We start from the raw sequence: 55961 nt of genomic DNA on the forward strand, positions 1-55961 counted from the left end.
AACGCCGAATGGATCGCGCGCGCCGTCTGTCCCGAACTGCGGGCCGGCGACCTGGTGTTCTTCCATTGCCGCACGCTGCACGCGGCGCAGGGCAACCGCAGCGACCGCGTCAAGCTGTCGCTGGTGCACACCTATCATCCGCGGTCCTGCCATCCGCTGCCGGGCACGCGTTCGGCCAGCCAGCCGGGCGTGCCGTTGGCGGAATAAACCCGCGTGCTTTCGGCGGCGCCTTCAACGGCGCCGTCCCAGCCACGCCAGCAACAACACCGATGCGCCGATGGCCGCCAGGTTGAAGCGCATCGCGCTGGCGAAGGCCTGCGCGTAGCGGTCGCCGGCGGCCGCGTCCGCCATGGCGTCGAGCGTGCCGCTGAACAGCATGCCGGCGGCCGACACGCCCAGCGCCGCGCCCACCTGCTGCAAGGTGGCGACCACGCCCGCCGCCATGCCGGCCTGGCGGTCCTGCACCAATCCCAATGCCAGGTTCACCAGCGGCGTGTTGACGGCGCCTTGCGCCGCGCCGAGCCAGACCAGCGCGGGCACCAGCGACCACGGCGCGAGCGTCGCGCCGGCCGCGCCCACCTGCAGCATCAGCGCGGCGGTGGCGCCGCCATACAGCAGCGCGGCCACGGTGACCGCGTGCGTGCCGAAGCGCGCCACCAGCCGCGGCGCCGCCATCGAGCCGGCCACGAAGCCGACGCTGGCCGGCGCGAACACCGTGCCCGCCGTCAACGCGTCCACGCCCAGCCCGGTCTGTAGCAGCAGCGCGTAGCAGAGGAACATGGCGCTGGCGGTGGAGAACACCAGCGTCACCAGCAGGCAGCCCGCGGCGAACCGCGGCTGCGCCAGCAGCGCCATGTCGACCAGCGGCACGCGGCCGGCGGCGCCGGCGCGCCGCTGCAGCCATACGAACAGCGCCAGCAATAGGATCGCCGCCGCGCCGCAGCCCAGCGTCCACGCGGGCCAATGGCGCGCGGGTCCTTCCACCAGCGCCAGCAGCAGCAGGCCCAGTCCCGCCCCGACCAGCGCCGAGCCGCCCCAGTCCATCGGCGCGCCGGCGGCGTCGCGCGATTCCGGGATGTGGCGGGCCAGCCGCCAGGCCAGCATGCCGACCGGCACATTCACCAGGAAGATCGTGCGCCACGCCAACCCGAACAGATCGGCATGCACGATCCAGCCGCCCAGCACCTGGCCGGCGATGGCCGCCAGCCCCAGCGTCATGCCGAGCAGGCCGAAGGCGTGGCGCCGCGCGTGGCCGTCGTAGCTGACGCGGATCAGCGCGTAGACCTGCGGGAACAGCATGGCCGCGGCCACGCCCTGCAGCACGCGCGCACCGATCAGCGTGTTGGCGTCAGGCGCCAGCCCGCACAGCGCCGAGGCCAGCGCGAAGCCGGCCATGCCCAGCATGAACAGGCGCCGGCGGCCATGGCGGTCGCCCAGCCGGCTGCCGGCGATCAACAGCACGCCATAAGCCAGCTCGTAGGCGACGATGATGAAATTGATCTGCGCGAAGCTGGCCGACAGCGTGGCCTGCATGCTGGGAATCGCGACGTTGACGACGAACAGGTCGAAGATCGTGATGAAGCCGCCGGACAGCAGCACGGCCAGGCCGAGCGGGCCCGGCGTGGCGGGCTTGGCGGGCGTATCGGGGCAGGGCGAGGGCAGGGTGGCGGAGGACATGGACAGGCCGCGGGAGTGGGGATCGGCGCTATTCTGTGGGCTGTTCTAGCCTCATACAATTTAGCTGTTTATGCTATTACTGAAGGCAATAGCCTATGCCCCGTTCCCCTTCGCATGACGCGGCGCCGGCCGCCGCGCCCGCGCCGCGAGCCGGCGCGCTCGACACGGGCGCGCAGCGGCTGGACCGCACCCGCGCCGACCTCGCCGAATTCCTGCGGCTGCGCCGCGAGCGCCTGAGTCCGGCCGCGCTGGGCCTGCCCGCCGGCGGCCGTCGTCGTACCCCCGGCCTGCGGCGCGAGGAAGTGGCGGCGCTGGCCGGCGTCGGCCTGGCCTGGTACACCTGGTTCGAGCAGGGCCGCAACATCAGCGTGTCGGCCACCTTCCTGGAAAACCTGGCGCGCGTGCTGCGGCTGGACGCGGCGGAACGGCGCCACCTGTACCTGCTGGCGCACCAGCGTCCGCCAGCCGAGCCGGGTCGCACCTGGTGCACCGTGCCGCCGCAGGTGCGACGCCTGATGGACGACCTGCCCGCGCGTCCCGCCTACATCCTCAACCTGCGCTGGGACGTGGTGGTGTGGAACGCCGCGGCCGAACGCGTGTTCGGCTTCGGCGCGCAACCGGCGGGGCGGCGCAACCTGCTGTGGATGCTGTTCGTGGATCCGGCGATGCGCGAGCTGTTCGTCGATTGGCCGGCGCAGGCGCCGGCGATGCTGTCCACCTTCCGGCGTGATTTCGCGTCGGCCTCGGGCGCGCCGGACATCACCGAACTGGTCGATGAGCTGGAACGCGTCGCGCCCGAGTTCAAGGCATGGTGGCGCGAGCACGACGTGCACGGCGCCTGCATGGGCGTGCGCAGCCTGCGCCTGCCGGCGCTGGGCGAGGTGGCGTTCGAGCATTCCACCTTGTCGGTCGATGAAAGCCGCCACCTGCGCCTGGTGGTCTACGCGCCCGCGCCGGACGAACCGCAGGCCGCGGCCTGCGCGCGCTGGCTGGCGCGCAAGCCGCGCGCGGCCGCGCGTGGCTCCAGAGATTAGGCGTCGCGTGGCGCTACGGCGGGGGCGCGGCGCGCTTCTATAGTCGGGGCGATTCGCCACTTCCGCCCGCGCCATGTCCACTCAAATCCTGTCCCGCCGCCAGGCCCTGTCGCTGCTCGTCGTGGTGGTGCTGGCCTGGGGCTTCACCTGGGTCGTCAGCAAGCTGCTGCTGCAATACATGACCCCGATCTGGGCGGTGGCCGCGCGCAGCGTCGCCGGCGCCGCCGCGCTGCTGGCGCTGGGCCTGGCGCTGCGGCGGGTGGCGTGGCCGGTCAAGGCCGACATTCCCGTGATCCTGAGCGTGGGCCTGCTGCACATGGGCGCGTTCGCCGCGCTGGTCAGTCTTGGCCTGCAATACGTGCCGGCCGGCCGCTCGGTGGTGCTGGCCTACACCACGCCGCTGTGGGTCATTCCGGCAGCCCGCGTGTTCCTCGGCGAACCGATCGGGCGCGGCCGTCAGCTGGGGCTGGCGCTGGGCCTGCTGGGGCTGGCCGTCATCTTCAATCCGCTGGCGTTCGACTGGGGCAATCACGAGGCGGTGTTCGGCAACGGCCTGGTGCTGCTGGCGGCGCTGTGCTGGGCCGCCAACATCGTCTACGTGCGCGCCCATCGCTGGGTCACGCCGCCGTTCGAGCTGGCGTTCTGGCAGGCGCTGCTGGCCTCTGGCGTGCTGGCCGCGGTCGCCTGGGCGGCCGAGGGCGCGCCGCGCGTGACGTGGAGCCCGGACCTGGGCTGGCTGCTGGGTTATGGCGGCGTGTTCGGCATCGCCGTGGCGTACTGGGCGGCGGTGAACGTGAACCGGTCCCTGCCTGCGGGCGTCACGTCGATCGGCCTGCTGGGCGTGCCGGTGGTCGGCCTGCTGTGTTCGGCGGTGGTGCTGCACGAGCCCCTGAGCGCGCCGCTGTTGCTGGGGATGGCGTTGATCGTGGCCGGCATCGCCGCCGGCGTGCTCGACAAGACGCCCCGGTAGCGGCGTCACAAAAAAAAGGCGCTTGACGGCCGGAATCGTGTCTGTGTATCGTAAGACATATATCTTAAGATATGTTTTAAGTAACACGTCAGACTCCCAGCGAGGCCCCCATGCGCCATTTCCACTTCCTGACCGCCTTTGCCCGCGGCTCGCGCCATGAATCGCGCGAGCGCCACTACGGCCACCGTGGCCATCACGACCACCACGGCCATCACGACCACCACGGCCACCACGATCATCACCACGGCCATCACGGCCATTCCGAATTCCACGATCATCGCGGTCGCCACGAATCCCTCGATCATCACGACCCCTACGAACGTCATGGCCACGCCGGCCACGGCGCGGATGGTCGCCACGAAGGCGGCCGCGGCCGTCATGGCCGCCACGCCGGCGGCGGTCGCGGCTGGTTCGGCGGCCCGTGGGGCGGCCACGGCCGGGGCGGCGATGCCGACGACAGCTTCGGCGGCGATGGCCGTCATTGGGCGCGCGGCCGCAAAGTCTCGGCCGACGACCTGCAACTGATGCTGCTCGGCCTGCTGGAACAGAACCCCAGCCACGGCTACGAGCTGATCAAGGCGCTGGGCGCGATGTCCAACGGCTTCTACACGCCCAGCCCGGGCATGGTGTATCCGGCGTTGACCTATCTCGAAGAGCTGGGCTACGCCACCGTCGAGCAGGAAGGCAGCAAGAAGCGCTACCACCTGGCGGACCCGGGCCGCGAGCACCTGGAAGCCAACCGCGAGCGCCTGTCGGTGATGTTCAACAAGCTCAAGCACGTGGCCCGCAAGATGGACTGGATGCGCCAGGCCTGGAGCGGCGAGCCGCGTCCGGCCGCCGACGAGGAAGATGCCAGCGGCTGGATCGATGAATTCGTGCACGCCCGCCAGGAGATCCGCCACGCGCTGCTGCAGCGCACCGAGGCGTCGCCCGCCGAACAACGTCGCATCGCCGCCATCCTGCGCCGCGCGACCGCGGAAATCACCGGCAAGAGCTGTGACTGATTCCGCCTATCCCATTGGAGACCCCATGACCCGTAGCGACCTGACTGTCGAACGCGTGCGCCATCCCCTGAAGATGCGCATCCTGACCGTGGCCCGCGTCGAGCGCATCGCCGGCCTGCTGGCCCGCGTGACCTTTACCGGCGAAGACCTGCGCGACTTCGTGTCCGCGTCCTTCGACGACCACGTGAAACTGTTTTTCCCCGCCGATCCGTCGCAACCGCTGCTGTTGCCCGAGGTCGGCCCCGATGGCATCAAGTTCCCCGACGGCGCGCCGCGCCCGGCCGCGCGCGACTACACCCCACGCCGCTATGACGCCGCGCGCGAAGAGCTGGATATCGACTTCGTGCTGCACGGCGACGGCCCGGCCTCGACCTGGGCGGAGCAGGCCGAGGCCGGCCAGCGCCTGGGCATCGGCGGCCCGCGCGGTTCGTTCGTGGTGCCCAAGGGGTTTGACTGGCACGTGCTGATCGGCGACGAGACCGCGCTGCCCGCCATCGCCCGCCGCCTGGAAGAATTGCCCGCGACCGCGCAGGCGCTGGTGCTGGTAGAAGTGCCGGGCGCCGCCAACGAGATCCCGCTGCCGACCCAGGCGCGGGCCACGGTGCGCTGGCTGCATCGCGACGGCACCGCGGCCGGCTACAGCACGCGGTTGCTGGAAGCCGCGCGCGAACTGGCGCTGCCTCCCGGCGAGGGCTACACCTGGATCGCGGCCGAATCGGCCGTGGCCAAGGCGGTGCGCGAAATCATGGTGGCGCAGCACGGCGTCGACAAGAGCCGCATCCGCGCCGCCAGCTACTGGAAGCGTGGCGCCATCGCCGTGCACGAGTCGCACGACGATTGACGTTGCGGGGTTGAGGCCGCGGGTTGAAGCCGCGGGTTGCAGCCGCGAGCGCGCCTACCCCTGCGCCAGCGCCAGCAGGTTGGCCACGCGTCCGCCGGGGGCATCGTCGCGCACCACCAGGCCCAGCACCGCGCGCGGCCAGTCCAGCGCGAAGGGGCGGTAGACCACGCCGTCCGGGCGCAGGTGGCGCAGCGACGCGGGCACGATCGCCACGCCCATGCCCGCCGCCACCAGGTTCACCGCCGATGACAGCTGCGGCGCGCGCTGGCCGGGCAGCGGGTTCAGGCCATGCTGGCGGCACGCCGCCATGATGTCGGCGCTCAGGCCATAGCCGGACTTGCGCGAATACTGGATAAAGCGCTCCTGCGCCAGGTCGGCCGGCGCCAGCCGCTTGCGCCGCGCCAGCGCGTGGCCCAGCGGCAGCGCCACCACCAGCGGCTCTTCCGTCAACTGCGTGAAACGCAGGCCGCCGTCCATCGCGAACGGCGGCCGCACGAAGGCCGCGTCGATCTGGCCATCGCGCAGGCGCGCCACCAGCGTTTCGCTGTCGTCCTGCGACAGCGTCATTTCCACATCGGGGTATTGCTGCCGGTAGAGCCGGATCAATTCGGTCACGACCGGATGGAACGACGCCGATTCGGTGAAGCCCAACGACAGTTCGCCGACCTCGCCGCGCGCGGCCCGGCGCGCCGTCTGCACCGCGTCCTGGGCGCGCTGCAGGATGTCCTGCGCGCAGGCCAGGAAGGCGCGGCCGGCGTCATTCAGACTGACGCCGCGGCCACGGCGGTCGAACAGCGGCGTGCCGACTTCCTCTTCCAGCTGGCGGATCTGCTGCGACAGCGGCGGCTGCGCCATGCCCAGCTGTTCGGCCGCGCGGGTGAAGTGCTGGGCCTCGGCCGTGGCCACGAAATAGCGCAGGTGGCGCAGTTCCATATTGGTATCCAGAAAGTACCGATTATCAATTTTCCATATATTGGACATTCTAGTGTGGCGCAACGATGATGCGGACATCCCCTCTTCGTTTCCAAAGGAATGCGCATGGCTTCGACTCCCACTCCCGGCGCGCTGCTGCGCCGCCATCTGGCCCAGGACATCGTGGTGGCGCCCGGCGCCTACGACGGCATGTCGGCCCGGCTGGTGGCCGCGGCCGGCTTCAACGCCGTCTACGCCAGCGGCGGCGCCATCGCGCGCGCGGCCGGCTACCCCGACATCGGGCTGCTCAGCTTCACCGAGGTCATGGACCGGGTCGAGAAGATCGTCGACGCCAGCGGCCTGCCGGTCGTGGCCGACGCCGACACCGGTTTCGGCGGCTCGGCCAACGTCGAGCGCACGGTGCGCATCATGGAACGGGCCGGCGTCGCGGCCTTCCACATCGAGGACCAGTCGTTTCCCAAGCGCTGCGGCCACCTGGACGACAAGAGCCTGGTGGATGCCGAGGAAATGTGCCGCAAGGTCCACATCGCGCGCCAGACGCTGGCCGATGCCGACACGCTGGTGATCGCGCGCACCGACGCCATCGCGGTGGAGGGCTTCGACGCCGCCATCGCGCGCGCCGAGCGCTATGTGAAGGCCGGCGCCGACATGGTGTTCGTCGAGGCGCCGGAAACGCTGGAGCAGATCCGCGCCATCGCCGACCGGCTGCCGGGCCTGAAGCTGATCAACATGTTCTATGGCGGCAAGACGCCGCTGGTGCCGCTGCCCGACCTGGTCGCCATGGGCTATCGCCTGGCGATCATTCCGTCGGATCTGCAGCGCGCCGCCATCCACGCCATGCAGGCCACGCTGGCGGCGATCCGCGAAACCGGCGACAGCAGCGCGCTGGCCGACCGCCTGACCAGCTTCAAGGAACGCGAAGAGATCGTGCAGACCCGCCGCTATCTGGCGCTGGACGCGCAGTAGCAAGGGTTGCCGCGAACGGACCCAACGCAGGCGGGACGCGCGCCGGCTCGAGCCGGCGCGCGCGGCCTTACTGGCGGCAGCGCTGCGGCATCGACAGCGGCCACAGGCGCTGGTTGTAGCTGCCGTAGAGCGTGCGGATGCCGCATTCCAGGGTGACGCGCGCCACCATCGTGCCGCGTTCGTCCAGGATCATCGAGAACTCCCGCGTCGACACCACGGCGCGCTGGTTGGCGTAGGCCGAGGCCCACAGGTAGACCGGCGCGACCGCCAGCCGGCCCTGGCCGTCGGCATAGCCGTAGCCATCGCCGACCAGCGCCGGCGCCAGGCCATCGTGGCGCGGGCCGAGGTAGTCGAAGGTCGGTCCGCCCGCGACGCCCTTTTCATTGACCGCGCGCATGCTGCCGTTGGGCAGCACGATGGCCGCCTGGCCTTCCGAGAACGAGGTCGCGGTGCCCGGCAGCGTCAGGCGGGTCTTGCCGGTGGCGTCGGCGTAGAGGGTGATCGGCTTGCCCTGGGCGTCCGCGCCGGAACGCAGCAGCCAGGCCGATCCTGTCGGCCAGTACCAGTCTCCGGCCGGCAGGCTGGCCACGGTCTTGCCCTGTTCGTCGATCAGGCGGGCGCCGTCGTCGCCGCTCAGCAGCGCGCGCGCCGGCTTGCCCTGGAACGAGGTGCCGGCCACCGCGCCCGGCGCGATCTGCCAGCGGCCCTGGCCGTCCACGTAGCCGTGGCGGTCGGCGCGGCGGATGGCGAGCCAGGTGCCCATGGGGGTGTAGCTGGCGTCCTGCAGGTCGAGCGCGTCGGAGGCATCGGGCGCGACGATCCAGCGGTTCTTCTCGCTGTAGGCCAGGTAGGCGCCGCTGCCATCGCGCGAGACGTCCAGCGCCGGCTGGAAGCTGGTCAGGATGCGCCCGTCGCGATTGAACAGCGCCGCGGGGCGGCGGTAGTCGTCTTCCTGCGAGCCCGCCTGGTACATCAGCCACAGCTTGTCGCTGACGTAGCGGGCGTCGTTGTGGCGCGGCGGCACGATCCATTTGCCCTGCGCGTCGATCACGCCGACCTTGTCCTTGCCCAGCGAGGCGGCCGCGCGGCCGTCGTGGAACGCGCCGATGTACTGGAAGGCCGGGGCTGACACTTCCTTGCCGGCGACGAAGTCGTACAGGCCCCACGGATCGCCCTCGGCCGCGGTCTTCAGGTAGCGCACCAGTCCCGGCGCGACGACCTCGGCCTCGAAGTAGTCGGGCAGCGCGTAGGTCTTGCCGGCGCGGTCGATGAGGCGCGTCTCGCCCTTGGCGTAGATCAGCGCGTAGCCGTGTCGGAAGGCGCCGATGTGTTGTTGCGCCGGCAGGTCCATGGGCTTGCCGCGGCCGTCGAGCAACTGCATGCCCGCTTCGGTCTGCGCGGCGAAGCGCAACTGGTCGGCGGTGAGGGATTCGGCGGCGGAGACGTCGTCCTGCGTGTCGCTGTCGCGCGGGCCGTCCAGCGCCACGACCTCGTCCCAGTCCTTTTGCGTGGCGACGCTGCCATCGGCCAGCAGCAGGCCGGCGCCGCCTTCCGTGCAGTGGCAATAGCCTTGCCCGAGCAGGCCGAGCGGGCCATCGACCACGTCCAGCGGCATGTCGCGCAGTTGCGAGCCTTGCGCCGCCTCGACCGCCTCGGGTTGCAGCACCGCGCGGCCGTCGGCGTCGATGGCGTTGAGCAGCTGGCCGTCCTGGCTGGACAGCCACAGCTTGCCCTGGCGCACCGCCAGCCGGCCGGCCTGCGCCAGCCACGGCGGCGCGCTGTCGCCCTGCAGCCAGGCGCCCTTGGGCGTCAGCAGGCCGGCGACATTGCCGGCCTTGTCGCGGAACAGCAGATAGCCGCCTTCGTTCTGGTCGGGCTTGATGTCGCGGCTGCCCAGCGTCAGCGCGTCGGGGCGTCCGGGCACATAGGCCTTGAGCGTGTCGCCCGAGGCGTAGACCAGCGTGTTGTCGTAGATGTCCGAGGCGTTCGCTTCCTCGTTGGTGAGCGTGGCGATCTGCTGGCCGTTCGCGTCCAGCAATGCATAGCCCCTGGTCGGCAGCTGCGCGCTCCAGAACGCCTTGCCCACGCGGCCCAGGCGCTGGTAGCGCTTGCCTTCGCCGATCAGCGCGCCCTTGTCGTCGATCAAAACCACTTCATCGTCGCCGATGCCGAGCGCCAGCGGGTCGTCCTTCTGCCGCGTGATATCGCTGAACTTGGGCTCCACCCGCCAGTTCCAGTCGGCGTCGAGCAGGCCGTACATGCCATGGCTGTCGATGCCGACGAACAGGTCCTTGCCGTAGCCCGACACCACCCGCAGGCCGTCCTTGGCGTAGCGGCGTTCGCCGTCGGCCGAGCGGTATTCCTCGCGGTAGGTGACGGACAATTGCGCCGGCCGGCCTTCGCGCAGGCTGACGTGCTCGACGCTGGCGTCGAGCGCGTCGCCCACGGCCTTGCCGGCGCGGTCGATCAGCTGGTGCTGGCCGTCCAGCGTCACCACCGCCAGCCCGGCCTCGACGAAGTCGCCCGCGCTGTCGTAGCGCGGCGGCACCGCCATCTTGCCCTTGCCGTCGATATAGCCCCACTTGCCTTTCCAGCGCACCGCGGCCAGGCCATGGTGGAAGTTGCCGACGCGCTCGAACTGCGGATTGACCACGAGCTTGCCGTTGCCGTCGATGAATCCCCAGGCGTGCCGCCGCAGCGACTTGTCGGTCGGCACGCGGTCGATTTCCTCGAGCGAGGACGGTAGCAGCACCGCGGCGCGGTTGTCCGACAGCGGGCCGATGCAACCGACGGGGCCGTCGTAGGCCTGCAGGTCGCGGCTGGTCGTGGCCGGATCCATCAGGCCATCGACGCAGGGGATGCCGTCCTGGCGATACTGCGCATGGACGGACAGGGACAGGCCGAGCGCGGCGACGGCGCAGGCGATACGGGTGGCGTGAAACGCGCGTGTGCTCATGATTGTTCTGCTTTGGCGGATTCGGGGACGGGCGCGTCTTCGGCCTCGGTGGCCTCGGGGCAGGTCAGCTTTTCGCGTGGCCAGGTCACGCGTTCCTGCGCGTCCAGCACGATGACCTGGCCGCACAGCAGGCCGAACATCGCGGTGGTCTTGCCGCGGGTGTCGATGAATTCCAGCAGGCGATCGCGGCGCACCAGCGCGCGGCCCTCCTTGAAGTCGCTGGCCCAGCCGAACTCGGGCGGGATCACGTAGCGGCCGGTCAGGTCGATGTAGCCGAGCAGCTTGCCGCTGCGCTGGTCGCGCCGCGCCAGCGCCAGGCCGTCGCGCAGCGGACCGAGCCGGTTGAAGTAGGGCCCGACGACGCGCTTGCCGGCGGCATTGACGAAGCCGTAGCGGTCGCCGCTGCCGCGGTAGGCCACGACGCCCTCGCCGGCGGTGCGCTCCTCGACGCTGAATTCGCCCTTGAATCGGGTGATCTCGCGGCCCTGCAGGTCGGTCATGACGCTTTCCGCCGAGTCGCGGTCGCGGAAGATCACCCGCTGCATCGACGCCAGCGGCGTGCCGTCGCCGCGCTTCTCGAGCAGGGCCTTGCCGTTCTGGTCCATCAGGCGGTAGCGCTGGCCGTCGTAGACGCGCGCCAGGCCCTCGGGCTGCACGAAGAACGGATTGAACTCGCCATAGCCGGCGGAGACCTTCAGATTGCCGCGCGCGTCGATGGCGCCGTTGCGCGAGCGGTATTGCACGTAGATCCAGTCGCCGAACTGCTCCTTGCGGTCGGGCACGCCGTCGAACAGGCGGGTCATGCCGCCGTCGGCGTCGAACAGCAGCGTGGCGCCGTCCTTGCCCTGGCCCAGATAGCGGCCCTGCTTCAGGTCCTGCGGCTTTTCGTGCAGCACCACGCTGCGCTTGCCGGTGCGCAGGTTGATCAGGCGGTAGTCGTCGCTGTAGCCCGAGTCATCCTTGCTTTTCGGCTCGCGCACCAGCAGGTAGCCGTTGCCCAGGTAATCGAGCGCGTAGCTGCCGGCATAAGTCGCGGGCACGATCCACTTGCCGTGGCGGTCGATGACGCCCCAGCGCTCGCCGTCCTGCGCCTTGGCCCAGTCGTCCTGGAAGTCGTCGATGCGCTCGAGCGTGGGCGCCACGGCGGCGCTGGCGCTGCGGATGTTCCACAGGCCCCAGCGGCGGTTGCGGCGCTCGTCCAGCTTGTAGAAGTAGAGCAGGTCGCCGTCGATCTTCTCGCCGTTGACCTCGACATACGCAGGCAGCTTTTGCGGGTTGCCGTGGGTGTCGATCAGCACCGCCTCGTCGCGGCTCATGGCCGGCGTGCGGGCCCAGCTGTAGGCGCCCTTGAAGCCGCCGATGCCGGCGTAGGTGGGCGGCAGGATCCAGTTGCCCTCGGCGTCGATGGCGCCCACCGTGCCCTTGCGCGTCTTCACCAGCAACGGCGCGGCGGCGCCGTAGTTATTCATGTCGTCCCAATCGGGATTGATGACGATCTTGCCCGAGCGCGTCAGGATGCCGGTGGGCTGCTGGTAGTCGTTGGGCCGCAGCAGGGCCAGCGGCAACTGCTCGGCGCCGGGCGCCGCGTCGCGCGATCGGCCGCCGGCGTTTCGCGGGGAGAAAGGCAGCACGCGGTACTGGCCCAGGCGTTCGACGGTGTCGCTGTCCAGCAGCGGCGTGCCGTCGGCGCGGTAGATCTGCCTGAGCGTGGCTTCGCTGTCGGTGCCCGGCACCTGGACGGCGGTGCCGGTTTCCGTGGCGGCGGCCGTGGCGCTATCGGCCGCGGCATCGGCGGCGGCCGGCGCCGCATTGTCGGCGGTCTCCGCGACCGCGGCGGCCTCGACGGCCGGCCCGGCGGCGTCGGCGGTCATCGGCACCGGCGCGGCGTCCGTGAGGGCGGGCGACATCGGCGGCGGCGGATCCGCCGGTCCGGCCTGTGCCTCGGCCTGCGCCTCGGCCTGCGCCTCGGCCTGCGCCTCGGCCTGCGCCTCGGCCTGCGCCTCGGCCTGCGCCTCGGCCTGCGCCTCGGCCTGCGCCTCGGCCTGCGCCTCGGCCTGCGCCTCGGCCTGCGCCTCGGCCTGCGCCTCGGCCTGCGCCTCGGCCTGCGCCTCGGCCTGCGCCTCGGCCTGCGCCTCGGCCTGCGCCTCGGCCTGCGCCTCGGCCTGCGCCTCGGCCTGCGCCTCGGCCTGCGCCTCGGCCTGCGCCTCGGCCTGCGCCTCGGCCTGCGCCTCGGCCTGCGCCTCGGCCTGCGCCTCGGCCTGCGCCGCGGCGTCGGCAGGGTCCGTCTCGTCGGCCGGCTTGGCCGCGTCGCTGGCGAAGGCGTCGTTCGGACCGTGCCCATACAGCCAGGCCAGGCCGTCGCTGACGGTGACACGGCCAAAGGCGGCCGGCGTCACCAGCACGTTGCCGCCGGGGGCGACCATCACGACGGCGTCGACGTCGGACAGCACCTTCCAGTCGCCGCTTTCCTCCACGCCCACGTAGGGGTTGGTGAACGTGCGCATCGGCCGCAAGTCCGCGTCCAGCAGCACGTACTGCGCCTTGTCACGCGGCTTGGCCAGCCACAGGCCGGCGGCGGGTTGCGCCACGCTTTCATAGCGCTCCCTGGACAAGGGCGAGCCGTCGGGGCGCACGAATGCCCAGGCGTTCTGGCGGTACACGGCCAGTGTGTCGCCGTCGCGCAGCGGCGGCTGCTCCGAGCGCAGCACGTCGGGCGCGATGGCCCATTTGCCGTTGGCGTCGAGCAGGCCCCACAGGCCGCCATAACGCGAACTGCGCCGCTGCGCCGGCAGGTAGCCGGCGACGGGCCGGTTCAGCATCATCACGTCGCCGGGCAGCGTCATGGCGCGGCCGGTCGCGGTATTGAACAGCCGCGGCGCCTGCGGCACCTCCATCGCCGCCAGCTTCTGGCCCGGCTCGAAGCCCCACGAGCGGGTGCCCAGCTCGAAGGTCTTGACGATCTGGCCCTGGCGATTGACGAGCACGTCGCGCTCGTCCTCCTCGACCAGCGCGGTGCCTTCCGCGTTGAAGCCCGAGGCGCGCGTGAAGCGCGGCTTGATGACCCATTCGCCGCGCTTGTCGATGAAACCCCACAGCCCGTTTTGCTGCACCGCGGCCAGGCCGTTCTGGAACGACTCCGCTTCCTGGAAGGCGGGCGTGATGACCATCCGGGCCTGCTTGTCGATGTAGCCCCAGGTGCCGGCCGTGTCGTCCGCCTTGCCGGTCAGCACGGCGGCCAGGCCCTCGGCGTAGTCGCGGTTGCAGGACACGTCCGGGGTGATCGCATAGGTGCGGCCGACGCAGTCGCGTTGCCAGTCGGCGAATTCGTCTTCGGCGTGGACGGGGCTGGCCCACAGGCCGGCCAGCGCCACGGCCAGCGCCAGCGGCCGCAGCATGACGGCGCGCCTCATGACGCGGCCCGCGCGGTGACGGACGAAGGGGCAATCAAGGGGATCGAGCGAAGCCGGACGTGCCGCATGGTGGTGATGCCTGCCAAAGGGGAACGAAGGCAGCACTGTAACCAGCAGTAGCAAGCAAAGAAGCGATAAATGTAACGATAGAAAACGAACCGTTAACAGCGCGCCGGCAGGCGTCTCAATCGTCGAGCCACGCGCCCTGCTGGCGCATGCGCGAACGCAGCAGCGACCGCGCCCGCGACAGGCGGCTGCGCACCGTGCCGATCGGCAGATCCAGCCGCGCCGCGGCTTCCTCGTACGACATGCCGTCGGCGCAGATCATCACCAGCACGTCGCCCAGGTCGGGCGGCAGGGCGGCCAGCGACCGGTCCAGGATGCGCAGCGTCTGCATCAGCTCGGTGCGGGCGGCCGGGTCCGAGCGGCGGTCATGTTCCTCGACCAGGGCGTCCTCGCTCACGAACGCATAGCGTCGTTCGGGAGCGCGCGACAGGTGGTTGCGGATGAGGTTGCGGGCGATGCCGAACAGCCAGGTCGACGGCTTGCTCTCGCCGCGGAAGCGCTCGTAGCACGACGACATCTCGACGAAGGCCTGCTGCGTGATCTCGTCCGCGTCGGAGCTGTTGCCCACCTGGCGCAGCACGAAGCGGCGCAGGCGTTCGGATTCGTCCCGCACCAGCTGGCTGACCGGATCGGCCAGCGGGGAGGACGGGAGGGCGGCGGACGGACAGGAAGCAGGGGGCATGGTGGCGGTGCAGCGGGTCGTGGACGGGGACGCCCGCAGCGCCGGGGCAGGCGCCTGGCGCGGGCGCGCACGTGCCAGGCGCGATCCGGAGCGGGCCGCGCGGGGAGGTGGCGTGGGGAGTGCGGTGCAGCCCCGCGATCTCCCATGGCCCTGTCGGAAAGAGAAAGCGGATGCTGCGAAACCAGTCTACGTTTGGAAGATTCGGTAGCAAATACGGCGCGTGCCGTATTTTGGCCAGCGCCGTGGGGCGGCGCTCAGGCAGGCGCCGCCTGGATCAGGCGCCGGGCAGGCGTCGCCCGGATCAGGCGCTGGGCAGGCCCAGCCGCACCGCGTAGGCCACCAGTTCGGCGGTGCTGTGCAGCGCGAGCTTGCGCATCAGGTTCTCGCGATGCTTGCGCGCCGTCAGCGGGCTGATGTGCAGGGCCGCGCCGATCTGCGCGGCGGTGGCGCCCTGCGCGGCCAGCGCCAGCACCTGCTGCTCGCGCCGCGTCAGGGTCTCGGCCGGCGCCGGCGCATGGGTGGGCCGCGGCTGGGCCGGGCGGCCGGCCTGGCCGTCGTGCAATCGCTGGATCGCGGCCATCAGCTCGCGCGAGTTGCCGGTCTTGGCCAGGTATTCGTCGGCGCCGGCGTCGAGGATCGCCTGGCGGCTGCGGGCGTCGGTATTGGCGGTCAGCACCATGATGTGCAGGGCGGGATGGCGTTCGCGCAGCGCGCGCACCCAGCCCGAACCCGCCACGCCGGGCATGCCCAGGTCCAGCACCAGTACGTCGGCGCCGTGCGCGGCCAGCAGCGCTTGCACCTGTTCGCCGGTGGCCGCTTCGTCGATCGAGCCGATCATCGCGCCCGCCTGGCTCAGCACCATCTTCAGGCCCTCGCGCACGATGCCATGGTCATCGGCCAGCAGGACGCGCAGCAGGGGGGGCGGGGAGGTCGGGGTCATGAAGGCGGTAAGGGCGCCGCGGCTTGTGTCAGAATGAGGCACCATTATAGGGACCGATCCAGGCGCATGACCGCCCCTGCCGCGCTATCCCCGCCCCATCCGCCGGGCACCGCCGTCACGCACGCGGGCCCCGTCGCCGACGCCGTCGCGACCGAGCTGGCCACGCTGCTCTACAAGCAATCCTATGGCGTCCTGTTCGCCAATTTCGCCGTCGCGTTGCCGGTGCTGTACGTCATGCGCGAGGCCGCGCCCGCCGGGGTGCTGGCGGCGTGGATCGGCGCCGTGTATCTACTGACGCTGGCGCGCGTGATCGTCTGCCGCCGGTTCCTGCGGCGTGCGGCCGGACCGGTGCGGCCCTGGGTGCGCGGCTTCTGCCTGCTGTCCTGGACCTCGGGTCTGCTATGGGGGCTGGCGGGGCTGCTGGCGGTGGTGTCGGGGCAGGACCTGCTGCTGGCGTTCGGTTGCGTGATGCTGGCCGGCATGTGCAGCGGCGCGGTGCCGTCGCTGTCGGCCTATCCGCCCGCCTACGTGGGATCGGCGTTGGGCATGGTGGCGCCGTTCATCGCCGCCTGCCTGGTGGCGGCCGACGGGCTGCACCTGGTGTACGCGGCCTTCGGCGTCTGCCTGCTGGCGGTGAACCTGTACTTCAGCGCGGTCACCTATCGCAGCCTCAAGACCACCGTGGCGCTGCGCTTCGAGAACAGCGCCCTGATACGCAGCCTGGAACACGAACGCGACCGCGTGGCCGCGGCCGACCGCGCCAAGACCCGCTTCCTGGCGGCGGCCGGGCACGACCTGCGCCAGCCGGTGCACGCGCTCGGCATGTTCACCGACATCCTGGCCAGCCGCGCCGAGCAGGGCAGCGTCACGCCGCAGGACGCCCTGCATGTCGCACGGCGCCAGCAGGGCGTGCTCGACGGGCTGAACCGTCTGCTGGACGGCCTGCTGGACGTGTCGCGCCTGGACGCGCACCTGGTGCGCCTGGAGCGCCGCGCCGTCGCGCTCGACGCCCTGTTCGACGACATCCGGCTGGACTATGAGCCGCAGGCGCGGGCGCGGGGCCTGCGCCTCGTGGTGGCGCCGACCTCGCTGGCGCTGCAGACCGATCCGGCATTGCTGCGCCGCATCCTCGACAACCTGCTGGGCAATGCCCTGTCGTACACGCCCGCCGGCTGGGTGCTGCTGTCGGCGCGCGGGCGGCGCGGCGGCGTGCTGATCCAGGTCTGGGACACCGGCGTGGGCATCGCGCCCGAACTGCGGGAAACCGTTTTCACCGAGTTCACGCGCGGCGCCGGCGGCCCGGCCGCGTCGCCGGGCAACGAGGGGCTGGGCCTGGGGCTGGCCATCGTGCGCCGCTTGACGGACCTGCTGCATGGCGACATCTCGCTGCGCTCGGTGACCGGCAAGGGTTCGGTGTTCTCGCTGTGGCTGCCGGTTGGCATTCCCGGCGCGCATGCAGCCGGCGAAAAATAATCAGTTGAAGCGCGGCCCAGGCGCCCCTGTAATAGCGTCATCCATCCATCCGCACGGGATCGACGTCCCACGCCCGAGGTTCGCCATGTCCGTCGCCGCATCGTCCGTCGCTTCTTCGCCCGGCCCCGCCGCCCCGTCACGCAACCTGTGGCTCATGGTGCTGGCGGGCGGCATCGTCATGGGCCTGGCGCTGGGCGTGCGCCACGTGCAGGGCCTGTTCCTGCTGCCGGTCACCATGGACCGGGGCTGGTCGCGCGAAACCTTCGCCATGGCGCTGGCGGTGCAGAACCTGACCTGGGGCGTGGCGCAGCCGTTCACGGGCATGATCGCCGACCGCTTCGGCTCGGCCAAGGTCATCCTGGGCGGGCTGGTGTTCTACGCCTTGGGCCTGGCCGGCATGGCGCACGCCGCCACGCCCGCGGCCTTCATGTGGAGCGCCGGCATCTGCATCGGCATCGCGCTTTCCGGCACGGCATTCGCCGTCATCTACGGCGCGCTCAGCCGCCTGGTGCCGCCCGCGCGGCGCGGCTGGGCGCTGGGCGTGGCCGGCGCGGTCGGCGGGCTGGGACAGTTCACCATGGTGCCCGCGGCGCAGTGGCTGATCGGCGGTTCCGGCTGGGTCGGCGCGCTGCTGATCTTCGCGGCGGTGCTGGCGGTGGCCATGCCGCTGGCGTTGCCGCTGAAGGAAACCTCGCGGCGCGCGGCGGGCGCCGCTTCCGCGCCCGACCAGCCGCTGGGCGCGGCGATCCGCGAAGCCTTCGCGCAGCCCGGCTTCTGGCTGCTGAACCTGGGCTTCCTGGCCTGTGGCTTCCAGCTGGCCTTCATCGGCACGCACCTGCCGGCCTACCTGATGGACAAGGGCCTGCGGGCGGCGGACGCGGTTGCGGCGCTGGCCATCATCGCGCTCGCCAATGTCGCCGGCACCTATGTCTGCGGCATCCTGGGCGCGCACCATCGCCGCAAGTATCTGCTGGCCGGCATCTACCTGCTGCGCACCGCCGCGATGGCGCTGTTCTTCCTGCTGCCGCTGTCGCCCGCGTCGGTGTACGTGTTCGCGGCGGTCATGGGCTTCGTCTGGCTGGGCACGGTGCCGCTGACCAATGGGCTGATCTCGCAGGTGTTCGGCGTGCGCTACATCACCACGCTGTTCGGCTTCATCTTCTTCGGCCACCAGGTGGGGTCGTTCCTCGGCGTCTGGCTGGGCGGCGTGGTGTACGAGGCGACCCATTCGTACGACCTGATCTGGATCGGCGCGATGGCGCTGGGCGTGCTGGCGGCGGTGCTGCATTGGCCCATCGACGACCGCGAGCTGCCGCGCATCCGCGCCGCCGTCGCGGCGGGCTGACCGGCGCGGGACGCCACCAGGCGCCGCGGCGCGGCCTTGCGATCCTCAGACCGGCCGGTGCTGCGTGCCCGCGCCCATGGTGATGTGCAGGATGCGACAGGACTCCACCACCTTGAGCGTGTGCCACGCGCCGCGCGGCACCACGTAGGCGTCGCCCGCCCGCAGCCGGGCCACCTGCGTGCCGGCGGGGCCCTCCTGGTGCAGCTCGGCCGCGCCGGACATCAGGCGCACGATCTCGTCGGCCTGCGGATGCATCTCCCATTGCGGCCAGTCGCGGGCGCAGGTGTATTCCGACACCAGCCAGCCGCGGCCGTAGCGTTCCAGGTCCTCGTGTGATTGCGACCAGAAGGCGTCGCCGCCCGCGAGCGGGGTGGCGTCGCCGGTGGCGTCCAGGAAGACGTACTGCGATGACAGGTCGGTGGGCATGGCGGTCTCCAGAGCAGGGGCAATAGGCGTTATAACAGCGTCCAGGGCCGCATCGACGGCGCGTCATCGTGGCCAGGAGTCCGCATGCAGATCGAATCCCGTTGGTTGTTCCCGTGCGAGCCACAGCACATCTGGCCGCACTTCCTGCATGCGCGCATGGACGACAGCCGGCCCTTGCTGTTCCGCCTGGGCGTGCCCAAGCCGATCAGCTGCAAGGTGCTCGAAGGCGCGCCGGCCGTGGGCCATACGCGTCAATGCACCACCGATCGCGGCACCATCGACCAGCGCATCCTGATCCTGCAGCCCGACGAGCGCCTGCGCTACCAGATGCAGCGCAGCACGGTCTGGTGCGCCCACTGGGTCGGGACGCTGGTCGATACCTTCGAACTGACGCCGATGCCCGGCCAGGGCACCGAGGTGCGCCGGACCACGCAATTCGAGGCCGCCGGCCGCTGGCGCTGGGCCAAGCGACTCGGCCTGTGGGCGGGGCTGCGCCAGGCCCATGCCTACGCCAGCCGCAATTGGCGCAGGCTGGCGCTGGCCAGCCAGGCGGCGCAGGAAAAGGGCGGCGAAGCGGCTGGAATACTCGAAAAACTGCGATAATCCGGGTCTTTCCAGGGGGCGCCGGCTCGCATCCGGCGTAGGTGTCGGCATGAGCAAGGGATTCGACGGCGTCCGTCCGGCATCCGAATCGTCCATCGAGATCGGTTTCTTCTACCAGGGCCGCCATTGCGTGGAGCGCATCCGCGTCAAGCCGACCGCCGCCAACCTCAAGCGCGCCGCCGAACGGCGCACCGCCATCCTGGCGGCGATCGCGCGCGGCGACTTCGACTACGCCGCCGAATTTCCCAAGCGCACCGCTGCCACCCCATCCGCCAAGGACGAGACATGACCAGCGTTGCCGCATTGCCCGTATACGACCTGACCGCCGATGCCTTCGCGTCCTATGGCTGGATGCTCGGCAAGCCGATCCCGCAGGGCAACGGCGTGCCGCTGTTCAGCAACGCCGCCACCGACTTCTGGCAGGAACACGTCTTCAACACCGGGGCCGGCGGTGACGCGGAGGTACTGTGGGTCAACTACCGCAGCGCCTCGCCCGAGGTCGCCAGCCTGGAAAAGCACCTGCTGACGCAGCAGGCGATCGTGCCGCTGACCGGCGCCATCATCCAGGTAGTGGCCCGCAGCGCGGCCGATGGCAGCCCCGACCTGGCCACGCTGGCGGCGTTTCGCGTCGATCCCGGGCAGGGCGTCTGCATGCGCCCCGGCTGTTGGCACGCCACGCGCGTGGCCGACGCGGAAGTCACCTGCCTGATGCTGACCCGGCGCTCGACCACGCTCGACCTGATCCAGCACCTGACCACCGACGCCTGCGCCAGCGAAAGCGCGATCACGCCGATTGCGCCGCGCCAGCTGCAAGCCCTGCATTTGCCGGACTGATTCACCGAATTCGCATGGCACGCCAGGCGCCATGCGCCTGCGCGGCTTGCGCAACGTCGTCTCGTCATCCGCGCGCGCTATCCCGAGCGTGGTGAAATGTGCCAGAATTTGTGCGACTGTTTTTGTCGCGACGCTGCCGCCATCCGGGCGTTGCCAACCGCTTCCCGTGTTGGAGCATGGAATGCGCATACGCCCCGCTGGCGCTCGATCGACCCGCTATGTTCGCGGCCTGCTTGTCCTGACGTTGTGCACCGGCGCGGCCGGCTGCAGTTTCACCTCGTCCGACGCGGCGACGGGGGCGCAGTACGTCGGCATCGATGGCGTGTCAGCGCCCGAGGCGCGCCGCATCGCCAAGGAAGCCTATGTCTACGGCTATCCCATGGTGGCCAGCTACCAGGCCATGTACGCCGCCAGCATCGACCGGGGCAATCCCCACTACCAGGGGCCGTTCAACACCCTCGGCCGCGCCGAGCCCGCGCCGGACGACGCACCGCAGTTCTCCGCCGTGCTGGACCTGCGCGCCGAGCCCGTCGTCATCAGCGTGCCGCCGATGGAGGCCAGGCGCTACCACGCCTTGCGGCTGACCGACCTGTATAGCTACAACTTTGCCTATATCGGCAGCCGCGCCACGGGCAATGGCGGCGGCAGGTATCTGGTGACGGGGCCGCGCTGGAACGGCGCCGCGCCCAAGGGCATGGCCACGGTGATCCGCGCCGAGACCGAGCTGGTGAGCCTGGCGGGGCGCATCCAGCGCTTCTCGGCCTCGGACCAGGCCAACGTCAAGCGCATCGAGGCCGGCTACCGCATCCAGACGCTCTCGGCCTACCTGAAGAAGGCGCCGCCCACGCCGGCCACGGTGGAGTGGCTGGCGCCCGAATCGCCCGCGCAGATGCGCACCTCGCTCGAGTACTACAACCAGCTGGGCTTCCTGCTGCAGTTCGCGCCGGTGGCGCACAGCGAGAAGACGCTGCGCAAGCGTCTCGACAGCATGCGCATCCGGCCCGACGCGCCGGCGGTCACCGACCGCAGCAATCCGCGCCTGCGCCAGGTCATGCAGGAAGGCATGCACGATGGCCAGAACGAGATCGACAAGCGCCGCCTGGCGCTGGACGGCAAGGCCGATACGCTGTTCGGCGACCGCCGCACGCTTGGCAACGACTATCTGGCGCGCGCCACCGGCGCGCAGGTCGGCCTGGGCACGGACAGCCGCGAGGAATCGATCACGGCGGTGCTGGCCACCGACGCCGCGGGCCAGCCGCTGGATGGCGCCCAGCCGTATACGCTGCGGTTCGCGCCGCGCGCCTTGCCGCCGGTCAATGCGTTCTGGTCGGTGACGCTGCAGCGCCCGGCCGGGGCCACGCAGGCGCCTCACGCGGCCCGGCGCACGCTGGTCGATTCGTCGATGCTGCCCGCGCTCAAGCGCGATCGCGATGGCGGGCTGACGCTGCACATCCAGCCCCAGACGCCCGGCAAGGGCGGCGAGGCCAACTGGCTGCCGGCGCCGGCGGGGCCGTTCACGATCACGCTGCGCTATTACTGGCCCAAGCCGGCCTTGCTGGACGGCAGCTGGCAATCGCCGCAACCGCAGCGCGTCGGGCTGTAGCATCCGCTCGGGCGGCGCCGGGCAAGGCCGTTGTGATCTTGCCGGCGCGCGCCCGCAGGCGGCTTGACGCCGCCGCGCGGCGTCACAGATCCTCGCTGCGCCACACCTTCAGCACGCGCCCGAAAATCTGCAGGTCCATGTCTTCGGTGATGTCCCAGGCATCGTATTTGGTGTTCTCGGACTTGGCGCGGATCAGCAGGCCCTGGGCGCTGGGAATGCGTTGCAGGCGCTTGATGAAGCCCTCGTTGCCGACGCGAAAGAAGAACACGCCGTCGACCTCCGCCTTGACCACGCCCAGGTCCACCAGCAGTGGATCGCCCGGGTTGTACATGGGCCGCATGCTGTCGCCGAAACCGGTCACCACGCACAGGTTGGCGGCCGTGGTGTAGTGGCGCAGGTTCTTGTGCAGCCATTCCTGGCTGACGCGCAGGCTCTGGATCACGCCGGGCTGGTCGCGCAGTTCGACGCCCGCGCCCATGGCGCCGCCGGTATCGAAGCGGGGGATGCGCAGATCGTCGTCCGCGCCGTGGTCCCTGCGCGCGGTGTCGCTACCGCCGGCATCGGCCAGCACGATGTCCGGCGGATACTGCGCCGACTCGTCCAGCAATTGCTCGAGTGACAGCCCCAATCCGGCCGCCAGGCGGGCCGCGTACTTGGAGCGTTCGCTGTCGCGCCCCTCGAGCGCGGCGATGGTGCCCACGCCGACGCCCGTGCGCGCTTCCAGCTGTTCCAGGGTAAGACCGAGAGCGGCGCGGTAGCGCCTGATTTGTTTTCCGAGAGCCATGGTGTCAACGCTAAACAGTTGTGGAAAATTGTGCAACAACAAGTGTTGAAAACAGGATTATACATTTGTAGAATCTTACCCATGGATTACCCAAAACGTGTGCTGTTATCAGACGGAAGCGTGGGTAGCGTATCGCTACCAAAGGGCTTCTCCCCCTCATCCATCCGGACCGCCGCAACGGCGCTCCGCAACACCGGCGCCCGGGCGGCGCCACCCCGGCAGCGTCCACCAGCGACGGACACCGGCATCGAACTCAACGGCAAGGAGCGGCAAATGAATCAGGCAGGAAACATGGCATTGCAGGCACCGCAGGGCTGGGTCGCGGCGGCATCGCAGGCGGGCGCCGCCGTCGCGCGCTCCTTCGCGTCGCGGCCGGCGGAACGCGCCGGCCGGCCGCAGGCGGCGCAGGGCCAGAACCAGAAGGGGCAGAGCATGACGCGGGAAGAATCGGATCAGGTCGAAGCGCTGATCATGGAGTGGTACCACTGGAGCCGCGGCTACCGGCCCGCGCTGGGCGTTGGCCGGGTCTCGGCGTTCGCGCGCGGCATGACGGCCAACGAGGCCTATGACGATGAAGACGTCGACACCCGCCTGGCCGCGGCGCGCGGCGAGCAGACCGAGTTGTGTATCGACGAGCTGCCGTGGCAGCAGCGTTCGGCGATCGGCGTGCACGCCGGCAACCGCGCGGCCGGCGCCCGCGTCTTCAGCAACCCGCGCCTGACGCCCGAGCAGCAGCACGCCGCGTATCAGGAAGCCAAGGTCGCACTGCTGCCGGCATTGCGCCGGCGCGGGCTGGTGACGGCGCCGCAACTGCGACACGCCGATCGCGCAAAAGCTTGCGGCGCGCGGGCCACGTCCGCATAATTGAGTCGTCGGGCCAAGTTGCGCCCGAAGAGAATCTGAACGTACCGACCAAGCCCCTCGGCAATTGCCGCGGGGCTTTTTCATGGCCGCTCCGGATTCCCGGAAACGCCGATGTTGCCCGCCCCTGGCGGGCTTTTTTTTTGGAGTCTGCAATGGCAGGTACTACCGTTTCGCAATTCGTTCAAACCCAGGGCACCCAGTTGGAAGTGTCGACCACGGCCACCGAAGACCTGGGCGCCGCCGGCCTGAGCTACGCCGATCTGGCCATCACCATCAAGGACCCGAACTTCCAGGGCGGCCAGACCACCGAGATCGACGTCACCGTGCTCAAGTCCACCGCCAAGGAATACGCCCTGGGCCTGGACGACAGCGGCACCTTCAGCATGGCCGGCAACTGGAAGGCCGGCGATCCCGCCCAGAAGGCGCTGGTGGCCGCGCGCAGCGACAAGAAGACCCGCGCCTTCCGCGTGACCTTCGCCGACGGCGCCAAGTTCGAGTTCCTCGGCCTGGTGACGCAATACCAGTGGCAAGGCCAGCTGGACAACGTCGTGTCCGCCACGTTCAACGTGCGCGTCACCGGCGCCGTCAAGCTGACCGACGCGCCCGCCAACGGGGGCTGAACGCCATGACGGACACGTCGATCAATTCCTCTGCCCGCGCCGCGGGCCTGCGCGGCCTGGCGGTCGATCCGCTGGCCGGCTTCGCCCATGAAACCGTGACCGTGCCGCAATGGCAGGACGCGCGCGTCATCGTGCGCGCGCCCAGCGCCGGCGACCACCTGTTCCACATCCGCGCGATCTGGGCGGCCGCGGGCGTGGTGCCGGGCGAGGACAACGAGGTGGTGCGCGCCAAGCTGGACGCGCCGGGCGTGGACTACACCCACGCCTCGGCCAGCCTGCTGGTGCGCACGCTGTTCGAGCAGACCGAGCAGGGGCCGCGGCGCGTCTTCGGCGACGAGGACGTCGCCGTGGTGGCCGCGGCCTACGGGCTGGCGCACGCCACGCTGGTGGCCAAGGCGATCGAGCTGGGCAACCTCGGGGAGGGCGCGCCGGAGCGCGCAAAAAAGCCCTCCAGGAAACGCCAGACCTCCGTTTCCTGATGGTCCTGGCGCTTCGACTGGGGCGCACGCTGGGCGAGTTGATGGACACCATCGACACCCGTGAAGTGTCGCTGTGGCGCGAGTGGGACCGCACGTCTCCGTTGGGAGACGAACGGGCCGACGTGCTCACGGCCAGCCTGGCCGCCACGGTGGCGCAGGCGGCGGGCGCCAAGTTGCGCGCCACCGACATGCTGGTGCGCTGGGGCGCGCAAGACGAGGAACCTCCCGCCGAGGCGGGGGCGGACGTGTTGAAGGCGTTCCTGATGTCGAAGGTCAAGAAGGGGTCTTGACGACGTGTCCGGCCCGCGCAAGCGGGCCGGAAGCGGATCTATGAGAGGTATAGGACCATGGCAAACAACAACAACGCCGCGAACATCGAGGCGGAAAACAGGGCGCTCAGACAGAACACCGTCGAGCTCAATCGCAATGCGTCGGCCCGGCGGGCGTGGGAAAGCGCCGTTGCGAGGGCCGCGACCACGTGCCAGAAAAGCAACGACACCACTGATAAGGGCACCGACGGCAAGAAAAAGTCGACGGACGCGCTGAACAAGCATGCCCAGGCGATCCGGTCGGAAGCGGTCGAGCAGGCGCTGGCGGAAATGAAAAGGACCGGCGGGATGCTGGGCCGGACATCCGAAACCGCGAAGATGGAGTACGAAACCGAAACCGGCCGGTTCGCGAACGAGAGTCCCAACGACAAATACCGCCTGACGACCGCCGCGTGGGATCTCGACAGGCTGCGCGACCAGACGAAGATGCGCGCCTACATCGAGAATCTCGAGGATCCCGATGCCGAATCCAGGCGGGAAAAGGCCCAGAAGCAATGGGCGCTCGATGACGCGTTGCGGGACGGCACGCTGAGCCAGGACAAGTACGACAAGGGGCGGCGCGATCTCGGGCTCGTCGAGAAGGACGGCGACTTCATGGCGAAGGTGAACGACAAGCTGCTCGAGTCCGCGCGCAACGGGGCGGGCAAGATCCAGGACATCCTGGGCACCAAGATGTATGACTTCGTCTCCGAGAAATTCGACAAGATGGGGCTGTCGTTCCTGGACAACGTGGCCAAGATGGTGACATCCGCGGCCTCCGCCCAGCTCATGGAGACGTTGCTGGGCAAGGAATTCATGTCGGGTTCGGGCGGCCTGGGCGGCTGGATCGGCAAGGCGGGGGGCCTCATTGCCGGCCTGTTCGGCTCGGGGGGCGCCAGCAGCGCCGGCAGCGCCATCGTGCCGTCGGTGGCCGAGGCGTTTCCCGTGTTCGCCAAAGGCGGCGCCTTCACCAACGGCATGGTCTCCAGCCCCGTCGCGTTCCCCATGGGCGTCATGGGCGAAGCCGGTCCCGAGGCCATCATGCCGCTGCATCGCGGCGCCGACGGTTCGCTCGGCATCCGCGCGGCCTTCCCGAACGTGGGCGGCGACGGCGGCCAGACGGCCGGCGGGGTGTCCGTCAACGTCTACGTGCAGGACGGCAACGTCAGTTCCTCGACCGAGTCGGGCGAGGGTGGCTGGAAGCAGTTCGGCCAGCAGATCGGCGAATACGTCACGCAACTGGTCGACCGCCGCATGACGCAATCGTATCGTCAGGGCGGTCTGGCCTGGCAAGCCAACAACAACCGTTTAGCGGGGGCATGACCATGGCAGTCGAGATCTTCAACTGGTCGCCGCGCATCAATCCGCAGGGGCGAACCAAGTTCCGCGTGTTGAGCGCGCAATTCGGCGACGGCTACGGCCAGACCGCGGCCGATGGCATCAACAACAAAGTGGCCACCTGGCCCCTGCAGTTCTCGGGCTCGGCGGGGCAGATCGGGCCGATCGTGGCATTCCTGGACCGGCACCAGGGCTATCGCGGATTCCAATGGCAGCCGCCGTTGGGCGAGCCCGGGTACTACACCGCGGCCGATTACGACCTGACCGCAATGGGCGGCGAGATGTACTCGCTGGCCGTGACCTTCCAACAAGTCTTCAGGCCCTGACATCCATGGCGACGATACAACCTATCAACGTCGGCAAGACCGACAACGACAAGACGGGCGACCCGCTGCGCCTGGCGATGCAGAAGGTCAACGAGAACTTCACCGAGGTGCGGTCGGATCTGGCGGGCAGGTGGGACGCATCGTCTCTGGGCTCGGCCGTGGATCTGAACACCCTCACGGCCCCGGGGCGGTACCACCAGAACACCAACGCCAATGCCCAGACGGGCAGCAATTACCCGATTGCCCTGGCTGGCCTGCTGGAAGTGGCCGCCTCCGCGGACGGCCTGTTCGTCTATCAGGAGTACACGCAGTATCGATCCGGCGCATATTCGCGCCGCTTCTGGCGGTCATTCTATGGCGGCGTCTGGGCGAGCTGGCAGGAGCTGCCCGCGCTGTCGCAGAAGGGCGCGGCCAACGGCCTTGCCACCCTGGATGCGAACGGCAAAGTGCCCGCCGCGCAACTGCCGGCGGCGTTCTCGACCGTGCTGCCAACCGCGGCGCACGACCTGAACGATTACGTCACGCCGGGATCGTTCTACCAAGCGGCCATTGCCGGCGCCACGGCGGGGACCAACTATCCGGCTGCCAACGTCGGCTTCCTGGAAGTCACGGCCACCGGCACGCCGGTGGTGCAGGTCTACACCACGCGCACCAACGTGGCGGCCGCCATGCAGCGCTTCTGGCGCGTGCGGGTGGCGTCCGCAACCTGGTCGGCCTGGAAAGAGCTTGCCGACGTCTCCAGCGTGGTGTCTTACGCGGGCTCGATGCCCGCCGGCCAGGACCTGAACGGGTATACGCAGCGCGGGCTGTGGGCGGTGGCGACTTCCGCGATCGCGGCGGGAGGAACGAATTTTCCCATCGGGCAGTCGGGCTACCTGCTGGTCATGTCGGCGGCGCAGCTGGGCGGCATCACCGTCACCTCCGGCGTATGCCAGGTCTACTACGCTGGCAACGGCAACAAGGTCTACAACCGCTCGTTGATCACGGGGACATGGTCGCCCTGGGTGGCCAGTGTCGATTCCGCGCAACTGGCGGCGCCGGGCGGCATCGCGACCTTGGACAATGCGGGCAAAGTGCCGCAGGGCCAGATCCCCGGCGTGAATGCGCGGCCGCTGGGCGCCGCCGACGACCTGAACGCCTATGCGACGCCTGGCGACTATAGCCAGAACACGAATGCGGCCGCCGCCGCGGGGACGAACTATCCCGCGCCGCTGGCGGGACTGCTGTCGGTCAGGTTCGGCACCGGCAGCAATAACGCGGTGTACCAGGAATACACGACCTATACGCTGGCGAATCCACGCAAGTTCATTCGCAACCGTTTCCAGAGCGCCGGCGTCGCGACCTGGGGCGCCTGGTTCGAACAGGCCCGCGTGGACCAGGCGATGACCCACGTCTACCTGGCCGCGGGGACGGACGCCAACACCCTGGTGGCCGACAACACGTTCTACACCTGGAGCGCGGGCACGCCCATGTCGGCCGGTTCGAACTGGCCGCCCAGTGGCGCCTTCAATGCCGGTTACATGAACGTCTACTGGCTGTCGGCCGGCATCGTCTGCCAGGAATTGTCCGTGCTCTTTACCGGGCAGAAGCCGCGCACCTACGTCCGGCATGGCAATGCCGCCACCGACACCTGGCAGGCGTGGCGCGCCGTGGGCAGCTGGAGCAATGCGTTGCAGATGCCCACCGCGGATTGTGGCGACATCTATGTCGATGGCGCGGGGTGGCATCGCTGGAATGGCGCGGCCTACGCCAGGTTCGACCCCGCCATCGCGCAGGACCTGGCATTCGATTCGGCGAGCTGGAAAGTCCGCGGGGCGACCGGATTCGGGCCCAATGCGGGGGGTGTCATCCAGAGCACCTCCGGCACCGGCAACCTGAATGTGGCGCCGGGCACGGCGGCGGCGGGCAGCCGCGTGAACGTGTGGCAGGACGCGGGCGCCAACGCCAGCGTGCTGTCGCTCCAATGTTTTCCCTCGGGTGCCTACATCACCAGCGGGAGAACGGGCACCGGCGCCTACCAGCCGTTGATCTTCGAGGTCATCGGCTACGACTGCGGCCGCATCAACACCGCGGCCACCTGGGTGTTGGGGGCGGAGTACAACCGCAACTATCTGGTGCGCCAGGCCATCAATTTCGAAGGCGGCGGCAGCCGCTTCGGCACGCTGTACAGCCCGCAGGCGGACCACACCTCGGCCATCGTATTCACAAACGCCGCGGGCGGCCTGGTGGGCACGATCCAGACTTCGCCATCGGCGACGTCCTACAACACCACGTCGGACTACCGGGTGAAGTACGACATCGAGGACATGGACGGGGCCTGGGCCTTGCGATCGGTGCTGAAGATGCGGCCGCGCACGTTCAGGATGGTGATGGACGACAGCGCGCAGGACGGCTTCATCGCGCACGAATTGCAGGAGGTGGCGCCATTGGCCGTGTCCGGTGAAAAGGACGCCGTCATGGCCGACAGCCACGGCGGCGCGCCGCGCATGAAGCTGCAGGGGGTCGACAGTTCCAAGCTGGTTGCGCGCCTGGTGGGCGCCCTGCAGGAAATGAACCGGCGCATCGAAGACCTGGCAGGCCAGGTCGAACGCCTGCGCGGCGGGGACGGCTCGGCCGGCTCGACGTCGCGTTCGGCTACGGAGCAATGACAATGGGAATCTACTCAGACGTACAAAAACTGGAAGTGGGGGCGCTGGTCGAGCTGTTCGAACTGGATGCAACGGAAATCGGCGGACAGGTCCTGCGCTTTCACGGCTACACCCAGGTCGGTCCGATCTGGTGGCAAGGGCAGCAGTACGACCCCTGGGCCATCCGGGCCGAAGGCTTCGAGCAGGTGGGCGAAGGGCAACAACCCTCGCCCACGCTGTCGGTGGGCAATATCGGGCAGGACGAAAAAAGCCAGCCCGTCGTCGGCGTGATCTCCGCCCTGTGCATCCATCTGGACGATCTGGTGGGTGCGCGCGTGGCCGTGCGCCGCACGCTTGGCAAATACCTGGATGCCGTCAACTTCGCCGGGGGCAACCCCACCGCGGATCCGCAGGAAGAGCTGCCGCCCGAGATCTGGATCGTGCAGCAGAAGACCGCGGAAACCGCCGAAGTGGTGCAGTTCTCGCTGTCCAGCGCGCTGGATTTCAACGGCCAGAAGCTGCCCGACCGGCCGATCATCGCAGGCGTCTGCTCCTGGCTGCGCAAGGGCGGCTATCGCGGCCCCTATTGCGGCTACACCGGCAGCCGCATGTTCGACCTGGATGGCAAGCCGGTCAGCGATCCGACGCTGGACCGCTGTTCGGGCCTGATGTCCGACTGCAAGAAGCGCTTTGGCGAATACGAAGTCATCAACTTCGGCGGCTTCCCGTCCGCCGACCTGGTCAGGGGATAGGCATGCTCAAACGCACGATGCAGGCCATCCGCGACCATGGCGTGGCGACGTATCCGCAGGAATGCTGCGGGCTGGTGGTCAAGGCGGGCCGACGCGAATGGTATGTGCCGTGCCGCAACACCGCGGCCAGCGAAGAGCATTTCGTCATGTCCGCGCAGGATTACGCGGCGGCCGAGGAAAGCGGCCGGATCACGGCCGTGGTGCACTCGCACCCGGACGCGACGGCGCTGCCCAGCGAAGCCGACCGGGTGGCCTGCGAGGCGTCCGGCCTGCCCTGGTACATCGTCGCCGTGGCCAAGGATCCCGATGGCAAGATCAAGGCCGGCGAGATCCGCGGCTTCACGCCGGAAGGATTCCAGGCGCCGTTGCTGGGGCGGCAGTTCGCGCACGGCGTGCTCGATTGCTATTCGCTGGTGCGTGACTGGTATGCGCGCGAACGCGGCATCCCGCTGCCGGACTTCCCGCGCGAGGACGGCTGGTGGGAGCCCGGCCGCGCTGGCGACCTGTACATGGATCACTACGCCGAGGCGGGCTTTCGCCCCTTGCATTCGCATGAAGCGTTGGCGCCGGGCGACGTGGTGGTGATGCAGGTGCGTTCGGACCGCGCCAACCATGCGGGCGTCTTCCTCGGCGCCCAGCCGCTGCGCGAGGCGCCGGACCTGTTTCCGCTGCCGGACGCGATGCTGCATCACCTGTATGGGCGCGACTCCGAGCGGGTCGTGTACGGCGGGTTCTGGCGGGAGGCCACGCGGGTGGTGCTGCGCCATGGAGAAAAGACATGAATGACAGGACACGAGTGGTCCGGCTATACGGCTGGCTGGGCACGCGCTTTGGCCGGGAGCACCGTCTGGCCGTGGCCAGTCCCGCCGAGGCGGTGCGGGCGCTGTGCGCGCTGCTGCCGGGCTTCGAGCGCGCGGTCGCGGACAGCGAGCGGCGGGGCGTGCGCTTTGCCTGCTTCGCCGGCCGCCGCAATCTGTCGGAAGACGAGCTGCGGTATCCGGTGGGCGCGGACGCCATCCGCATCGCGCCGGTCCTGGCGGGCGCCAAGAATGGCGGCTTGTTCCAGACGGTGCTGGGAGCGGCGTTGATCGCCGCGGCGGCGATCTACAGCGGGGGCCTGGCGGCCGCATTCACGGCGGGCGGCCTGACCCAGGCCACGGCGACGCTGGGCCTGTCGATGATGCTGGGCGGCGTCGCGCAGATGCTGTCGCCGCAGCAACGGCTGCTCAGCGCCAAGGACGGCCCGGAAAACGGCGCCTCCTACAACTTCAACGGGCCCGTCAACACCATGGCACAAGGCAATCCCGTGCCGTTGCTGTACGGGGAAATGTTCGTCGGCAGCGCCACGATCTCCGCGGGTATCTATTCGGAAGACCAGGTATGAAACAACGACATCGCATCAGGAACAGGGCGCCCGCGGGCGCCTTTTCTTTTGGCGGCAAGCCGGTGGCCGAGGGCCAGGGGCTTGTCGGCCACAAGGGCAAGGGCGGCGGCGGCGGCCGCACGCCGGTGGAATCGCCCGACAGCCTGCACAGCACCGCCTACGCGCGCGTCATCGACCTGCTGGGCGAAGGCGAGATCTACGGTCCCGTGCACGGCATGGACAACGCGCTGCGCGACGTCTACCTGAACGGCACGCCCGTGGCCAACGAGGACGGCTCGCTGAACTTCACCGGCGCGTCGATCGACTTTCGCACCGGCACGCAGTTGCAGGAGCCGCTGCCCGGTTTCCCCGCGTCGGAAAGCACCATCGGCATCAGCGCCGAGCTCAAGTCGAGCCAGCCGTGGACGCGCCTGTTCACCAACCTGCAGGCCTCGGCCGTGCGGGTCACGCTGGCGGCCGAAGGCCTGAGCCGCGCGGATACCAAGAACGGCGACATCAACGGTTACCGCGTCGAGTACGTGATCGAGCTGAACACCGACGGCGCCGGCTACCAGACGGTGCTGTCGACCGCTTTCGACGGCAAGACCACCCAGCGCTACACGCGCTCGCACCGCATCGAGCTGCCGCGCGCGCGCCAGGGCTGGACCGTGCGCGTGCGCCGCGTCACGCCCAACGCCAACAGCAACACCATCTCGGATCGCACCGTGGTGGACACGGTCACCGAGATCGTCGACGCCAAGTTGCGCTATCCGATGTCGGCGCTGGTGGGCATCAAGATCGACGCGTCGCAGTTCCAGAGCATTCCCACCCGCGCGTACCACGTGCGCGGCCGCATCATCCGGGTGCCGTCCAACTATCATCCGGACCTGCGCCGCTATGACGGCGTGTGGGACGGCACGTTCAAGCTGGCCTGGACCAACAACCCGGCCTGGGTGTTCCACGACCTCATCAGCAACGACCGCTATGGCCTGGGCACGCGCGTGCCGGCGGGCTGGCTGGACAAGTGGGGCCTGTACCAGATCGGCCGCTATTGCGACGAGATGGTCGACGACGGCTTCGGCGGCAAGGAACCGCGCTTCACCTGCAACGTCTACCTGCAACAGGCGGCCGACGCCTACCGGGTGGTGCAGGACTTCGCCTCCATCTTCCGTGGCATGGCCTATTGGGCCAACGCCGCCGTGTTCGCCTCGGCCGACATGCCGGGCGACCCGGTCTACACCTTCTCGTCGGCCAACGTGGTCGACGGCCGCTTCAACTATGTCGGCTCGGCGCTGACCACGCGCTACACCGTGGCGCTGGTGTCCTGGAACGACATGTCGGAAATGGGCCGCCAGAAGGTCGAGTACGTCGAGAACCGCGAGGGCATCGCGCGCTACGGCATCCAGCAGGTCGAAGTGACCGGCTTCGGTTGCACCTCGCGCGGCCAGGCGCACCGGATCGGCAAGTGGATGCTGCTGACCTCCAATATGGAAACGCGCTCGGTGACGTTCGCGGTGGGCCTGGATGCCTGCCGCGTGCGGCCGGGCAGCGTGATCCGCGTGGCGGACCAGCACCTGGCGGGCCGCCGCATCGGCGGCCGCATCCGCGAAGGCTCGGCGACGCAGATCACGGTGGATGCCGAACTGGGCGTGCGGCCGGGCGACCGCCTGACCGTCAACCTGCCCAACGGCCTGTCGGAAACGCGGCTGGTGGCGACCGCGGTGGGCACCGGCCTGACCGTGGACAACACCGTCTTCACCGTGGACTCGACCGAGCTGACCGCCGACCTGGTCGGCCTGCCCGGCACGGTACTGCACATCACGGTCACCACGCCTTTCTCGCAGGCGCCGGAAGCCGAGTGCGTGTGGACGCTGGAATCCGAGGCCCTGTCGGCGCAGACGTTCCGCGTGTTGAGCGTCAAGCGCAAGGAAGGCCTGGTGGCCGAGATCGCCGCCGTGCAGCACGAGCCCGGCAAGTTCGACAACGTCGACTTCGGCACGCGTCTCGATCCCAAGCCGATCACGGTCGTGCCGCCGTCGGTGCAGCCGGCGCCGGTGAACATCCGCCTGGCTTCGCGTTCGGTGATCGACCAGGGCATGGCGCGGCACGTCGGCGTCATCAGCTGGGACGCGGCGCCGTCGGCCGTGGCCTATCAGGTGCAATGGCGCCGTGACAACTCCGACTGGGTCGAAGCGGGCCGCACCGGCGCGCAGACCCTGGAGCTGCCGGACATCCGCGCCGGCGCCTATGTGGCGCGGGTGCGCGCGATCAACGTGTCGGACATCTCGTCGGTGTGGGTCAACTCCACCGAGACGATGCTCGAAGGGGACATCGCGCCACCGCCCGCGCTGGCGCTGCTGGCCACCCAATCCCTGGTGTTCGGCATCGACCTGCGCTGGGCCTTTCCGGAAGGGCGTTTCACGGCGCAGCGCACCGAGATCTGGTACAGCGCGTCCAATGACCGTGCCAGCGCCATCAAGCTGGGCGACTTCGCCTTCCCGCAGAGCGCACATACCCTGATGGGCCTGTCGGCCGGCAAGCGCTTCTACTTCTGGGGCCGCATCGTCGCCCTGAACGGCGAGATCGGCGCGTGGTATCCGGCCGACCAGGGCGTGATGGGCGAGTCCAGCTGGGAAGCCAGCGAGATCCTGGAATACCTGAACGGCAAGATCAGCCGCGACGAGCTGGCCAAGGAACTCACGGGCACCATCGACGGCCTGACGACCGGCCTGGACGAAACCCGCGCCGCGATCACGGCCGAGGAGACCAGGCGGGCCGATGCGGACGGGGCGCTGTCTTCGCGCGTCGATACGGTGCTGGCGACCGCCAACGGCGCTGCCGCCGGTGTCGAGGAGGCGCGAACGGCGTTGGTCGGCCTGGATGGCAAGCTCAAGGCGACCTGGAGCGTCAAGGCGCAGGTCACGCAGGACAACAAGGTCTATGCGGCCGGCATGTCGCTGGGCGCGTACACCCAGCCGGACGGTCAGGTGCAGACCTCGGTTTACTTCCTGGCGGATCGGCTGGCCCTGCTGAACCTGGCGAACGGCGCGACCACCACGCCGTTCGTGATCGAGAACGGGCAGACGTTCATCAATGATGCGGTCATCGGTACGGGGCGGATCACCAATGCGATGATCCGCAGCCTGGATGCCGGGAAGATTGACGCGGGCTTCATCAACGTGGATCGGCTCGAGGCCAACGCGTTGACCGCCAAGCTGGCGAACCTCGGGACGGCGTATATCTCACGGGCGCACATCCGCGACGCGCAGGTGGATACGCTGTCGATCGCGGGCAATGCAGTGACGATTCCGACCTCGTGGGCAGGAACGGGGGGCGGTACCGTGGTCATCAACAGCAACGTCGCAGGGCCTGTCGTGGTGATCGCGTATCGCTCCGGCTACTCGGGTCAGGCCTCGAATTTGCGCATTTACGTCAATGGCGCGTTGATGGAAAACGCTGCGGGTTCGCACACCGTGTGGCAAAGCGGCAGTGGCGAGGGGCCCCAGCCGTATGAGTACACGAGTCTGCCGCTGACGGCGGTGACCGTCGGCAACGCGGGCGTGGGCAACACGACGATTACCGTCAATTCTTCCCGTTCGAGCAGCAACGCCGCGAGCATTCGCATCGTCGCGCTCATGGTGAAAAGGTGAGGAAAATGGATATGTATACCGCATCGTTCTACGACCCGAGCGGTCGGATCATCGGTGTCATGCGTGGCCCACGCGAGAGCGTGGAGGCCACCGCGGAAGCGACGGGACACGCCTTCGTCGAAGGCGAAGGGAATCCGGATCTGCAATACGTGCTCCAGAATGCGATCGTCGCTCGCCCCGAGTCGCCCGTCGTCCTGGCGGGGAAAACGCTTTCCGGGTTGCCTGTCCCCAGCCTCATCAGGATCGGCAATGTCGCGTACCCCTGCGCCGAGACCGTGGCAGAGCTGGAGTTCGGCCACGCAGGGACCTTTGCCGTCGCCATCGAAGCCTGGCCCTATCTCAACAAGGAGTTCACCGTTGAAAATCCGCCACTATGAACCGTACGCGCCGCTGCGCGCCCGCGCCTATCCCGCCATCGGCGACCAGCTCGACGCGATCATGAAGTTCGCCGCGCACCTGCAGGCCTCGGGCCAGGCGCTGCCCGACGAGGTGACGAGCTGGGTGGCGCAATGCCGTAGCGTCAAGCAGCGCTACCCGAAGCCGACTGACGCCAGAGAGGCCCAGGCATGACCCAACCCCTGACCACCATCCGCCTCTACGGCCGGCTGGGCGCCGAGTTCGGCCGGCTGCACCGGCTGGCCGTCTCCAGCACCGCCGAGGCGATACGCGCGCTGTGCGTATTGCTGCCCGGCTTTGAAACCCGCCTGCTCGACAGCGAATCCAGGGGCGTGCGCTATGCCTGCTTCATCGGCCGGCGCAACCTGGACGAAAGCGAACTGTCGCGGCCGGCGGGCCATGAAGATATCCGTATCGCGCCCATGCCCACCGGCGCCAAGCGCGGCGGCCTGATGCAGGTGGTGGTCGGCGTGGCGATGATCGTCGCGTCGTTCATCCCTGGCATCAACGTCATGTTGTGGGCGGGCGCCAGCACCTCGCTGATGACGATGGGCGTGGCCATGACGCTGGGCGGCGTCGTGCAGCTGCTGACACCGCAGCAGCGGGCCCTGAGCGTCAAGGACGGGCCGAACAACGGCGCTTCCTACAACTTCAACGGCCCCATCAACACCACCGCCCAGGGCAATCCCGTGCCGGTGCTGTACGGCGAGCTGATCGTGGGCAGCGCCACCATTTCGGCGGGCATCTACGCCGAAGACCAGGTGTAGGGCGTGCGGATGCCGGACGGGTTACCCATCCGGCCCGCCAGCCTTTCGGCCGCGACTCGACCTAGAATCAGGCATCGGGCGGAGCGAGCCTCCGCGCCAACAGGGGAGCCCCGATACCGCATGAAGCGCAACTTCAACATCCACGACCTGCGGATCTTCTATACCGTGGTCATGACCGGGTCCACCCGGCAGGCCGCGCAGGCCATGCACCTGACCCAGCCGGCCGTCAGCCACGCCATCTCGCGGCTCGAACACGCGACCGGCGTGCAGTTGTTCGACCGGTCCCACAAGACGTTGCGGCCGACCGAGGCGGGGCAGTATCTGTACGGCGAGGCCAAGTTCGTGCTGGACGAATTAGTCCGCATCGACGAGGCGCTGCACAGCATCGAACAGTTCGGCGGCCGTGGCCTGCGCATCGCCAGCTCGCCCGCGCTGGCATTGTCCTATGCGCCGGACGCGGTGCGCCGCTATCTCGACGCCCACGGCACGCGGCCGTTCTCGATCGACCTGGAATCATCGGTGCAGGCGATCAGCGCCGTCGATACCATGCGCGCGGATTTCGGGCTGGGGGCGGTGTCGCAGGAAAATACCCGGCTGATGTTCCGCCCCTTCCTGCGCACCGAGGTCATGGCGATCGTGCATCGCGAGCACCCCCTGGCGCGCGGCGAGGCCGTGGCGGTGGGCGACATCCGCCCCGACAGCTACGTGCAGCCCTTGTGGTCCGACTATGTCATGCCACAGGGCGACATCGCCGAGGCGATGCAGCTGCGTTCCGGCATGCGGGCGCATATGTCGCTGCTGGCGGGCACCGTGTGCGCGGTGCGCGGCGTCAGCATGGTGAACGCGCTGTCGGCTTCCGACATCACGGCGGCCTATCCCGACCTGGTGGCGCTGCCGTTGGCCTCGCGCCAATGGTTCGATTTCGTGCTGATCGCGCGCAACGAGGCCGCCAGCCGGGAGTCGGCCGAGCACCTGCTCCAGGCCTTGCATGCCGCCGCCCGGCAGCGGCAGCAGGGCGTGTATGCGCGGACGATCCAGCTGCTGGCGTAGGGGACTAGTCCGCTGGCGGTTGCCAGGGCAGTGATTGCAGGTCGCCGTCGATGCTGATCGCCTGGCCGCTGACCATCGCCCCGAACGGGCTGGCCAGGAACAGCGCCATGTTGGCGATGTCCGCCGCGCGCACGAATTGCCCCAGGCTGACGCCGGCCAGTTCCAGCCGGGTCTCCTCGGCCACCGTGACGCCCATGTTGCGGGCGCGGGCCTCGATGACCCGATCGATGCGCGGGCCGGCCACCAGGCCGGGCAGCAGCGCGTTGACGCGGATGCCGTAGCCGCCCAGTTCGACCGCCAGCGAACGCGTCAGGCCGACCACGCCCCACTTGGTGGCGGCGTAGGGTGTGCGCATGGGCACGCCCATGCGGCCGGCGACCGAGCTGATGTTGATGATGCTGCCGCCGCCCGCTTCGCGCAGGGCCGGCAGCGCGTGCCGCACCGTGTGGAACTGCGCGGCCAGGTTGATGTCCAGCGTTGCGTCCAGGTCCTGCGGGGCAATGTCGCCGATGCCGGCGGTGGGGCCGGCGATGCCGGCATTGTTCACCAGGACGTCGAGTCCGCCCAGGTGCGACAGCGCCTCGCCCATGTAGCGGTCGATCTCGTCGCGCCGGCTCACGTCGGCGCGCGACGAGGGGTGCGGGCAGGCCGCCAGCGCGCCTTCGTCCACGTCGCATACATGGACCCGCGCGCCCCGCGTCGCGAAAGCGCCGGCGATGGCCGCGCCGATACCGGCCGCGCCCGCGGTGACGATGACGCGCTTGCCGGACAGGTCCACGGGTAGGGCGCCGATGTCGGCCGGGATGGGGTTTTTCACAGTCATATGGGTTCCTTGCGCATGGCGATCCGGGCAGGATCAGGGCTTCATCAGGCGGCAGGTCGATTCGGCCGGCGCGGTATAGATCTGGTCGCCCGGCGCGCGCGCCACGAGCTTGTAGTAGTCCCAGGGGCCTTTCGATTCCGCCGGCGTCTTCACCTGCATCAGGAACATGTCGTGCACCATCAGGCCGTCGGCGCGGATCTTGCCGTCCTTCACGAAGAAGTCGTTCACCGGATTGGCCTTGAGCCACTTCATCACCGTGTCGCCATCGGTGCTGCCGGTGGCGGCCACGGCCTTCAGGTAGGTGGTGGTGGCCGAGTAGTCGCCGGCCTGCAGCATCGACGGCTTCTTCTTCATCCTTTCCTCGAAGCGCGCCGCCCATTGGCGCGATGCGTCATCCTGGTCCCAGTACCAGGCCGTGGTCAGGTACATGCCCTGCGCCGCCGGCAGGCCGAGCGCGTGGATGTCGGTGATCAGCACCAGCAGGCCGGCGATCTTCATCTTCGGCGTCAGCCCGAACTCGGCCGCCGCCTTGACGGCATTGCTGGTGTCGCTGGCGGAATTGGCCAGCCCCAGCACCGACGCGCCCGAGGCTTGCGCCTGCAGGATGAAGGACGAGAAGTCGGCCGTGTTCAGCGGGTGGCGCACGCGTCCCTTGACCGTGCCGCCTTCCGCCTGCACGACTGTCGACGCATCCCGTTCGAGCGCCTGTCCGAAGGCGTGATCCACCGTCAGGAAGAACCAGTCCTTGTTGCCTTCCTTGAGCATCGCCCGCGCCGTGCCGCGGGCCAGCGAGACCGTGTCGTAGACGTAGTGGACGGTATAGGGCGTGCATTGCGAGTTGGTCAGCTCCGAGGCGCCCGCGCTCACCACGAAGAACGGCGTCTTCTTCTCTTCGGCCACCTTGGCCATGGCCAGCGCCGCCGCCGAGTTGGCGCCGGCGATCAGCATGTTCACGCCTTTCTGGTCGAGCCACTCGCGTGCCCTTGACGAGGCGATGTCGGCGCGGTTCTGGTGGTCGGCCACCAGCACCTCGACCTTCTTGCCCGCCACCACGCCGCCCAGGTCGGCCACCGCCATCTTGATGGCCTCGGCGCCGCCGGGACCGTCGGCGTCCGCCGACAGGCCCGACATGTCGGTGATGAAGCCGATCCGGATCACGCCGTCATCGGCCTGGGCCACGCCCATCCCGCCCATCCCGCCCAGCACGGCGGCCAGCGCGGCCGCGCACAGTGTCTTTTTCATGGTTGTCTCCTCGATCCCGCGGATCTTGTTGTCATGGATGGCCCCGCCGCCGCTCAGAACGCGACGTCGTGGCCGCCCTTCAGTTGCAGCGTCGCGCGCGCCTCGTCGGGCGTGGCGATCTGCAGCGACAGGTCTTCCAGGATGCGGCGGATACGCCGCACCTGGTCGGCGTTGGAGCGCGCCAGTTCACCCGGCCCGTCCCACAACGAATCCTCCAGCCCCACGCGCACATTGCCGCCCATCGTGGCCGCCATCGTCGCCAGCGGCGTCTGCTTGCGCCCGGCCGCGAGCACCGACCAGATGTAGTCGGCGCCGAACAGGCGGTCGGCGGTGCGCTTCATCATCATCACGTCTTCGGGGTGCGTGCCGATGCCGCCGCGGATGCCGAATACGGACTGGATCAGGAAAGGCGGCTTGAGCAGCTTGCGGTCGACGAAATGGGCCGCGGTGTACAGATGGCCGATGTCGTAGCACTCGATCTCGAAGCGCGTGCCGTTGTCGCCGCAGGTCGTCAGGATGTGTTCGATGTCCTTGAACGTGTTCTTGAAGATCAGGTCGTTGCTGCCTTCCAGGTAGGGGCGTTCCCAGGTGTGCAAGAACGTCTTGAAGCGCTCCAGCAGTTCGTACATGCCGAAGTTCATCGAACCCATGTTCAGTGACGCGACTTCCGGCTTGAAGCGCAGCGCCGGCGCCATGCGGTCGGCCAGCGGCAGCACCGGCGAGCCGCCGGTGGTGATGTTGATCACCACATCGGACGCGGCTTTGATGCGTGGCAGGAACTGCGCATACAGCGCCGGATCCTGTGTCGGCTGGCCCGTGTCCGGCTGGCGCGCATGCAAGTGAACGATGGCCGCGCCGGCCTCGGCCGCCTCGATGGCGGAGCGGGCGATCTCGTCGGGCGTGACGGGCAGGTGCGGCGACATCGACGGCGTATGGACCGAGCCGGTGATGGCGCAGGTGATGATGACCTTGTTCCTGGATGGCTTCATGGGCCTGGACCTCTTGGATGTGGAGGCCCGGCTGTCTCCCGCCGGGCGCAGGCCATTCTGTCGCACGGCGCCGGCCGCTGTCACCTGAACATAAATTATCAATTGATAGGGAATCCGGTGCTGCGGCGCAGCGTGGGGACGGTCGGCCATGGATGCGCCGGAAAGGGCGTTTTCGTAATATGCCGGTTCCGGCGTACCCGTCCCCTAGCCCCTTTCGATAGATGTCATGAATGCTCCTGTGAACTACGTCCTCGCGATGGACCTGGGCGGCACGCGTTTTCGCGCGGCGCTGGTCGACGGGGAGGGCGGCATCGCCCATTCCTGCTCCATCGACAGCCCGGCGGGTATCGCCGTCCGGCCCGGTTGGGATGAGATCGACGCCGATGCCTGGTGGCGCGGCCTGCAGGCGCTGGCGGACACCCTGGCGGCGCAGGCCGGCGCGGCGGCTTTCGATGCGGTCGAGGCCATGGCCATCTGCGGCGTCACGCGCACGCAGGTGTTCGTGGACGCGCAGGGTGCGGCCATCCGGCCGGCCATCACCTGGCGCGATGCGCGGGCGGCGGCGGATTTGCCTGAGTGGTTGTCGTCCCTGCCGGCCGGTCATCCGGAAAGCGGACAGATCAACACCTTCCATCCCTGGGCCCGCATCGCCTGGTTGTTGCGCACGGAACCGGCGCACGCGGCTCGCGTGCAGGCGGTGCTGGATCCCAAGGATTACCTCAACCTGTGCCTGACGGGCCGGGTTGCCAGCGACACGGTGTCGCTGGCACGCCTGGCGGCCGCGGCGGCGCCCGTGGCGGATGTGTCGGGGTCGGCGCCCGGCGACCTGCTGACCGCCATCGGCGCCAGCCCCGCCTGGGTGCCTGACCTGCTCGATCCCCTGGACACCGTCGGCCCGGTGCTGCCCGGCCTGCCGGGCGCATTGGCCCGCCTGGCCGGCCGTCCCGTGATCGCCTGCGCCAACGATACCTGGGCCGCCGTCGCCGGCCTGGGTGCGTTACGCCCGGGGTACGCCTACAACATCTCGGGCACCACCGAAGTGTTCGGCGCGGTGGGCGCCGAGCCGGTGCATGCCGAGGGCCTGATGACCGTGGATTGGGGCGGCGGCCATCACCAGGTCGGCGGGCCGGGCCAGAATGGCGCCGACACCATTGCCTGGCTGTTGCCCTTGCTGGGCCGCCTGGGCGATGAAGGCATGGCCGGCGTCGGCCCGGCGATGGATGCCCTGCTTGGCGCGCCGCGCGATCCGCAGCCGGCCCTGTTCCTGCCATACCTGCAGGGCGAGCGCGTGCCTTACTGGGATCCGCACCTGCGCGGCGCCTTTGTCGGCCTGAACCGCCGCCATGGTCCGGGCGACCTGGCCTGGGCCGTGCTGGAAGGCGTGGCGTTCCTGAACCGCATCGTGCTGGAGCGCGCCGAGGCCGCGCTGGGGCAGCCCGTGGCCGAAATCCGTTTCGGCGGCGGCGCCGCGTCCAATCCACGGTGGTGCCAGGCCAAGGCCGATATCTGCGAGCGTCCCGTCATCGTCGGCCAGGCCGACCAGCCCGGCATTCTTGGCGCGGCGGCCGCGGCCTGGACCGGGGTGGGGCGTTACGCCAGTTTCGCGGCGGCGCAGGACGCGCTGGCGCGCGTCGCCCGGCGCTACGAGCCTCGGCCAGAGCGCGTCGCCGATTATCGGCGGCTGTACGCCCAATTCCGCGCCGCCGAGGCCGCGCTGGCGCCCGTGTCGCACGCGTTGGCGGCCCTGCGGCTGGGGTAAAACCCTAGGCGCGATCCGGCGCGCCCCGGTGCCGGCGCGCGTGTGCCGGGTATACACTACGACGCCACAGGCCCGGACGACGATCCGGCCGGCTGGCGCGGCGCAGCAGGGCGCGTCCGCCATCAATCACATGCAGCAAGGGCGAGGCGATGCGCGGCATCCTGGAAAAGTACGGCACGGCAATCGCGGGATTGGTCCTGGTGGGCTTTTTCGCGATAGCCGCCCCGAATTTCGCCGCGCCCGGCAATCTTCTGAACATCGCCAAGGAAACCAGCTTCCTGGCCATCATCGCCATCGGCTTCACGCTGGCGCTGGTGACCGCGGAACTGGACCTGTCCGTGGCCGACGTGGCCAGCCTGGCCGCCGTGGTCACGGGCGCCCTGGTGCATACCGGCCAGCCCGTGCTGCTGGCGATCGCCGCCGGCCTTGGCGTGGGCCTGTTCTGCGGCCTGTTCAATGGTTTTGCCGTCACCCGCCTGCGGGTTCCCTCCCTGATCGCCACGCTGGGCATGGCCGCCATGGCGCGCGGCTTCGCCTTCATGCTGACGGACGGTGTCTCGTACGTGGGCCGTTGGCCCAGCGCCTTCACCGACCTGGCGCGCGGCAAGCCTTTCGGCATTCCCGCGCTGGTGCTGTGGATGGTGGGCGCGGTGCTGTTCGCCTTCTTCCTGGTCAAGTGGACCCGCACCGGCGCCCGCATGACCGCCACCGGCGAGGCCGGCGAGTCCGCCCGCCTCGCGGGCATCAACATCCGCGCCATGAAGAGTATCGGCCTGGCGCTGTCCGGCCTGTGCGCCGGCCTGGCCGCGGTGCTGCTGACCTCCAGCCTGTCGTCCGCCGCGCCCAACATGGCCGGCGACTATTTCCTGTACGCCATCGCCGCCGTGCTGCTGGGCATGACCATGTTCAATCCCGGCCATGCCAACATTCCCGGCACGCTGGTGGCCGCGCTGATCCTCAAGGTCCTGGGCAACGGCCTGGTGCTGATGGGGGCGGCCTATTACGTGCAGGACATCGTCCTGGGCTTCATCATCGTCGCGTCCGTCGCGGTGTCATCGGCCGTGCTCAAGAAAGCGGCCTTCAAATTCGGATAGGAAGGGGAAACATCATGAACCGATTCTTCAAGCGCACGCTGCTGCTGGGCGCATTGGCCGCGCAGGCGCTGGCCGCCAGCGCCGCGCACGCGTTCGACGTCGGCGTGGTGGCCTTCCAGATGTCCTCGGAAACCCATGCCCGCGCCGCTAACGCGGCCGCGCAGGCCGCCCGCGCCAAGGGCTGGACCGTGACCCAGCTGAACGCCGAGGGTTCGCTGCCCAAGCTGGCCGAGCAGCTCGACACGCTGGTCAACAAGAAGGTCGACGCCATCGTCATCGCCATGGGCAAGCCGGTCGAGACCGATGCCCAGCTGCAGGCCGCCAAGGAAAAGGGCATCGCCGTCGTCGGCGTCATGTCCGGCGCCAGCCCGCACATGCTGTTCGACGTCGAGGTCAATGAATACGCCACCGGCGCGCAATCGGTGCTGTACCTGCTGGGCAAGATGGGCTACCAGGGCAACATCCTGTCGGCGCGTTTCGACGGCAATTCCGGCACCCGCATCCGCGGCAAGATGCTCGACGCGGTGCTGTCGGAAAACACCGCCGTCAAGGACCTGGCCAAGTTCAGCATGGCGCGCACGCAAAGCTGGCGCGACGACGTGCGCAACGGCATGCAGGCGCTGTTCCTGCGCAACCAGGGGCAGTTCAAGGGCGTCTGGGCCTCGTTCGACGGCCAGGCCTATGTGATTGACGACCTGCTGCAGGCGCAGGGCATGAAGAAGGGCGACATCACCCTGGTGTCGGTCGACGGCGGTCCGGAAACCTATCGCCGCATCGCCGATCCCGACAGCCTCATCACCGCCACCATGATGATTCCGTTCGAGCAACTGGGCGTGACGGCCGTCGACGCCATCGACCGCATCGTGGTCAAGAAGGAGCCCAAGGACAAGATCGCGTCCGGCCCCTACCTGTTCATGGATTCGGTGCTGGTCGACGCCAGCAACGTGCAGCAATTCCTGACGCCCGCCAAATAGGCGCCAGGGCGCGCCATCCGCCACCGCACCCTTCATGTCCGTCGCCGCTTCCGCCACCATGACCGCCGCCCCGTCCGCCGCGCTATCGCTTCGCCAAGTCCGCAAGTCCTACGGCGCCGTCGAGGCCCTGAAGGGCGTCGACCTGGAGGTGCCGGCGGGCCGCGTGATGGCCATCTGCGGCGACAACGGCGCCGGCAAATCCACGCTGATCCGCATCATCTCCGGCGCGCAGGCGCCCACGGGCGGCGAGTTGAGCCTGGATGGCAAGCCGGTGGTGTTCGGCTCGCCGCATGACGCGCTGGCGCAGGGCATCGCCACCATCTACCAGGACCTGGCGCTGGCGCCGCGCCTGTCGATCTGGGAAAACGTCTTCATGGGCGCCGAGCTGGTGCGCCGCATCGGCCCGCTGCGCGTGCTCGACAAGCGCCGCATGGCGCAGGAGGCGCGCGGCTACCTGCAACGCCTGTCGGTGCCGATCGACGACATGGACCGCCCGGTCGAACGCATGTCGGGCGGCCAGCGCCAGGCCGTCGCCATCGCGCGGGCGCTGCGCTGGGATGCGCGCGTCGTCATCATGGATGAGCCCACCGCCGCGCTGGGCGTCAAGGAAACCGCGCTGGTGCTGAACCTGGTGCGCAAGCTGCGCGAGGAAGGGCGCACCGTCATCCTGATCAGCCACAACATGGCCGACGTGGTCGCGCTGGCCGACCGCGTCGCGATCCTCAAGAGCGGCGTCAAGGTCGTCGAGCGCGAAGTGGCGGGCCTGGACGCCGACGCGCTGGCGCACATGGTGATGACGGGCAAGGCCTGACCGTCCGTCCACCCAAGCGCCCGCCGGCGGCGCGGACAAAGTCAGGTGCAAACTTCACAGACCTTCACACGGATCCTGCGTAGCATTGGCGTGTCTTGTTCCCCAATGCCGCATCGATGACTCTCTACGCCGTCTCTCGCGTCGGCCGCCCGCCTCGACGCCCGCTGCGCTCACGTGCCGCGGGCGTCTTGCTGCTGACCTGCGCCCTGGCGCTGCCGGGCGCCGCCGCCGCGGTGGCCGCGGGAACCCCCGACGTCTCCGTCGCCGCCGTCTCTCCGGCCCGTTGCATGCGTATCATGCTGCAACAGCAGGACGACCGCCTGACGCTGCAGTCGGACTACGACGCGGCCACGCAGACCGTCATTCCCGAACGATCGGCCGGCGTCCTGTCCAAGGAATTCCGCCGCGTCTACGACATGCTGGAAGAGAACCGGCGGCTCGACGGCCGGTTTGACGCCCGCATGGCGATCCTGTCGCATGAACTGCTGGGGCCGCTGCTGCCCTCGCTGCGCAAGGCGCCGTGCGTCATCTTCGAGATCCAGCCGACCTCCATGCATTTCGCGCTGGACTTGTTGCCGGTCGACGGCACGCCGTTGTTCGTGCAGAAGCCGGTCGCGTTCCGCTTCGCCGCCCCGGCCGGGACGCCCGCCGGGAATGCCGGGTCCGATTCCCGTCAGCCGTTCACCGCGACCACGGATGCGGGTGCGCAGTCCCGTGCCGCTTCGATCGGTCCGCAGGCCCGCGGCCTGATCCTGAGGGACCCGGAGACCGACCCCGACGACGGCACCGGTGATGTCCGCCGGCTCTATCCCGGCTCGACCTTCCAGCTTACGACCACCGCCACGCCCGACATGTTCGCGCGCGGCCGCTACGATTTCCTGCTGATCAGCGGCGAAGGCGTCGTCAGCCCCACCTGGGGCCGCCCGGAAAAAGACGAGAACGACGCCATCGGCCTGGGCGAGGACGACATGTATCCCAAGGACCTGCAGGGCGCCGCCTTCGACCTGGTCTATTTCGACGCTAGCCAGCTCGGCATGAGCAAGGCCTTCGTCGACGCCGCGCGCCGCTGCGGCGCGCATCACTATCTGGCTCCCATCATCAGCAACGAGGCCGGCCATTCCTCGACCCTGATGCTGCGCTATTTCTTTGGCGGCACCCGCCAGGGCGAAGCGCCGATGGACGCGCTGTACCGCGCCCGAAAGCGCATCTACCAGGAGTTCGAGGGCAAGGTGAATCGCACCGAGCAGATCTACTACGCGTATCCGTTTCGGTTGTATCTGCTGTAGGGGGCGGGCTCCCGCCCGTGCCGCAGGCCGTCTTACGGCTTCCAAAAAAAAACCGCCGCCGGCGTTGCGCCGGCGACGGTCTCCTGACCTGCCGAGGCGAGGACTCAGTCCTTGCGGCTGGTCACTTCGACCAGGTGATAACCGAACTGGGTCTTCACCGGGCCCTGGACTTCGCCGACGGGGGCGCTGAACACCACGGTGTCGAATTCCTTGACCATCTGGCCCGGGCCGAACGTGCCCAGGTTGCCGCCGTCGCGGCTGGACGGGCAGCTCGAGTTTTCCTTGGCCAGCTGGGCGAAGTCGGCGCCGTTTTCGATGGCGGTCTTCAGTTCGTTGGCCTTGGCTTCGGTCGAAACCAGGATGTGGCGGGCGGAGGCTTGTGCCATGTTGGGCTCCTTGCGGGGGAATGATTGGGGTGGGGAGAGTAACGCATTTGGGCGGACTCGCTACCGTGCCATCATAAACGCGCAGCGGGAACGCCATGAAAGGGACGGATCACGGCTCCGCCAGCCAATTCTTGAACGCCTCCAGATCCAGGTGGCCCGGGACATACCATACCTTTCTCGTGCGATCCCATTGGGCTCCCAGGGCCTTCACCACATCCCTGTTGGCATAAGCAACTTTCAGGTCTCGTTGGCTGACAGACGGCGTAGGCAGGGCCAGATTGCGGCGAACGGCGTTGTTGGCACGGTTTTGCGTGTGAGCCAGCTGCATCTGCGAAATGAAGGGGCTGCGTTGCGCGGGATTTTCTGCCGGGATCAGGGTGAGTCGCGATTTCGCTCGAGTTGCCGCGACGTAGAAGAGGTTTTCTTCTTCGGGTCGTGCACGTAACGGGTTGGGAAATTCGCCCTTGTCGAGAAAGGGCAGAATCACGTGCTCGAATTCCTTGCCCTTGACGTTCGCCACGCAGTCCAGCAACACCATGTTCTTGCTCGGCCGTGCTCCAACAAACATCTCTGCGGCGCCAAGCCAGGCCGAGAAATCCGGCAGGTTCAGTTTCAGGTCATGTGCCGCCGCGATGAATCCGTTCACGGACTTGGTCACGACAGCGGCTTCGTAGGGGTGAACGTAGAGCCGCCGCGCCAGTTTTTCCATGTCGACGAGTTCGCAGACTGCTTCGAATGCGGTATGCGCGAAGGCGTCAGGCTCGAGGCTGCGCAGATGCATCACCGCGCTCTCGATACGCGTGCGAGCGGCGGGGCTTCCAACACGCTGGATCTGGCCTTTGAAGAAATACTCGAGTGTCGCCGGATCCCTGGAGATTGTCGCTTTTGCCTCATCGAGTGCGTCCGGCGTCAGAGGCACTTCGGCGAACGTGGCCAGTGCTTCGACAATGGCCGAGCGCGTGTCGGCCGACGCTACGTTATGAAAGTCGCCCAGCGCGATAGCAAGCATGCCGCGCAGGAAGAGAATTTCATCGCGCTGCAGATAACTTTTCATCGTCAACGTGCGATATTGCACTTGCGCCTGCATCAGCGCGTTTTCAATCTCAATGGATTGGTGATGGTCGCGCAACAGGATGCAGCAATTATCCAGCGCCTTGCCGTCGTTTTTCCACTGAAGGATGGCCTGGACGACGTGTTGTCCGCAAGCGCCCGGCTGGGCGCCATAGGGCACTTCGTGAATCTCGGTGCGCAACGGCAGATTCGAATCGACGATCTTGCCCTTGAATGCTTCCATGGCATATGCCAGATGCGGTCCATGGCGGTATGTCATCGATAACGGAAAGGCGACGCAACCCGGGAAGCTGGCCGCGAGTCGATACTGCAGGAAAGAGCAGTCGGCTCCCAGGTGCGAGTAAATGACCTGATCTTTGTCGCCTACCCCGACAAAATACGGCTTATGCACGTTGAGCAGCGATTCAATGATGCAGAACGAGGCTTCATTGACGTCGTGCAGTTCGTCGCAGACCACCAGCTTGAAGGCGGGAAGGGCCTCATGCATTTCTGGCGTTGCGCGCAGGTTGCACGCCAAGTCATAGGTGGCGTCGAAAAAGCCTCGAGCTTCTACATAGCCGAAGGGATCCATGCGCTGCCTTTCATACTCCACGGCCCACAGATAGTCGCCCAGTGGAATGTTTAGGCTTTCCGCCGCGGATTCGGCATCCATGCCGCCCTCGTCCCGGGTCAGCGTCATGGTCGCCTTCAGCCTGAGCAGATTTTCCAGGAACTGACTGATCGCCGTGTTGTGGGTGCCGATATCGAGTGCGTCGGCTTTGTCCGGATTATTCGGTGCTACATGCTCCAGCGCCGAAAGAGCGAAGACCCGCTGCTCACGGGCGGAGTGAAGGCTGACGGGTACATTGTCTTCGAGCCCGGACAGCACTCCCTGGGAAAATTCCTCGACCGTCTGCACACGAACGCGCCTGGCGGTGTTGTACGCAATGCCGATGGCGATCAGGCGACTCTGCATCACCTGCTTCGCCTCTTCGGTGAAGGTCAGCGCAAGGATGTCTTCAGGCGCCATTCCCCTGCTGATGGCCTCGCCGATGCGGAGCGCGAGCGTGGTGGTCTTGGCCGCGCCAGCATTGGCGATGACAAGACTGGTCCGATGGCGGGAACCCTGGATATTTCTCTGTTCGTCGGTCGGGGTAATGCCTGCGGGGATGAATTGAACAGAGAGCGATGAAGTGGTCATGTACGTGGACGACGGGGGAAAGGCAAACCTGGCCATGGCCATCAACGATACTACTTAGTTCAAACGGAGGCGTCTTGCGGCTTGCCTCCCATGTGTTGTCGGCTTAGCCCAAAAAAAACGAGCGCAATGTGCGCTCGCTTTCTTACGTGGATGCGGCTCTTACCGCACCGGCCACCCATACATCAACCCGCCATTCCGATACGACGCGTTCAACCCCCGCGCCAGCTTCATCGGGCTGGTTTCGCCAAGATTCTTCTCGAAGCTTTCGCCATAGTTGCCGATCTGCTTGATGACGTTGTAGGCCCACTTGTCATCCACGCCCAGGTTCTTGCCCATGCCCGGCGTCACGCCCAGCAGGCGCTGCACGTTGGGGTTGGTGCTCTTGAGCATCTCGTCCACGTTCTTCGAGGTGACGCCGTATTCCTCGGCCTCCAGCATCGCGAACATGGTCCAGCGCACAACGTTGAACCACTGCTCGTCGCCCTGGCGCACCATGGGGCCCAGCGGCTCCTTGGAGAAGTTCTCCGGCAGGATGTCGTATTTCTCGGGATTCTCGAGGTTGGTGCGGGCCGCGGCCAGTTGCGACTTGTCGCCGGTGAAGGCGTCGCAGCGGCCCACCGCGAAGGCACGGACGATTTCATCCATGCGCTCGACCACCACCGGCTTGAAGGCGATGTTCTGCGAGCGGAACCAGTCGGACAGGTTCAGTTCGGTGGTGGTGCCGGGCTGCACGCAGACGGTGGCGCCGTCCAGCTCCTTGGCGCTTTTCACGTTCAGGGACTTGTTCACCATGATGCCCTGGCTGTCGTAGTAGTTCACGCCCACGCCGATCAGGCCCAGGGTGGTGTCGCGCGTCATGACCAGGGTGGTGTTGCGCGGCAGCACGTCGACTTCGCCGGACTGCAGGGCGGTGAAGCGCTGCACCGCGCTGACGGCCATGATCTTGGACTTGGAGGCATCGCCGAACATGGTCACGGCCAGCGCGCGGCACAGGTCCACGTCCAGGCCCATCCAGCCGCCTTTGCTGTCGTTGACCGAGAAGCCGGCCACGCCCGTGGACACGCCGCACTGCACGAAGCCCTTGTTCTTGACGCTCTCGAACGTCACGCCCGCGCTGGCGCCCCACGACGAGAGAAGGAGCGCGGCGCCTGCCGCGACGGTAGTCAGTGCTTTCATGGTGTCTCCGCGCGGGCGCGCAACCTATTGGTCTATGTCCGCCGGTCGGCGGAAATGCGGCGAATGGTATCGGCCGGGCCTGGGTCGGAGAATCGGGGAATTCCCCTTAAATCCACTGGGCGGAATTTACCGGGGCCGGATGGACGGGCCACAGGCCCTGTGGCGGGCGCCAGCGCGCGAAATCCACTGAAACCATCTGCCCCCGACGCGTAACCATTTCGATAATTCCTTCCGCGCACACTGGCCTCACCGCGTCCGCATCGGCGGACGCGACTGCGAGGGAGATGCATCATGAGGAATCTTGTCAGAGCCGCGATGACCGCGGGCGCCGCGGTGGTCCTGTCCCTGGGGGCGCTCGCCGTGCCCGGCGTGGCGCAGGCCGGCGTGGCCATCAGCATCGACGTGGCGCCGCCGCCGCCTCGCGTGGAAGTGTTGCCGCCGCCGCGCGTGGGCTACGTCTGGGCGCCGGGCCATTGGGAATGGGTGGGCGGCCGCCATGCCTGGATCGAGGGCGTATGGCTGCCGGCGCGGCCGGGCTATGTGTACCACGGGCCGGAGTGGCGCCAGCGGCATGGGCATTGGGTGTATTACGAGGGGCGCTGGGGGCGCCGTTGAGATTGCGCCTGGGGTGAGGGAATGGTCACGCTCAGGCGGAGCGGGGCTCCGCGCGGATCGTGAGCTCTCGCGCCGGCGCGCCGGCCGCCCAGCCTTCGGCGAAGATCAGTCTGCCCTGGAAGCGGGCGTGGGGATATTCAAGCAGGACACGGGGGCGGTCCTCGAAACACAGGCCGGCCTGGATCAGCCGCTCCAGGACCGATTGCACACGTTGCAGCATCTCCGCATCGGAAATGCCCCGGGCGTGTGAGTCATGGTCCGCCGGCCACGGCATGCCGACGTGTTCGCGCACGCCATAGCCGAACGACACGATCTGGATGTTGAAGTCATTCTGGTTGGGAAGAAAGGTCCTGGCGATCTCGCCATACATGACCTTGCCATCCACATCGACCGCATAGGTGTCGTGTCCGCGTTCGTCCCAGCCGCGGATGCCCCCGGCGAATCGGGCCCGCCCTTCGGTCGCGGACACCCAGTCGAAAGTGCGCTCGTAAATGTCCATGTCGAGGTCTCCGTGCTTGTCGGGGAGCTTACTCTGCTGTTGATTGCTGGCGGGGCATGCAGTGGCCTGGCGTGGGTGGTGCATCTTTGCGCCTTGCGCAGTTTGGTTGATGTTCCTTTTGAGCGACAATTGTCGGAGACAAGTGTCGCCGATGTTGCTGTGCGGTGGCGACAAGACGTCCCAGGCGCGCGACATTGCGACCGCGAAGCGGCTGTGGGCCGAACTCAAAGGGAAGGCATTCAAATGACCCAGTTGCGTGATTTCGATCCGGCGAATTATCTGGCCGATGACGAGACCATTGCGCACTACCTGGCGGACGCGGCGGCCGATCCCGATCCGGACGCCTTTCTCCAGGCGCTGGGCGATGTTGCCCGCGCGCGCGGTATCGGGGTCATTGCGAAGGAGACCGGCCTGGCGCGCACGAACCTGTACCGCGTGCTCGCGCCGGGCGCCAATCCAAGCTACCTGACGCTGCGTCGGGTCATGGACGCATTGGGCGTCTCGCTCACGGCCGTCGCCAAGGGCAAGGACAGGGCGCACGCATAGCGCCGCGCAAACAAAAAAGCCGCTCTGCGTTGCAGGAGCGGCTTTTTCAATCTGGTGCCCGGGGCCGGAATCGAACCGGCACGCCTTGCGGCGGGGGATTTTGAGTCCCCTGCGTCTACCAATTTCACCACCCGGGCAGGCTGGTCGCGGGGCCGTCCAGGTGACGGTCGCGGGTAAAGCGAAGACCGCGATTATATGCGGTCTGGGGAAAATTGTCAGGCAAGGGGCCGGCGCGCGGGGCGCCGGCCCGCGTGCTTACTTCTTTTCCGGCAGGAACCAGTTCATGACCAGCGCGCAGATGCCGCCGGTGGCGACGCCGGATTCCAGCACGCTTTTCACCGAGTGCGGCAGGTGCGACAGGATCTCGGGCACTTGCGACACGCCCAGGCCCAGGGCCAGCGAGACGGCGATGATCAGCAGGGCGCGGCGGTCCAGGTGGATGCCGGCCAGGATGTTGATGCCGGACGCGGCCACGGCGCCGAACATGACCATGGCGGCGCCGCCCAGCACGGGTTCGGGCACGGCCTGCAGCACGCCGGCGACGGCGGGGAACAGGCCCAGCAGGATCAGCATGCCGGCGATCCAGACGCCGACGTGGCGGCTGGCGATGCCGGTCAGCTGGATGACGCCGTTGTTCTGGGCGAAGACCGAGCTGGGGAAGGTGTTGAAGACGCCTGCCAGCAGCGAGTTGGCGCCGTTGACCAGCACGCCGCCCTTGATGCGCTGCATCCACAGCGGGCCTTCGACCGGCTGCTTGGAGACCTTGCTGGTGGCGGTGACGTCGCCGATGGCTTCCAGCGAGGTGACCAGATAGATGATCAGCATCGGCACGAACAGCGCCCACGAGAAGCCCAGGCCGAAGTGCAGCGGCATCGGCACCTGGAACAGGGCGGCTTCGCGCGCGCCGGTGAAGTCCAGGCGGCCCATGTAGGCGGCGGCGATGTAGCCGACGGCCAGCGCCAGCACCAGCGCGGTGCTGCGGATCCACACGACCGGCACGCGGTTCAGCAGGATGATGGTGCCCAGCACCAGGCCCGACAGCGTCAGGTTCTCGGCGCTGGCGAAGGTGCCGCTGGCCATGGCGCCGAAGCCGCCGCCCATGCTGATGAGGCCGACCTTGATCAGCGTCAGACCGATCAGCAGCACGACGATGCCGGTGACCAGCGGGGTGATCAGGCGCTTGACGAAGGGCAGGATGCGGCTGATGCCCATTTCGACGAAGGAGCCGGCGATGACGACGCCGAAGATCGCGGCCATCACGGCCTCGACCGGCGTGCCCTGCTTGACCATGACCGAGCCGCCGGCGATCAGCGGGCCGACGAAGTTGAAGCTGGTGCCCTGCACGATCAGGAGGCCCGCGCCGAGCGGGCCGAAGCGCTTGCACTGCACGTAGGTGGCGATGCCGGAGATGACCAGCGACATGGACACGATCAGGGTGGTGTCGCGGCTGCTCACGCCCAGGGCCTGGCAGATCAGCAGGCCGGGGGTGACGATGGGCACCAGGATGGCCAGCAAATGCTGCAGGGCGGCGACGAAGGCGACGGGGGCCGCGGGGCGGTCGTCGGGGCCGTAGACCAGGTCGTGGCGGGGTTCGGCGTCGTCGGACGCGCCGTGGGAGGGAGATTGGGTCAGGGAGGCGGGTTGCATGGCAGGGAGCCGGCCGGGGGGGGGGATGGGAGGAAAGTGCGGGATTTTAGCGGGGAAGGCCCCCGGGCGCAGCGCGCGCCTCGAACCGTCGCCTGGGGGCTTGATAGAATTTTGGTCCGCCTACCCTGGACCGACGAATCGGGAATCGATGCAGACGCGCACCAAAGGGATCGTGATCGCCCTGGTCTTGCTGACCGCCATCCTGCCGCTGATGCTGCTGATCTGGCTGGTCGACGGGGGCGACGATTTCGCCGCCATCGACCATGGCGAGTCCTACGGCAGCAGCATCTACAAGCGCTACCAGGGCGAGGTCTACGCGGCCGTGCCCAGCAACGGCTACTACCGCGTGAACGAGGCGGACCCCGCGGGTCTCGAGGCCTTCGACACGGGCCGCTACGACGGCCGGCAGGCGGCGCGCGACGGTCTCCATGTGTATTGCGGCAACCTGGTGCTGCCGGGGATGCGGCCCGCATCGACGCGCTACCTGGGCAACAGTTACTTCAGCGACGGCGCGGCCACGTACTTCTGTGGGTTTGCGTCCGAGCGCAATCTCGAATTGGGACGGTTGGACGAGCTCTGGCAGAAGCTCCTGTACCGGGCCGGCAGGGGCGACAAGCCGCAGACCTACCGGTATCCGTTCCTGGCCCTGCCGGCCAGCGCGCAACCCTATCGGCCGTTGCTCGATCGGCAATTGGCCACCGATGGCGCCCGCGTGTTCTACGAAGGCCGCGAAATGCGCCAGGCGGATCCGGCGCATTTGCGCCGTATTGCCTCGATCCAGCGCGGCGAGACGCGGCCGGGCGACAATTTCTTCGCCGATGGCCGCCGGGTCTATTACCGGGAGACGCTGCTGCCGCTGTCGGACGATCCGGCGCTCTACACCTTCACGGTCGGCAACCTCTACCGCCAACCTTATCTCCATGATCCGCGCGACGGCATGGTGTACCTGGGCGCGATGGCGTTCGACCCGGCCCATGCGCCGTACCGGCTGCTGAACGAGGCAGGCGCCCATGTGCTGCATGCGCTGTTCGCCAGCAAGGACGGCATCTATTTCTACAACAGCGAGAAGCAGGTGGTCGAGCGGGCCGGCGACGATCCGTTCGCGGCGGGCGGCTTCACGGCGCTGTCGCCATATGTGTTCCGGGACGGCCGCCAGGTGCTGTTCTTCAGGAGCAAGGAAGTCTGGAGCCGTTCCCGTGGGGGCGGCGGCTTGCTGTCCCGGTCCACGCTGATCCTGCGGTTCAAGGACGCGCCGACGGGGCAATGGACCAAACTGGGCGAGGTCTATCACGGCTTCGGGTCGGTCTGGCGCAACGGCGACGCGCTCTATTACCTCGACGAGCTGGGCGCGACCCAACTGATCTACAGCCCGATCTATCGCATCCTGGATCCGATGGCGGCGGATTTCCTGCTGCGCTCGCAGCAGACTCGCCAGATCAAGGCGGACGACATCCGCAAGCTGGTGCATAGCGGGAAGCTGGCGGTGCCCGAGTCCGACGAGCTGCTGGAGGCCAAGACGCGTTATCGCAGTGGCGTCCTGTCCATCTTTGATTGAGGCTCGGGGCTTGAAATATTTCAGATGGCCCCCACCACAATAGGGTTTCCCGGAGACCGCCCGGGCCATGCGCCCCGCTATCCGGCTTCCTTTTGTCCCTAATTTTCCGACTTTTCATACAACGATGAGCCAGAACGCCACGTCCGAAACCCTGGGATTCCAGGCCGAGGTGAAGCAACTGCTGCACCTGATGATCCATTCGCTGTACAGCAACAAGGAAATCTTCCTGCGCGAGCTGGTGTCGAACGCCTCGGACGCCTGCGACAAGCTGCGCTTCGAAGCCATCGACAACCCGGCGCTGCTGGAAGGCGATGGCGAGCTGGCCATCACCGTCAGCTACGACAAGGACGCCCGCACGGTCACCATCTCCGACAACGGCATCGGCCTGTCGCGTGAAGAAGCCGTGGCCAACCTGGGCACCATCGCCCGTTCCGGCACGCGCGAGTTCTTCTCGCAGCTGACCGGCGACAAGCAGAAGGACGCGCAGCTGATCGGCCAGTTCGGCGTGGGCTTCTACTCCTCGTTCATCGTCGCCGACAAGGTCACGGTGATCAGCCGCCGCGCCGGCGCCACCGACGCCATCCGCTGGGAGTCCGACGGCCAGGGTGAGTTCACCATCGCCGCCGCCGACAAGGCCACGCGCGGCACCGACGTCACGCTGCACCTGCGCGCCGACGAAGACGAGCTGCTCAACGGCTGGAAGCTGCGCGAGATCCTGCGCCGCTACTCCGACCACATCTCGCTGCCGATCCGCATGGCCAAGGAAGAATGGGACGCGGAGAAGGGCGAACAGGTCAAGCAGGACGAGCTGGAAACGGTCAACCAGGCCAACGCCCTGTGGGCCCGCAACAAGGCCGACGTCACCGAGGAACAGTACCGCGAGTTCTACAAGACGGTGTCGCACGACTATGACGACCCGCTCGCCTGGACCCACAACCGCGTCGAAGGCCGCAGCGAATACACCCAGCTGCTGTACGTGCCCAAGCACGCGCCGATGGACCTGTGGGACCGCGACGGCCGCCGCGGCGTCAAGCTGTACGTCAAGCGCGTCTTCATCATGGACGACGCCGACCAGCTGCTGCCGTCGTACCTGCGCTTCGTGCGCGGCGTGATCGACTCGGCCGACCTGCCGCTGAACGTGTCGCGCGAGATCCTGCAGGAAAGCCGCGACGTGCGTGCCATCCGCGAAGGCTCGGCCAAGCGCATCCTGTCGCTGCTGGA

General features: G+C 68.4%; 51 protein-coding genes, 1 tRNA gene and 1 pseudogene (2 of these 53 cut by a window edge). 36 read left to right on the plus strand and 17 right to left on the minus strand.

Annotated features, from left to right (window positions below):
- Positions 1-207: the end of a phytanoyl-CoA dioxygenase family protein gene (locus tag I6I07_RS09980; RefSeq protein WP_198486515.1), read on the plus strand. It extends 561 nt beyond the left edge of the window; 207 of the gene's 768 nt are visible here — the last part of the coding sequence; the start codon falls outside the window, past its left edge; its stop codon occupies positions 205-207.
- A gap of 24 nt (positions 208-231) precedes the next feature.
- On the opposite strand, the gene I6I07_RS09985 is transcribed toward I6I07_RS09980, so the two are convergent.
- On the minus strand, positions 232-1677 hold the full coding sequence (locus I6I07_RS09985; protein ID WP_198486516.1) for an MFS transporter: 1446 nt from the start codon (positions 1675-1677) through the stop codon (positions 232-234).
- 95 nt (positions 1678-1772) lie between these two features.
- On the opposite strand from I6I07_RS09985, the gene I6I07_RS09990 reads away from it, so the two are divergent.
- The 4 genes from I6I07_RS09990 to I6I07_RS10005 all read left to right on the plus strand — a co-directional run bounded on the left by I6I07_RS09990 (position 1773) and on the right by I6I07_RS10005 (position 5526).
- A complete protein-coding gene (locus I6I07_RS09990; protein ID WP_232626011.1) occupies positions 1773-2711 on the plus strand; it encodes a helix-turn-helix transcriptional regulator in 939 nt (312 codons plus the stop codon).
- 73 nt (positions 2712-2784) lie between these two features.
- A complete protein-coding gene (locus tag I6I07_RS09995) occupies positions 2785-3681 on the plus strand; it encodes a DMT family transporter (RefSeq protein ID WP_198486517.1) in 897 nt (298 codons plus the stop codon).
- A gap of 110 nt (positions 3682-3791) precedes the next feature.
- On the plus strand, positions 3792-4685 hold the full coding sequence (locus I6I07_RS31660) for a PadR family transcriptional regulator (protein ID WP_232626013.1): 894 nt from the start codon (positions 3792-3794) through the stop codon (positions 4683-4685).
- Positions 4686-4710: 25 nt separating this feature from the next.
- On the plus strand, positions 4711-5526 hold the full coding sequence (locus tag I6I07_RS10005) for a siderophore-interacting protein (RefSeq protein WP_006391615.1): 816 nt from the start codon (positions 4711-4713) through the stop codon (positions 5524-5526).
- Between the two features lie 54 nt (positions 5527-5580).
- On the opposite strand, the gene I6I07_RS10010 is transcribed toward I6I07_RS10005, so the two are convergent.
- A complete protein-coding gene (locus I6I07_RS10010) occupies positions 5581-6459 on the minus strand; it encodes a LysR family transcriptional regulator (protein WP_198486518.1) in 879 nt (292 codons plus the stop codon).
- Between the two features lie 105 nt (positions 6460-6564).
- Between I6I07_RS10010 and I6I07_RS10015 the strand changes: the two genes are divergently transcribed.
- Positions 6565-7425 (plus strand): isocitrate lyase/PEP mutase family protein, encoded by an 861-nt coding sequence (locus tag I6I07_RS10015; RefSeq protein ID WP_198486519.1) that lies wholly within the window; start codon positions 6565-6567, stop codon positions 7423-7425.
- A 67-nt stretch (positions 7426-7492) separates the two neighbouring features.
- On the opposite strand, the gene I6I07_RS10020 is transcribed toward I6I07_RS10015, so the two are convergent.
- The 4 genes from I6I07_RS10020 to I6I07_RS10040 form a co-directional block, all read right to left on the minus strand.
- Positions 7493-10381: a WG repeat-containing protein gene (locus I6I07_RS10020; RefSeq protein WP_198486520.1), complete on the minus strand. Its 2889-nt coding sequence runs from the start codon at positions 10379-10381 to the stop codon at positions 7493-7495.
- Entirely contained in the window at positions 10378-13791 is a 3414-nt protein-coding gene (locus tag I6I07_RS31665; RefSeq protein ID WP_232626015.1) for a WG repeat-containing protein, read from the minus strand. Before I6I07_RS31665 ends, I6I07_RS10020 begins: the two co-directional genes overlap by 4 nt.
- Positions 13792-13975: 184 nt before the next feature.
- Entirely contained in the window at positions 13976-14539 is a 564-nt protein-coding gene (locus I6I07_RS10035) for an RNA polymerase sigma factor (RefSeq protein ID WP_198486521.1), read from the minus strand.
- A 301-nt stretch (positions 14540-14840) separates the two neighbouring features.
- Positions 14841-15479, minus strand: coding sequence for a response regulator (locus I6I07_RS10040; RefSeq protein ID WP_198486522.1), 639 nt, complete (start codon positions 15477-15479; stop codon positions 14841-14843).
- Between the two features lie 546 nt (positions 15480-16025).
- Between I6I07_RS10040 and I6I07_RS31900 the strand changes: the two are divergent.
- Both I6I07_RS31900 and I6I07_RS10050 read left to right on the plus strand, forming a co-directional pair.
- Positions 16026-16856, plus strand: a pseudogene (locus I6I07_RS31900) (sensor histidine kinase); the annotation flags it as partial.
- Positions 16857-17106: 250 nt separating this feature from the next.
- Positions 17107-18297, plus strand: coding sequence for an MFS transporter (locus I6I07_RS10050; protein ID WP_198487466.1), 1191 nt, complete (start codon positions 17107-17109; stop codon positions 18295-18297).
- Between the two features lie 45 nt (positions 18298-18342).
- Here the strand turns inward: I6I07_RS10050 and I6I07_RS10055 are convergent, their stop codons facing one another.
- Positions 18343-18723 (minus strand): cupin domain-containing protein, encoded by a 381-nt coding sequence (locus tag I6I07_RS10055; protein WP_198486524.1) that lies wholly within the window; start codon positions 18721-18723, stop codon positions 18343-18345.
- Between the two features lie 84 nt (positions 18724-18807).
- Here I6I07_RS10055 and I6I07_RS10060 point away from each other — a divergent pair, with 84 nt between their 5' ends.
- The 4 genes from I6I07_RS10060 (at position 18808) to I6I07_RS10075 (ending at position 21763) form a co-directional block, all read left to right on the plus strand.
- Positions 18808-19326 (plus strand): hypothetical protein, encoded by a 519-nt coding sequence (locus I6I07_RS10060; protein ID WP_198486525.1) that lies wholly within the window; start codon positions 18808-18810, stop codon positions 19324-19326.
- Positions 19327-19375: 49 nt separating this feature from the next.
- A complete protein-coding gene (locus tag I6I07_RS10065) occupies positions 19376-19615 on the plus strand; it encodes an Arm DNA-binding domain-containing protein (protein WP_198486526.1) in 240 nt (79 codons plus the stop codon).
- The gene (locus tag I6I07_RS10070; protein ID WP_198486527.1) at positions 19612-20160 is read left to right on the plus strand and encodes an ureidoglycolate lyase; all 549 of its coding nucleotides are present in this window, start codon (positions 19612-19614) and stop codon (positions 20158-20160) included. Before I6I07_RS10065 ends, I6I07_RS10070 begins: the two co-directional genes overlap by 4 nt.
- A 181-nt stretch (positions 20161-20341) precedes the next feature.
- A complete protein-coding gene (locus I6I07_RS10075) occupies positions 20342-21763 on the plus strand; it encodes a DUF1254 domain-containing protein (protein ID WP_232626017.1) in 1422 nt (473 codons plus the stop codon).
- An 82-nt stretch (positions 21764-21845) separates the two neighbouring features.
- Here the strand turns inward: I6I07_RS10075 and I6I07_RS10080 are convergent, their stop codons facing one another.
- Complete coding sequence (locus tag I6I07_RS10080) at positions 21846-22547, minus strand: XRE family transcriptional regulator (RefSeq protein WP_198486528.1); 702 nt, start codon at positions 22545-22547, stop codon at positions 21846-21848.
- 81 nt (positions 22548-22628) lie between these two features.
- Between I6I07_RS10080 and I6I07_RS10085 the strand changes: the two genes are divergently transcribed.
- The 15 genes from I6I07_RS10085 to I6I07_RS10155 all read left to right on the plus strand — a co-directional run bounded on the left by I6I07_RS10085 (position 22629) and on the right by I6I07_RS10155 (position 37087).
- Positions 22629-23411 carry a hypothetical protein gene (locus tag I6I07_RS10085; RefSeq protein ID WP_232626019.1) on the plus strand — a complete coding sequence of 261 codons (783 nt, stop codon included), beginning with the start codon at positions 22629-22631 and terminating at the stop codon, positions 23409-23411.
- Positions 23412-23563: 152 nt separating this feature from the next.
- Complete coding sequence (locus I6I07_RS10090) at positions 23564-24031, plus strand: phage tail tube protein (protein ID WP_198486529.1); 468 nt, start codon at positions 23564-23566, stop codon at positions 24029-24031.
- A gap of 5 nt (positions 24032-24036) precedes the next feature.
- Complete coding sequence (locus tag I6I07_RS10095; protein WP_006391597.1) at positions 24037-24510, plus strand: phage tail assembly chaperone; 474 nt, start codon at positions 24037-24039, stop codon at positions 24508-24510.
- A complete protein-coding gene (locus tag I6I07_RS10100) occupies positions 24510-24800 on the plus strand; it encodes a phage tail assembly protein T (RefSeq protein WP_198486530.1) in 291 nt (96 codons plus the stop codon). The genes I6I07_RS10095 and I6I07_RS10100 overlap by 1 nt, the downstream gene beginning before the upstream one ends.
- Before the next feature lie 57 nt (positions 24801-24857).
- Complete coding sequence (locus tag I6I07_RS10105; RefSeq protein WP_198486531.1) at positions 24858-26141, plus strand: phage tail tape measure protein; 1284 nt, start codon at positions 24858-24860, stop codon at positions 26139-26141.
- A gap of 2 nt (positions 26142-26143) precedes the next feature.
- Positions 26144-26482 carry a phage tail protein gene (locus I6I07_RS10110; protein ID WP_035361037.1) on the plus strand — a complete coding sequence of 113 codons (339 nt, stop codon included), beginning with the start codon at positions 26144-26146 and terminating at the stop codon, positions 26480-26482.
- 5 nt (positions 26483-26487) lie between these two features.
- Positions 26488-29130, plus strand: a complete 2643-nt coding sequence (locus I6I07_RS10115) for a pyocin knob domain-containing S74 family peptidase (protein ID WP_198486532.1) — start codon at positions 26488-26490, stop codon at positions 29128-29130.
- 2 nt (positions 29131-29132) lie between these two features.
- A complete protein-coding gene (locus tag I6I07_RS10120; RefSeq protein ID WP_116521062.1) occupies positions 29133-29861 on the plus strand; it encodes a phage minor tail protein L in 729 nt (242 codons plus the stop codon).
- A gap of 2 nt (positions 29862-29863) precedes the next feature.
- Positions 29864-30643, plus strand: a complete 780-nt coding sequence (locus I6I07_RS10125; protein WP_198486533.1) for a C40 family peptidase — start codon at positions 29864-29866, stop codon at positions 30641-30643.
- Positions 30640-31245: a tail assembly protein gene (locus tag I6I07_RS10130; RefSeq protein WP_198486534.1), complete on the plus strand. Its 606-nt coding sequence runs from the start codon at positions 30640-30642 to the stop codon at positions 31243-31245. Before I6I07_RS10125 ends, I6I07_RS10130 begins: the two co-directional genes overlap by 4 nt.
- Positions 31242-34874 (plus strand): host specificity protein J, encoded by a 3633-nt coding sequence (locus I6I07_RS10135; protein WP_232626021.1) that lies wholly within the window; start codon positions 31242-31244, stop codon positions 34872-34874. Before I6I07_RS10130 ends, I6I07_RS10135 begins: the two co-directional genes overlap by 4 nt.
- An 11-nt stretch (positions 34875-34885) precedes the next feature.
- The gene (locus I6I07_RS10140) at positions 34886-35251 is read left to right on the plus strand and encodes a hypothetical protein (protein WP_198486535.1); all 366 of its coding nucleotides are present in this window, start codon (positions 34886-34888) and stop codon (positions 35249-35251) included.
- Positions 35232-35444, plus strand: a complete 213-nt coding sequence (locus I6I07_RS10145) for a hypothetical protein (protein WP_006391587.1) — start codon at positions 35232-35234, stop codon at positions 35442-35444. Before I6I07_RS10140 ends, I6I07_RS10145 begins: the two co-directional genes overlap by 20 nt.
- Complete coding sequence (locus I6I07_RS10150; protein ID WP_061073164.1) at positions 35441-36037, plus strand: tail assembly protein; 597 nt, start codon at positions 35441-35443, stop codon at positions 36035-36037. The genes I6I07_RS10145 and I6I07_RS10150 overlap by 4 nt, the downstream gene beginning before the upstream one ends.
- Before the next feature lie 120 nt (positions 36038-36157).
- Positions 36158-37087 carry a LysR family transcriptional regulator gene (locus I6I07_RS10155; protein WP_198486536.1) on the plus strand — a complete coding sequence of 310 codons (930 nt, stop codon included), beginning with the start codon at positions 36158-36160 and terminating at the stop codon, positions 37085-37087.
- A 4-nt stretch (positions 37088-37091) separates the two neighbouring features.
- Here the strand turns inward: I6I07_RS10155 and I6I07_RS10160 are convergent, their stop codons facing one another.
- Genes I6I07_RS10160 through I6I07_RS10170 form a run of 3 tightly spaced genes read right to left on the minus strand, consistent with a single transcriptional unit; the run spans position 37092 to position 40141 of the window.
- A complete protein-coding gene (locus I6I07_RS10160; protein WP_198486537.1) occupies positions 37092-37910 on the minus strand; it encodes an SDR family oxidoreductase in 819 nt (272 codons plus the stop codon).
- A gap of 33 nt (positions 37911-37943) precedes the next feature.
- Positions 37944-39152, minus strand: coding sequence for an ABC transporter substrate-binding protein (locus tag I6I07_RS10165; RefSeq protein WP_198486538.1), 1209 nt, complete (start codon positions 39150-39152; stop codon positions 37944-37946).
- Between the two features lie 53 nt (positions 39153-39205).
- Entirely contained in the window at positions 39206-40141 is a 936-nt protein-coding gene (locus I6I07_RS10170) for a 3-keto-5-aminohexanoate cleavage protein (protein WP_198486539.1), read from the minus strand.
- 226 nt (positions 40142-40367) lie between these two features.
- Between I6I07_RS10170 and I6I07_RS10175 the strand changes: the two genes are divergently transcribed.
- From I6I07_RS10175 to I6I07_RS10195, 5 genes are all read left to right on the plus strand, one after another.
- Positions 40368-41900 carry a xylulokinase gene (locus I6I07_RS10175; RefSeq protein WP_232626023.1) on the plus strand — a complete coding sequence of 511 codons (1533 nt, stop codon included), beginning with the start codon at positions 40368-40370 and terminating at the stop codon, positions 41898-41900.
- 149 nt (positions 41901-42049) lie between these two features.
- The gene (locus I6I07_RS10180) at positions 42050-42994 is read left to right on the plus strand and encodes an ABC transporter permease (protein ID WP_198486540.1); all 945 of its coding nucleotides are present in this window, start codon (positions 42050-42052) and stop codon (positions 42992-42994) included.
- A gap of 14 nt (positions 42995-43008) precedes the next feature.
- Positions 43009-43968, plus strand: coding sequence for a sugar ABC transporter substrate-binding protein (locus I6I07_RS10185; protein ID WP_198486541.1), 960 nt, complete (start codon positions 43009-43011; stop codon positions 43966-43968).
- A 34-nt stretch (positions 43969-44002) separates the two neighbouring features.
- Positions 44003-44779, plus strand: a complete 777-nt coding sequence (locus I6I07_RS10190) for an ATP-binding cassette domain-containing protein (RefSeq protein WP_198486542.1) — start codon at positions 44003-44005, stop codon at positions 44777-44779.
- A gap of 188 nt (positions 44780-44967) precedes the next feature.
- Positions 44968-46065: a hypothetical protein gene (locus I6I07_RS10195; protein WP_198486543.1), complete on the plus strand. Its 1098-nt coding sequence runs from the start codon at positions 44968-44970 to the stop codon at positions 46063-46065.
- A 104-nt stretch (positions 46066-46169) separates the two neighbouring features.
- Here the strand turns inward: I6I07_RS10195 and I6I07_RS10200 are convergent, their stop codons facing one another.
- The 3 genes from I6I07_RS10200 to I6I07_RS10210 form a co-directional block, all read right to left on the minus strand.
- Positions 46170-46451, minus strand: a complete 282-nt coding sequence (locus tag I6I07_RS10200; RefSeq protein ID WP_006385706.1) for a peptidylprolyl isomerase — start codon at positions 46449-46451, stop codon at positions 46170-46172.
- Between the two features lie 109 nt (positions 46452-46560).
- The gene (locus I6I07_RS10205; RefSeq protein WP_198486544.1) at positions 46561-48702 is read right to left on the minus strand and encodes an ATP-dependent helicase; all 2142 of its coding nucleotides are present in this window, start codon (positions 48700-48702) and stop codon (positions 46561-46563) included.
- Between the two features lie 159 nt (positions 48703-48861).
- A complete protein-coding gene (locus tag I6I07_RS10210; RefSeq protein ID WP_006391576.1) occupies positions 48862-49878 on the minus strand; it encodes an amino acid ABC transporter substrate-binding protein in 1017 nt (338 codons plus the stop codon).
- 291 nt (positions 49879-50169) lie between these two features.
- Here I6I07_RS10210 and I6I07_RS10215 point away from each other — a divergent pair, with 291 nt between their 5' ends.
- The gene (locus I6I07_RS10215) at positions 50170-50493 is read left to right on the plus strand and encodes a YXWGXW repeat-containing protein (protein WP_198486545.1); all 324 of its coding nucleotides are present in this window, start codon (positions 50170-50172) and stop codon (positions 50491-50493) included.
- Between the two features lie 31 nt (positions 50494-50524).
- Here the strand turns inward: I6I07_RS10215 and I6I07_RS10220 are convergent, their stop codons facing one another.
- The gene (locus I6I07_RS10220) at positions 50525-50992 is read right to left on the minus strand and encodes a hypothetical protein (protein ID WP_198486546.1); all 468 of its coding nucleotides are present in this window, start codon (positions 50990-50992) and stop codon (positions 50525-50527) included.
- A 243-nt stretch (positions 50993-51235) separates the two neighbouring features.
- Here I6I07_RS10220 and I6I07_RS10225 point away from each other — a divergent pair, with 243 nt between their 5' ends.
- The gene (locus I6I07_RS10225; protein ID WP_198486547.1) at positions 51236-51538 is read left to right on the plus strand and encodes an addiction module antidote protein; all 303 of its coding nucleotides are present in this window, start codon (positions 51236-51238) and stop codon (positions 51536-51538) included.
- Positions 51539-51590: 52 nt separating this feature from the next.
- On the opposite strand, the gene I6I07_RS10230 is transcribed toward I6I07_RS10225, so the two are convergent.
- Both I6I07_RS10230 and I6I07_RS10235 read right to left on the minus strand, forming a co-directional pair.
- Positions 51591-51675, minus strand: a tRNA-Leu gene (locus tag I6I07_RS10230).
- 118 nt (positions 51676-51793) lie between these two features.
- Entirely contained in the window at positions 51794-53185 is a 1392-nt protein-coding gene (locus I6I07_RS10235; RefSeq protein WP_061073176.1) for a nucleobase:cation symporter-2 family protein, read from the minus strand.
- 172 nt (positions 53186-53357) lie between these two features.
- Here I6I07_RS10235 and I6I07_RS10240 point away from each other — a divergent pair, with 172 nt between their 5' ends.
- On the plus strand, positions 53358-54740 hold the full coding sequence (locus tag I6I07_RS10240; protein ID WP_232626024.1) for a DKNYY domain-containing protein: 1383 nt from the start codon (positions 53358-53360) through the stop codon (positions 54738-54740).
- Between the two features lie 124 nt (positions 54741-54864).
- On the plus strand, positions 54865-55961 hold the 5' portion of the coding sequence (gene htpG / locus I6I07_RS10245; protein WP_198486549.1) for a molecular chaperone HtpG. Its footprint extends 793 nt past the window's final position; only the first 1097 of its 1890 coding nucleotides appear in the window; it begins with the start codon at positions 54865-54867; the stop codon falls past the right edge of the window.

The organism is Achromobacter deleyi, from assembly GCF_016127315.1.
Classification (GTDB): domain Bacteria; phylum Pseudomonadota; class Gammaproteobacteria; order Burkholderiales; family Burkholderiaceae_B; genus Achromobacter; species Achromobacter insuavis_A.

Excerpts from the sequence above, each read along its gene's own strand:
- I6I07_RS31665 (WP_232626015.1), bottom strand. The coding sequence starts at position 13,791 with ATGAGGCGCGCCGTCATGCTGCGGCCGCTGGCGCTGGCCGTGGCGCTG.
- I6I07_RS10140 (WP_198486535.1), top strand. The coding sequence starts at position 34,886 with ATGTATACCGCATCGTTCTACGACCCGAGCGGTCGGATCATCGGTGTC.
- I6I07_RS10130 (WP_198486534.1), top strand. The coding sequence starts at position 30,640 with ATGAATGACAGGACACGAGTGGTCCGGCTATACGGCTGGCTGGGCACG.
- I6I07_RS10115 (WP_198486532.1), top strand. The coding sequence starts at position 26,488 with ATGGCGACGATACAACCTATCAACGTCGGCAAGACCGACAACGACAAG.
- I6I07_RS09990 (WP_232626011.1), top strand. The coding sequence starts at position 1,773 with ATGCCCCGTTCCCCTTCGCATGACGCGGCGCCGGCCGCCGCGCCCGCG.
- I6I07_RS10110 (WP_035361037.1), top strand. The coding sequence starts at position 26,144 with ATGGCAGTCGAGATCTTCAACTGGTCGCCGCGCATCAATCCGCAGGGG.
- I6I07_RS10135 (WP_232626021.1), top strand. The coding sequence starts at position 31,242 with ATGAAACAACGACATCGCATCAGGAACAGGGCGCCCGCGGGCGCCTTT.
- I6I07_RS10205 (WP_198486544.1), bottom strand. The coding sequence starts at position 48,702 with ATGACCACTTCATCGCTCTCTGTTCAATTCATCCCCGCAGGCATTACC.
- I6I07_RS10190 (WP_198486542.1), top strand. The coding sequence starts at position 44,003 with ATGTCCGTCGCCGCTTCCGCCACCATGACCGCCGCCCCGTCCGCCGCG.
- I6I07_RS10020 (WP_198486520.1), bottom strand. The coding sequence starts at position 10,381 with ATGAGCACACGCGCGTTTCACGCCACCCGTATCGCCTGCGCCGTCGCC.
- I6I07_RS10155 (WP_198486536.1), top strand. The coding sequence starts at position 36,158 with ATGAAGCGCAACTTCAACATCCACGACCTGCGGATCTTCTATACCGTG.
- I6I07_RS10165 (WP_198486538.1), bottom strand. The coding sequence starts at position 39,152 with ATGAAAAAGACACTGTGCGCGGCCGCGCTGGCCGCCGTGCTGGGCGGG.
- I6I07_RS10235 (WP_061073176.1), bottom strand. The coding sequence starts at position 53,185 with ATGCAACCCGCCTCCCTGACCCAATCTCCCTCCCACGGCGCGTCCGAC.
- I6I07_RS10070 (WP_198486527.1), top strand. The coding sequence starts at position 19,612 with ATGACCAGCGTTGCCGCATTGCCCGTATACGACCTGACCGCCGATGCC.
- I6I07_RS10215 (WP_198486545.1), top strand. The coding sequence starts at position 50,170 with ATGAGGAATCTTGTCAGAGCCGCGATGACCGCGGGCGCCGCGGTGGTC.
- I6I07_RS10125 (WP_198486533.1), top strand. The coding sequence starts at position 29,864 with ATGCTCAAACGCACGATGCAGGCCATCCGCGACCATGGCGTGGCGACG.
- I6I07_RS10065 (WP_198486526.1), top strand. The coding sequence starts at position 19,376 with ATGAGCAAGGGATTCGACGGCGTCCGTCCGGCATCCGAATCGTCCATC.
- I6I07_RS10150 (WP_061073164.1), top strand. The coding sequence starts at position 35,441 with ATGACCCAACCCCTGACCACCATCCGCCTCTACGGCCGGCTGGGCGCC.
- I6I07_RS10005 (WP_006391615.1), top strand. The coding sequence starts at position 4,711 with ATGACCCGTAGCGACCTGACTGTCGAACGCGTGCGCCATCCCCTGAAG.
- I6I07_RS10035 (WP_198486521.1), bottom strand. The coding sequence starts at position 14,539 with ATGCCCCCTGCTTCCTGTCCGTCCGCCGCCCTCCCGTCCTCCCCGCTG.
- I6I07_RS10050 (WP_198487466.1), top strand. The coding sequence starts at position 17,107 with ATGGTGCTGGCGGGCGGCATCGTCATGGGCCTGGCGCTGGGCGTGCGC.
- I6I07_RS10180 (WP_198486540.1), top strand. The coding sequence starts at position 42,050 with ATGCGCGGCATCCTGGAAAAGTACGGCACGGCAATCGCGGGATTGGTC.
- I6I07_RS10170 (WP_198486539.1), bottom strand. The coding sequence starts at position 40,141 with ATGAAGCCATCCAGGAACAAGGTCATCATCACCTGCGCCATCACCGGC.
- I6I07_RS10160 (WP_198486537.1), bottom strand. The coding sequence starts at position 37,910 with ATGACTGTGAAAAACCCCATCCCGGCCGACATCGGCGCCCTACCCGTG.
- I6I07_RS09985 (WP_198486516.1), bottom strand. The coding sequence starts at position 1,677 with ATGTCCTCCGCCACCCTGCCCTCGCCCTGCCCCGATACGCCCGCCAAG.
- I6I07_RS31660 (WP_232626013.1), top strand. The coding sequence starts at position 3,792 with ATGCGCCATTTCCACTTCCTGACCGCCTTTGCCCGCGGCTCGCGCCAT.
- I6I07_RS10105 (WP_198486531.1), top strand. The coding sequence starts at position 24,858 with ATGGCAAACAACAACAACGCCGCGAACATCGAGGCGGAAAACAGGGCG.
- I6I07_RS10100 (WP_198486530.1), top strand. The coding sequence starts at position 24,510 with ATGGTCCTGGCGCTTCGACTGGGGCGCACGCTGGGCGAGTTGATGGAC.
- I6I07_RS10200 (WP_006385706.1), bottom strand. The coding sequence starts at position 46,451 with ATGGCACAAGCCTCCGCCCGCCACATCCTGGTTTCGACCGAAGCCAAG.
- I6I07_RS10120 (WP_116521062.1), top strand. The coding sequence starts at position 29,133 with ATGGGAATCTACTCAGACGTACAAAAACTGGAAGTGGGGGCGCTGGTC.
- I6I07_RS10040 (WP_198486522.1), bottom strand. The coding sequence starts at position 15,479 with ATGACCCCGACCTCCCCGCCCCCCCTGCTGCGCGTCCTGCTGGCCGAT.
- I6I07_RS10095 (WP_006391597.1), top strand. The coding sequence starts at position 24,037 with ATGACGGACACGTCGATCAATTCCTCTGCCCGCGCCGCGGGCCTGCGC.
- I6I07_RS10210 (WP_006391576.1), bottom strand. The coding sequence starts at position 49,878 with ATGAAAGCACTGACTACCGTCGCGGCAGGCGCCGCGCTCCTTCTCTCG.
- I6I07_RS10220 (WP_198486546.1), bottom strand. The coding sequence starts at position 50,992 with ATGGACATTTACGAGCGCACTTTCGACTGGGTGTCCGCGACCGAAGGG.
- I6I07_RS10080 (WP_198486528.1), bottom strand. The coding sequence starts at position 22,547 with ATGGCTCTCGGAAAACAAATCAGGCGCTACCGCGCCGCTCTCGGTCTT.
- I6I07_RS10175 (WP_232626023.1), top strand. The coding sequence starts at position 40,368 with ATGAATGCTCCTGTGAACTACGTCCTCGCGATGGACCTGGGCGGCACG.
- I6I07_RS10055 (WP_198486524.1), bottom strand. The coding sequence starts at position 18,723 with ATGCCCACCGACCTGTCATCGCAGTACGTCTTCCTGGACGCCACCGGC.
- I6I07_RS10185 (WP_198486541.1), top strand. The coding sequence starts at position 43,009 with ATGAACCGATTCTTCAAGCGCACGCTGCTGCTGGGCGCATTGGCCGCG.
- I6I07_RS10225 (WP_198486547.1), top strand. The coding sequence starts at position 51,236 with ATGACCCAGTTGCGTGATTTCGATCCGGCGAATTATCTGGCCGATGAC.
- I6I07_RS10075 (WP_232626017.1), top strand. The coding sequence starts at position 20,342 with ATGCGCATACGCCCCGCTGGCGCTCGATCGACCCGCTATGTTCGCGGC.
- I6I07_RS10060 (WP_198486525.1), top strand. The coding sequence starts at position 18,808 with ATGCAGATCGAATCCCGTTGGTTGTTCCCGTGCGAGCCACAGCACATC.
- I6I07_RS09995 (WP_198486517.1), top strand. The coding sequence starts at position 2,785 with ATGTCCACTCAAATCCTGTCCCGCCGCCAGGCCCTGTCGCTGCTCGTC.
- I6I07_RS10010 (WP_198486518.1), bottom strand. The coding sequence starts at position 6,459 with ATGGAACTGCGCCACCTGCGCTATTTCGTGGCCACGGCCGAGGCCCAG.
- I6I07_RS10015 (WP_198486519.1), top strand. The coding sequence starts at position 6,565 with ATGGCTTCGACTCCCACTCCCGGCGCGCTGCTGCGCCGCCATCTGGCC.
- I6I07_RS10090 (WP_198486529.1), top strand. The coding sequence starts at position 23,564 with ATGGCAGGTACTACCGTTTCGCAATTCGTTCAAACCCAGGGCACCCAG.
- I6I07_RS10085 (WP_232626019.1), top strand. The coding sequence starts at position 22,629 with ATGGATTACCCAAAACGTGTGCTGTTATCAGACGGAAGCGTGGGTAGC.